Below are 55,241 nucleotides of genomic sequence, written 5' to 3' on the forward strand. Positions count from 1 at the left end.
ATACCCTCCCTTGCCCGGCCCCCCCCGCGGGCCGACGCACACCCCCCCCACGCCCCCCACCCCGCTCCACGGGGCGCCCCCCCCCCCCCCCCCCCTCGACTTGCCCCGCGATGTTTTTAGCCGTTATTTAACAGTAACGGTAATCTTCTTCGACTCGACGCTTGGCTTGAACGGCACGTGGAACTTGTCGCCCAGCACCAGTTGCAGGGTGTGCTTGCCCGGCGTCAGGGTCAGCTTGACCTCGGTCTGCGCTTTGCCGAAGTGCAGCACTTGCGGGCCGGCCGCCAGCGGCGCGTTGTTTTCCGGCAGCAGGCTGGTTGGCAGTACCTGGTCGGCAGCAGGTTCTTTATCGACGTCCACCAGCAAGTGGTGGTGGCCGCTATGCGGGGTCTGATCACCCGCTGGCTTGAGCTCCATGCCCTCGATGCCGAACTTGACGGTAAAGGTCTTGTCGACCGTGGCGCCATCGGCCGGGGAAACGATGAAGACCTTGGCGTCTTTTGGTGGCTCCTGGCTCTTCAGACCATCGGCGGCAGCGGCAAAGGCCGAGACACCCATCAGCAATCCGGCGACGGCTGCACGCGAAAATAGGCTTTTCATTCACTTCTCCTGTGTTTTACTTCAATAACCCTTGCCACTGAACGAACGGCAACGGTGGATTACCATAGTCCAAATGCGTCAAAACATGTTTAACAACGGTGACAGAAAAAATTTCGCCGTCAGTTAAAACATCCTCCACCTGATGTGGTCTTAAGTTGCGTTCGACCGTGGCAACAACAGAAAGTCGCGGCGACTCGATTTCACTGCCAAGCATTCAAGGGGCTTAAATGCGTTTTGCCATTGGGGTACTACTTGCCACCCTGCTCAGCCCATGGGCACAGGCCGAGCTGATCGACGACGTCAACGACCGCGGTGAACTGCGCATTGCCGTAGAAGCCAACATGGCGCCGTTCAACTTCAAGGACGACAACAAAAAGCTCAGCGGTTTTGAAGTCGAGTTGGGCGAGTTACTGGCCAAGGAACTCGATCTGCGCGCCGACTTCGTCGTGGTTGAAGCCAAGGATTTACTCCAGGGTGTTGAAAGCGGCAGCTACGACATCGCCATCAACCACATTGCCGCTACCCCGCAGCTCAAGGAACGCCTGGATTTCAGCGAACCCTACGCCTATTCCAGTGCCCAGCTGATCGTACGCAAGGAAGAAAAGCGCCCGCTGAGCACCCTTGAAGCACTCAAGGGCCGCAGCCTGGGTGTGGCCCAAGGCAGCCAGTTCGTCGAACAGGCGCGGGCGGTCGAAGGCGTGGACCTGCGCAGCTACCCGGATGCCATGCAGCCGATCAAGGACGTGGCCAGCGACCAGATCGATGCCGCCATCAGCGACCGTTTGCTGGTGCCCTATGCCATTCGCGATAGCCAGCAGTCGGTCAGCAAAGGCGCCACCATTGGCCCGATCCTGACCCTGGCGATTCCGTTCCAGAAGGGTAACCCGGCGTTCCAGAATTCCCTGGACGGCGCGCTTCAGCGAATCAAGGCCGATGGCCGGCTGAGCGAGTTGTCGCAGAAGTGGTTCGGCATGGATGCAAGCAAGCCGCCGAAGTAACAAAAGCTTCGCGGGGCAAGCCCGCTCCCACCGGGCCCGGTAGGAGCGGCCCCGCGATGGTGTTAAAGCTGTTTCAAGGCTTGCTCCGCCGCCTCAAGCTGCAGCTCACTGAACACCTGCACCCCTTCACGGCGCAGCAGCGCCGTGGTCACGCCCTCGCCCGCCACTTTGGTGCCAGTGAAAGTCCCGTCATAGGTCAGCGCATTGCCGCACGACGGGCTACCGGATTTGAGCACCGCAATCCGGATGCCATGGCGGCGCACCAGCGCCAGCGCCAACTGGGCCCCGGCCAGGAACTGCGCAGTGACATCCTCACCGGTGACGGTCAGGACCTGCGTATCGCCATCCAGCACCACAACACCCTGGCCGCCAGGGATCTCCGCCGGTGGCCGTGGCGTTGGCAAGCCGCCGGCCACTTCAGGGCACAACGGCACGATGCGCCCCTCGGCTTGCCACTGCTGGAGCAAGTCAGGATGGCCGCTGGCGCGCCCGTCATAGCGCACCGGCTGGCCGAGCAGGCAGGCACTGACCAGAACCTTGTGCATATCAGAACGGCTCGTTGCCACGGCGGCGGAACCAGCCGGTCAGCGACAGGCGGTCGCGATGGGCCGGCAGCACCTCATGGGGGACTTCGCCGGAAAGGAACACCACCAGGCAACCGCCGATCGGTTGCACGTCGTGCTCGACATCGCCCTTGAGGGTCATGCGCAACTGCCCGCCGTGCTCGGGCTGCCAGCCTTCATTGAGGTAGATCACCGCCGAGACCATGCGCCGGTCGTCATCGCGAAAGCGGTCGAGATGTTTACGATAAAAGGCACCCGGCGGGTACAGGGCGAAGTGGCATTCAAAGTCCTCAAGGCCGAGGAAAAGGCCGCGATTAAGCGCCAGGCGCAGGCTGCCCATCAGCGCCAGGTAGTGGTCGCAAGGCTCGGCCTGGCCGGGTTCCAGCCACTGGATGCGGTCGCCGCGGATGCCCTCGCGGACCTCCTGGGCAACGCCCCGACCCACGGCTGCCGGTTCCAGTTCGCCCTCGGCGGCGCGATTGCGGCACTCGGCCGCCAGCGCCAGGGTCAGAGACTCTGGAAGAAAGGTATCTTGCTGCGACCAGCCACGGGTGGCCAGGTCGTCGACGATGCGCAACAGCAGGGGGTCATCAGGGGATATGTGCATGTCGCGCATAGTATCGATCTGCCGCGAAATCCGACAGCGCCACTTGGCCGAGAGTATGCAATGGCTTCTCGACAAAGCCCCGCCATGGCAAGGACAATAGCGCCCTGCCGACAGGAGTCCTGAATGCGCCGTTTGTTTTTACTGCTGATGATGATCTGCACCACGCCTGTCTGGGCAGACAGCCTCGACCAACTCTACAAGGTCGCCGGCTGGCCCGAGCAGCGCGCCCACTTTACCGATGCCCTCGATGCCGCCCAGCAGCGCTATCGCAATAGCCTGCCGCCTGCGGTTTACCAGGCGCTGGTCAATAACAGCAATCAACGCTTCCAGGCCCAGGCCGTGGATAAACGCGCCGAGGCCCAGCTGCGCGCCAACCTTAGCGATCCGGCCCCGGCCCTGGCGTTCTTCCAGTCGCCGCTGGGGCGCAAGATCGTCGCCGCCGAACTGCTCGCCACCCGTCGCGACCAGTTGGCCAAGAATGCCAAGGGCCTGCCCAAGGTCCAGGCCAGCGACAACCGCCTGCTGATCATCGGCCACCTGGCCCAGGCCCTGCCGGCCCGTGAAGCCGGTGCCGAAGTGAGCCTGGCGATTGCCGGGGTCGCCGCCGACAGCCTCAGCCAGATGATCCCCGGCCTGCTCGGTGGCGGCCAGGCCCAGGGCCTGCTCGACGGCCAGCGCCAGCGCCTGATGGAACAGATCGGCAGCGAGCTGAACAACACCTTGCTGTACGTCTATCGCGACTTGTCCGATGCCGAGCTGGAAGAGTTCGCCACCTTTGCCGAATCCGCTGAAGGCAAGGCCTACTACAAGGCGGCCCTGGCGGCGATCCGCGCCGGCCTTGCGGTGGGCCAGGAAACCTCGCAGCTGAAGTGATCAGCCCAGGCGCTTGTCGATGAACTCGAAGTAGCGCGCGCGAATCGCCGGCAGTTCGTTGGCCAGATGATGCCGCGCTTCGGGGATCATCAGGATCCGTGGCGCGGCGAACTTCTCCCCCAGCACCTTGAGGTTATACGGCCAGTCGACGGTCATGTCGCATTCGCCCTGGATGATCAGCGGCTGGCGCGGGCTGAGCGGCGCAGCCTCGATGCGTTTGACCCACTCGAGCAGCGCCCCGACCCAAGCCGTCGGCAGGCGCCTCGGCTGCAGCGGGTCGGCCAGCAGGAACGGCAAAAAAGTCGGGTCGTTGCTGTTCTCGCTAAAGCGCCGCTCGATACCGTTGACGAACGGCTTGAGCACCCGGTAGCTGAACTTCGACCAGCGCCACGCCCGTGGCCGTACCAGTGGCGCCAGCAGGATCACCTCGCCCTGGGCCGGGCTCTGGGCGCCGCCATGCAGCAGATGATCGACGACGATTGCGCCACCGGTACTCTGCCCGAACAGGTGCCAGGGCTGCGGCAATTCCAGGCTGCGGGCCTGCTCGAACAACGCCTGCAGCACCTGCTGGTAGGCGCTGAAATCATCGATGCTGGCCCGCTCGCCGCTGGACAGCCCGTGCCCGGGCAGGTCGCAGGAAATCACCGCATACTGCTGATCCAGCGCCCAGTCGATGACATGCCGGTACAGGCCCATATGGTCGTAAAAGCCGTGCAGCAGAATCAGCGTCGCCACCGGTGCCGCCGGTAGCCACACCTGACCGACCACCTCGAAACCTGCGGCGTCGAAGCGCCCGAGCCAGCTCTGCGGGGCCTGTTCACGGGCGGGCAGATCCAGCCCGTAGAAGCGCTGATAGGCCTGGCCCTGCGTCGACAGCGGCTGCCGCGCCGCCAGGGAGGTCAGGCTGGCACGTAGGGAGTCGGGCTGAAATGACGCGGGCATAAAAGAATTCCAGACGCAAAAGCGGGTTATTGACCTGTGATATTCATCTGTCGCCGCCAGCATGGCAAGCTAGGCGACTTTTTTCGGATATTGCCGACATGCCCCGCTCGCCCCTGCGCACCCTGCCTGGCCTGTTGCTCGCTGCCCTCTGCGGCGCCGGCCTGTGGTGGGCCTACGACAGTTTTCAGAGCCGCTACCTGCGCACCTTCGACAACCAGACCGCGCTGTTCTCCGGCGACCGCCTGCAACTGCCGGCGAACATTGCCGGCCCCGGCCCGATCCGTCTGGTGCACTTCTGGGACCCGGCCTGCCCGTGCAACGTCGGCAACCAGCAGCACCTGGGCGAGCTGATCGAGCACTTCGCCCCCCAAGGCGTGGCGTTCTACGTGGTGCAAAAACCCGGCACCCGCGGCCAACTGCCTGCCACCCTCAGTGCGCTCAAACCGCTGGGCGAGCTGCCCGGCGCCGAACACCTGCCGGCCACCCCCGGCGTGGCGATCTGGGACCGCAACGGCCAGCTGGCCTACTTCGGTCCCTACAGCGAAGGCGCCACCTGCAACTCGAGCAACAGCTTCATCGAGCCGATCCTGCTCGCCCTGAGCCAGGGCCGGGCGGTCAGCGCCACGCACACCATGGCGGTGGGCTGCTACTGCCCCTGGCAGCCCTAGCGCACCCGCGCAGGATTGCCCACCACGGTCGCACCCGCCGGCACATCGCGGGTCACCACGCTGCCGGCGCCGATCACCGCGTTGTCGCCCACCGTCACCCCCGGGAGGATGATCGCGCCACCGCCGATCCACACGTTGTTGCCGATCTTCACCGGCCGCCCGCTTTCCAGGCCACTGCGGCGTAGCGCCGGGTCCAGCGGGTGGTCGGCAGTGTAGATCTGCACCGCCGGGCCGATCTGGCAGTCATCGCCGATGCTCACCGGGGTGACGTCGAGGATCACGCAATTGAAGTTCATGAACACGTTGGCGCCGACGCTGATGTTGTAGCCGTAGTCGCAGTAGAACGGCGGGCGAATCACCGCACCGTCACCGACCTTGGCAAAATGCTCGACCAGCAAACCGTGGCGCTGCTCGTTGAGCAGCTCGGCACTGTTGTTGTAGCGCTGCATCCAGAGCTTGTTGGCGATCTGTTCGGCCTGTAGCTGCGGGCAGCTGGCGTGATAGAGCTGGCCACTGAGCATCTTCTGCTTTTCACTGAGATTCATCTTCCCTCCTTTGGGGCTATCCTCTGTCCGACTTTACCTCGATGATCGGACCACACGATCCGCTAAAAAGCACAAGGAGTCACGATGAAGCGCAGCCTGACCTTCCTCGCCGTGGTCATTGCCGCGGCCGCCGGCGGCGGTTACTGGTACGTGCACGGCAAGCTGCCGCAACGCGAAGGCGAGGTCACCCTGAGCAGCCTGCAGGCACCGGTCAGCGTGCGCTACGACGCCCGCGGCGTGCCGCACATCCAGGCGCAGAACGAGGCCGACCTGTACCGTGCCCTGGGCTATGTGCATGCCCAGGACCGCCTGTTCCAGATGGAGATCATCCGCCGCCTGGCCCGCGGCGAGCTGGCTGAAATCCTTGGCAGCAAACTGCTCGCTACCGACACCCTGTTCCGCAGCTTGCGCATTCGCGAGCAGGCCGAGCTTTACGTCGAACGCCAGGACAAAACCTCGCCCGCCTGGCTGGCCCTGCAAGCGTACCTGGAGGGCGTCAACGCCTGGCAGGACAGCCATCCCAAGCCGATGGAGTTCGACGTGCTGGGCATCACGCCGCGGCCCTTCATCGCCCAGGACACCATCAGCATCGCCGGCTACATGGCCTACAGCTTTGCCGCCGCGTTTCGCACTGAACCTGCGCTGACCTATATCCGCGACCAGCTGGGCGCCGACTACCTGAAGATCTTCGACCTCGACTGGAACCCGCAAGGCGCCCTGGCCAGCACGCCAGCCCTGGCCGCCAGCGACTGGAAGAGCCTGCAGCAATTGGCGCAACTCAGCCAGCAAGCCCTGAGCGATGCTGGCATTCCCCAGTACGAAGGCAGCAACGCCTGGGCCATTGCCGGCAGCCGTACTCGTAGCGGCAAGCCGCTGTTGGCCGGCGACCCGCACATCAGTTTCTCCGTGCCGTCGGTGTGGTACGAGGCGGAACTGACCGCGCCCGGCTTCAACCTCTATGGCTATCACCAGGCGCTGAACCCCTTCGCATCGCTCGGGCACAACCGCGACTTCGGCTGGAGCCTGACCATGTTCCAGAACGACGACGTCGACCTGATTGCCGAACAGGTCAACCCCGACAACCCCGAGCAGGTCAAGATCAACGGTCAATGGCAGACCCTGAGCCAGACCCACGAACAGATCGCGGTGAAGAACGAGACGCCGGTGGACATCACCCTGCGCCGCTCGCCCCACGGGCCGATCGTCAACACGGTACTGGGCGACATGGCAGGACCGACGCCGATTGCCGTGTGGTGGGCGTTCCTGGAGACCGAGAACCCGATCCTTGATGGCTTCTACCAGGTCAACCGCGCCGACACCCTCGACAAGATGCGCGCCGCAGCGGCGAAGATCCAGGCACCCGGGCTCAACCTGATCTGGGCCAATGCCCGTGGCGATATCGGCTGGTGGGCGGCGGCGCAGTTGCCGATTCGCCCTGCCGGGGTCAATCCGGGCTTCATTCTCGATGGCAGCACGGCGCAGGCCGAGAAGCTCGGCTTCTATCCTTTCAGCGCCAACCCGCAGGCGGAGAACCCGGCCAGCGGCTATATCGTCTCGGCCAACTTCCAGCCGCCAGCGAACATACCGGTGCCGGGCTATTACAACCTGGCCGATCGTGGCCAGCGCCTGAACCAGCACCTGGCCGACCCACAGATCAAGTGGGACCAGCAGAACAGCCAGGCGCTACAACTGGACACAACCACCGACTACGGCCCGCGCACTTTGGCGCCGTTGCTGGCGGTGCTGCGTGAAGTCGCCAACGGCGATCAGGAGAAGGAACTGGTCGAGCAACTGGCGGCGTGGAATGGTGACTATCCGGTGGACTCGGTCAGTGCCACGCTGTTCAACCAGTTCCTTTACGACCTGGCCTACGCGGCGCTGCACGATGAGCTGGGCGACACCTGGTTCCAGACCCTGATCAGCACCCGCGCCATCGATGCGGCGTTGCCGCGCCTGGCGGCCGACGCCAGTTCACCCTGGTGGGGCAAACAGGGCAGTAGCGAGCAAGGCGATCGCACTGCGGCGGTGAAGCAGGCCTGGGGCAACACCCTGGCGCACCTGCGCGAGACCCTCGGCAACGACCCGGCCGGCTGGCAATGGGGCAAGGCGCATACCCTCACCCACAACCACCCATTGGGGCTGCAGAAGCCGCTCAACCTGTTGTTCAACGTTGGCCCGTTTGCCGCACCGGGCACCCATGAAGTGCCGAACAACCTGTCGGCGAAGATCGGACCGGCCCCCTGGCCGGTGACCTACGGGCCGTCGACCCGGCGCCTGATCGACTTCGCCGATGCCGGCCAGGCACTGACCATCAACCCGGTCGGGCAAAGCGGAGTGTTGTTTGACCGCCACTATGGCGACCAGGCCAAGGACTATATCGAGGGCCGCTATCAGAAGGCGCAGATGGGGGTGATTCCGGCGCAGAGCACCTTGAAGCTCGTGCCCCGGAATTAGCAAGGCTGCGCCTTGCATCGCTGGCAACGCCAGCTCCCACAGGTCCGGTGGACACAAGTTCATTGTGGGAGCCGGCCTTGCCGGCGATGGGCTGCGCCAGCAGCCCCAAAGGGTCAGCCCTGCCAGTTACCGCCTTCGACAATCACGCTCTCAGGCTTGGTGTCATCGCTCAGTTCCTTGCGCACATACTGGTCATACAGCTTGAGCAGATACTTCTGCTCGCCCAGGCGCGCCAATTCGGCGTTGACCCAATCGCGCAGCTCGATGTTGCCCTTCTTCACCGCCGGTGCAATCGGCGCTTCCTCGCCGAGTTTTTCTTCCAGCACGCGGTAGCCCGGGTTCTGCTTCGACCAGCTGAACAGGATCAGGTTGTCCTGGGCGTAGGCATCACCACGACCACTGGCCAGGGCCTGCAGCGACTCGGTGTTCTTCTCGAACTTGAGCAGCTTCCAGTCCGGATGATTCTTGGTCAGCCAGATATCGGCGGTGGTGCCGGTGGTGACGATGGTGGTCTTGTCGGCCAGGTCATCGAGCGTTTTCACGCTGCTGCCTTCCGGCACCAGGGCCTGCACGGCAACCCGCAAGTTGGGGTTGGTGAACTCCACCGCTTCCTTGCGCTCCGGGGTCACGGTCATGTTGGCCAGGATCAGGTCGACCTTGTCGCTTTGCAGGAACGGAATACGGCTGGCCGGTTCGACCGCCACGAACTCGACCTTGTTCTCGTCGCCGAGCAGGTCCTTGGCAAACTGGCGGCCGATGTCGGTATCGAAACCGACATAACGCCCGGCCTCATCGACAAAACCGAACGGCGGTTTGTCGGTGAATACGCCGACGATCAGCTTGTCGCGGGCCTTGATGGTTTCCAGGTAGCTGGTGGCCGGAGCGGCGCCACCGGCGGCCGGCTTGCCCGGCTCTTCCGCCTTGTTGCAGCCGGCCAGCAAGGCCAGGCCGAGTAGGGACAACAGCAGTTTCGACGTCTTGACAGTTTTCATGACAATTCCTTTGCGGGTGTTTTGGGCAGGCTTTCAACAAAGGAGAATTTCTCCAGGAACTGCTGCGCGCGTGCGCTCTGCGGGTTCGTAAAGAAGCTCTCGGGGTCGCGCTGTTCAAGGATCCTGCCGGCCTCCATGAACACGATGCGGTCGGCCACCGCGCGGGCGAAGGCCATTTCATGGGTGACGATGAGCAGGGTCATGCCGTCGCGAGCCAGGCCCTGGATTACCTGCAGCACTTCCTTGACCATTTCCGGGTCGAGCGCCGCGGTAACTTCATCGAACAGCATCACCTGCGGGTTCATGCACAGCGAGCGGACGATGGCGATGCGTTGCTGCTGGCCACCGGAAAGCTGGCGCGGGAAGGCGTCGCGCTTGTCCAGCAGGCCAACCCGGGCCAGCAGGGCTTCGGCCTGGGCCTGGGCCTCGCGGCGCTCGCGCTTTTGCACCTTGAGCGGGCCGAGCAGCAGGTTGTCGATCACGCTCATGTGGCCGAACAAGTGATAACTCTGGAACACCATGCCGACCTGCTGGCGCACCTGGCGCCAGTCGGTGCCAGGCGTCAGCAGCTCTTCACCGGCCAGGCGCAGGCTGCCGCTGTGGGCGCTTTCCAGGCCATTGAGGCAACGCAGCAAAGTGCTCTTGCCGCAGCCGCTGGGGCCGAGGATCACCACCACTTCACCGCTGCGCACCTGCAGGTCGACGTGGTCGAGCACTTGCTGCTCGCCGAAGAATTTATTGAAGCCCTTGAACTCGATCAGTGCGCTCATGCGTGTGTCCAGCGACGCTCCAGCGCACGTGAGGCGGCTGACAGCGGGTAGCAAATGAAGAAGAAAAACAGAAACAGCGCGCCATAGATCAGCACCGACTCGTAGGTGCGCTCGATGATCTGCTGGCCAACCTTGATCACATCGACCACGCCGATCAGCACCGCCAGCGAGCTGGTCTTGATGATCCGCGTGTAAATGTTGATGGTCGGCGGGGTCATGCGCTTGAGCGCCTGGGGCAGCAGCACGTAGCCGTACAGTTGCGCGCCGGACAGGCCGATCGACAGCCCCGCTTCACGCTGCCCGCGCGGTAACGACTGCAGCGCACCGCGCACTACTTCGCCCACTTCGCTGGCGCCCCACAACGACAGCACCAGCACCGCACACCAGAAACTCGGAATGCTCACGGCAAAGAAAATCGGCAGGCCGAAGAACAGCAAGTACAGCCAGACCAGCACCGGGATCGCCCGGAACAGCTCCAGGTAGATGCGCAGCAGTAGATTCACACTGCGTTTGCCCAGGGTCGCCAGCACGCCGTAGAGCACGCCGCCGAGGGTGGCAAAGAGTATGCTCAGCGCCGAAATCGCCAGGGTTTGCGCAGCGCCCTTGCCCAGTTGCGGCAAAGACACCAGCAACAACTCAAGACCCGAACTGGCCATGTTGCAGCCTCCGTTCCAGGCGGCTGAGCAGCAGCGACAAAGGCAGGAACAGCAGTACGCAAATCAGCGTCAGCACCGCGAGCATCTCGTAGGTCTTGTAATACAGGGCGATGTAGCTCTTGGTGGTGTAGAGGATCTCTGGCACCGCCACCGCCGACACCACGGTGGTTTCCTTGAGCAAAAAGATGAAGTTGGCAAACAGCGCCGGCAAGCTGAGGATACCTGCCTGGGGCAGGATCACATGGCGCAGCAGCTGGCCTTCCGACAGGCCAATGGAGCGGCCCGACTCCAGTTGCGCCACCGGCACCGCCTCGACGCCTGCACGCAGCACCTCGGTGAGGTAGGCGCCGCCGAGGAAGGTCATGGTGATGATCGCCGCGGCGAAACCGGAAATCTTCAGGCCCAGCTCCGGCAAGGCGAAATAAACAAAGAACAGCTGGATCAGCAGCGGCGTGTTGCGCGCCAGCTCCACGTAGAGCTTTACCAGGCGCTGCAGGTACGGCGTGCGGTAAACCAGGATCGCGGCGTTGACCAGCGCCACCAGCAGCGAAGTGCCGATGGCGATCAGGCCGACTTGCAAGGTGACGCCCACCGCCTTGAGAAAGGCCGGCAATGTGCTAAGGATAAAAGCGACATCGAAGCTCATGGAGTGAGCCTCGGCAAAAGATATGACATAGACAGGATCTCGGACCGGCCCGAGGGTAAACGGGCGGCTCTACACAGGGGTTGTCAGTGCGGGTGAGCACAATAGGTAGACTCTAAAGGTATAAAAATATTTCTTTAAATACCTTTATTGCATATTGATATCACCCAAACAGCTAACCTGCGAAATCCTTGGCGGTGACGGGATCTTTCTGCTGAAAATGCCATCCAAGCGCTGTCGACCCATCACACCAACAAGGAAGACAAAGGATGAATAGCGCCCCCACTCTCGATGCAAAAGAACTGATCAAATGGCTGACGGCATTGCGCCGGGCGGTCAATGCGGGGAATTGAACGCACTGTGGGAGCAAGGTTGACCCGCGATGCGATTTGACTGGTAGATCGCATCGCGGGGCAAGCCCGCTCCCACAGGATGTGTGTGTAGCCTCTTAGAACGCCGGCAGTACCGCGCCGCTGTATTTCTTCTCGATGAAGGTCTTCACTTCAGGGCTGGTCAGGGCCTTGGCCAGCTTCTGGATGGCTTCGCTGTCCTTGTTGTCCGGACGGGCTACCAGGAAGTTCACGTACGGCGAGTCGGCGCCTTCGATCACCAGGGCGTCCTTGGCCGGGTTCAGGCCGGCTTCCAGGGCGTAGTTGGTATTGATCATGTCCAGGTCGACCTGATCCAGCACACGCGGCAGCATGGCCGATTCAAGCTCGCGGAATTTCAGCTTCTTCGAGTTCTCGGCGATGTCTTTCGGGGTCGCCAGGGCGTTCTTCGGGTCTTTCAGGGTGATCAGGCCAGCCTTCTGCAACAGCAGCAGGGCACGACCGCTGTTGCTGCCTTCGTTAGGAATGGCGACGGTAGCGCCTTCTTTCAGTTCGCTCAGGTTCTTGATCTTCTTCGAGTAGCCGCCGAAGGGTTCGACGTGCACGCCGATCACGGTTTCCAGGTGGGTGCCTTTGCCTTCGTTGAAGTTCTTCAGGTACGGCAGGGTCTGGAAGTAGTTGGCGTCCAGGCGCTTCTGGTCGACCTGCACGTTAGGCTGCACATAGTCGGTGAATACCTTGATCTCCAGGTCCACACCTTCCTTGGCCAGGGTCGGCTTGATCAGCTCGAGGATTTCCGCGTGCGGTACCGGGGTAGCGGCAACTACCAGCTTCTCGCCCGCCTGGGCAAAACCTGCAACCGACAGAGCGGCCGCCAGAGCAGTCAACAACAGAGCCTTTTTCATGCGCAGTCCTTATTCGAATACACGGCCATCGGGCGACGGCGAAGGTGGGGGTTGCCAGCACTTTGCTAGCTGGCTTGAGGCGGACAATACCTAGATTTTTTATACCAGAACAATATCTTTTATTTTGCTGCTTATTCCATTTTCAATGGATCGCGCCATGCACCCCATGCATGGCATCAGGCAGCGGGTTGGGTCAGACGCAACAGGGTCTGCTCCAGCAATTGTTGCAGAGCACTGCGCTCACCCGGCTGACCAAGGCTCAGCAGCTGCTCCAGCTGGCCGGCCAGAGCGCTCAAGGGGGTCGGCAGGTTCAAATGCTCGGGGAGGATTTCTTCACCGCTGCTGACCAGCAAGGCGAAGTGAATGACGTTCTCAAGCTCACGGGTATTGCCCGGCCAGCTGTGCAGCTCCAATACCCGCTGCGCCGCTTCGCTGATCAACGGCACCGACAGGTTCAGGCGCGGGCTATAGATACCAACGAAATACTCGGCCAACGCCAGGATATCGCCGACCCGTTCACGCAAGGCCGGCAGCTCCAGCTGGCCTTCGCGCAGGTAGTGGTACAGGCGGTCGTGGAACTTGCCGGCGCTCACCGCCTCGGCCAGGTCGATGCTCGAGGCGGCGACCAGGCGCACGTCCACCGGGTTTGGTTGCTGGGCACCGACGCGGGTGACTTCGCGGTTTTCCAGCGCCGAGAGCAGCTTGATCTGGATCGGCAGCGGCAGGTCGGCGATTTCGTCCAGGTACAGGGTGCCGCCGTTGGCCGAGCCGAACCAGCCGGCCCGGCTGCTGGCCGCGCCACTGTGGGCACCGGCACTGTAGCCGAACAGCTCGGCGTCGGCATAGGTCGGGCTGATCGCGCCGCAGTTGACCGAAACGAACAAGCCGCCGCGATCACTGGCGCGATGAATCTGCCGGGCCAGCAATTCCTTGCCAGTACCGGTTTCGCCGCGGATCAGCACCGGCAGGGCCAGGGGCGCTAGCAGCTCGAGCTCTTCGCGCAGTTGCCGCGACCGCGGGTCGACGAACACCAGCGCTTTGGCGCGGATGCTCAGTGGGCTCTTGTCCAGCTCGGGAAACGTCAGCAAAGGCTGGCCGAAGGTGTCGTGATTACTCATAGCAAACTCCCGCCCTTGGCGCTTTCCGGCCGGGCGTTCGAATCAAGGCAAATGGTCAGCGCCTGAAGCTCAGGCGCGGCGAAGGGCGTGCTGTTCCAGACGATTCTGCAGGCGATACAGGTAAGCGAAGCCCTGCTCCCAGCGACGGTGCCCGGACTTGACGTTGATATGCCCGGCACCGGCCAGAAAACCTGTCTCGGCGCCCCAGGCACGGGCCAGTTGCATGGCCCGCGGGGCGCTTACGGCTGGGTCGTTGTCGGAGCTGACCACCTGGCTTGGGAACGGCAGCAGCAGCTGTGGAATCGGCGCAAAGTTGCGCAGTGCCGGCGCACAGGTCGGCCGCTCGACGTCAGCCGGGGCCACCAGCAAGGCACCGCGTACCCGGCGCAACAGGGTAGCGCTGGCTTGCGCGGCCCAATGGGCAACGGAGATGCAACCCAGGCTGTGGGCGATCAGGATCACCGGCGACTCATCGGCGGCCACCGCCTGCTCGAGAGTTGCGACCCAGTCCTGGCGCTGCGGGTTCAACCAGTCGGCCTGCTCGACCCGGGCGCTGTTGGGCAGCACCTGCTGCCAGTGGGTTTGCCAATGCTCGTCTGGCGAACCTTGCCAGCCCGGCACAATCAGGTAACGGATCGACTCGTTGCGCATGGGACGCCTCCTGCTGCGTTTGCGTGCATGAGGTCAAGTATAGGGGGGTGGTTATATTCGTAAAGGAATAAGAAGCTATTTATTAATAACCAAAATATAAATTTTCCATAAAAAAAGGGACCACCCCCTGCCGAAGGACCGGTCCCTGAAGCATTGCCTGAGAGATGTTGCTCAGCGGGCGGTGATCACCGACAACTTGGTGATACCCGCACGTTCGATCGAGGCCATGGCGCGCGCCACTTCCCCATAATTAACGCCATCGTCGGCCTGCAGTTGCACACGCAGTTCCGGGTCCTTGGCCTTGGCCGCCTGCAGGTTGGTTTCCAGCAGATCCGGCTGGATCTCATCCTTGTTGATAAACAGCTTGCCGCCGCCGTCGATGCTGACCACCAGCGGGTCCTTCTGCTCCACCGGAGCCACGGCCTCGGTCTTGGGCAAGTTGATCGGAATGGCGTTGGTCAGCAGCGGCGCGGTAACGATGAATACCACCAGCAACACCAGCATCACGTCCACCAGCGGCGTTACGTTGATCTCGCTGAGTACTTCGTCACTGTCCTGGGTCGAGAAGGCCATATCAGGAGGCCTCCTTCACTTTCTGGGGGTGCTGGCCGGCGGCTGCCTTGTAGGCGGTCGGGTGCACCAGTACCCGGAACGCGCTCTTCTGCGCCAGGCTGTAGAAGTCGTGGGCGAAGTCATCAAGGTCGGCGGCGGTCAGCTTCAGCCGGCGCAGGAAGTAGTTGTAGACCAGCACCGCTGGCACCGCGACGGCGATACCGACACCGGTGGCGACCAGCGCCGCACCGATCGGCCCGGCCACGGTTTCCAAGCTCGCCGAGCCCGCGGCGCTGATGCCCTTGAGCGCTTCCATGATGCCCCAGACGGTGCCGAACAGGCCGATGAAGGGCGAGGTGCTGCCGATACTGGCGACTACCGCCAAGCCGGTTTCCAGCGAGCGGCGCTCACGCACGATCTGTTGGCGCAGGGCGCGTTCGAGGCGGTCCTGATGGTTGATCGCCTGGCTCAGGTCGCTGGCCTGCTGGCCGGGTTCAGCGACGGCAATGGCGGCGTAACCGGCCTGGGCAACCCGGGCTGCGGCGCCAGGCTGCGCATGGCTGAGCTCGGCGGCGGAGTCCAGGCTTGAAGCCGCCCAGAATTGTTTGTGGAAGCGTTTGTCCTGGTTCTTCAGACGCACGAACTGCACGCCCTTGACCAGGGCCAGGCCCCAGGTGACGACGGAGAAGCCCACCAGCAGCCAGATCACCGCGCTTTCGATGGATTCGAGGGGGGATGCCAATACAGTCATGATCAATACTCTCTTCTGTTAGCGCGAATTAGCGGATCTTGAAGTCGATGGGTACGCTGACCCAGCCGTCCTGGGCCACGTCGCCCTGCTTGGCCGGGACGAAGCTCCAACGCTTGACCGCAGCCAGGGCAGCGTCGTCGAGTTGCTGGCGGCCACTGCTTTTCTGAACCTGGATGTCACCCGGCTTGCCGCTGGCCAGTACCTGCACCCGCAACAACACCGTGCCTTCCCAGCCGCGACGCTGGGCCAGCGACGGGTACTCCGGCGCCGGATTCTTCAGGTACGCGGCGTTGGCCGAGGCCGGGGTCACCGGCGCTGGTGCCGGCGGTGCCGGGGGCGCTGGTGGTGCTGCCGGTTGTGGCGGTGCGGGCGGTTGCTCGACCGCCTTGGGCGCAGGCTTGGGTACCGGCTTGGGCACCGGTTTCGGCTTGGGCTTGGGAACCGGTTTGGGTGCAGGCTTGGCAGCCAGCTCATCGACCACCGGTGGCGGCGGCTCGACCACTGCCGGCGGCGGTGGTGGTGGCGGCTCGACAGCCGGTGGCGCAGGCTGGGAAAACTCGATGGTCATCGGCGGGATTTCCGGCGGCACCACCGGCAACACCGGGGTCGGCGCCTGGCTCACCCAGTACGCCACCGCACCGTGCAAGGCCAGGGCAAACACCCCGAGCAGAATCTTCTCCCGACGGCTCAGCGCGCTTTTCGGTGTGCTTTGCAGACGCAACTGCGCCAGCGGCAACCGCAGCGGGCGACCGAGGTCGACCAGCTCGCCGCTCGGCGTCTGGCGCCAAAGCACATCGTGAGCACTGGCGGCGGTCTGGACATTACCCATTGATCAACTCCTGGGACGTGAGTGCGTTTCGTCAAAGGCAGGTCAATTGCCTTCGCTGGGGTGGATCATCAACTTCTGTTACTTATGTCTTAAAGTAATTTTTAAAGTTATGTATAGAACCAAAATACATATACGAATTAGCCAAACCGCTCTAAGCCGCGCCCTTCAAGGGCTGGCGCCAACGCCCTAAAACGCCATGCCTGCAATGCATGAAAAATATTCGCCAAAGGCATGGCAAAACGCCGTTTCAGAAGTCGTAGCGCCCGGTTACGCCCAAGGTCCGCGGGGTGCCGAGCAGGCCTTCATAACCACCGTTGGCCGCGCTCCAGAGGGTGGTGTAATAGGTTTTGTCGAAGGCATTCTTCAGCCACAGCGAGACATCCCACTGCCCCTGGCCAAGGTCGCCTCGCAGGCCGGTGGACAGGTTGACCACGGCATAGCTGGGGATCTGCGCGTAGTCCGAGTCCTCGACCGTGCCTACCGCCTTGGAGCGGAAGGCGTAGCTGGCAGTGACGTAAGGTTGCAGGCCGTTGTCCAGGTCCCACTGATACTGGCCATTGGCGTTGGCGATCCATTTCGACGCGCCGACCACCTGGTGGCCACTGAGGTCGCAGGCTGCGGGGGCGCCAGGCTGCAGGGCGACTTCCGGCGCGCACGGGGCGTCCTTGTAGGAGAGATAGCGAACGTCGTTGTAGGAGCCGTTAATGTTAAGGGTCAGGCCACGCACCGGGATCAGCGTGCTTTCCAGTTCCACCCCGCGTGAGCGCACGGAGCCAGCGTTGGTCAGGTATTGCACGCGGTTGGCGTCGTCGTAGGCGTTGGTCTGGTAGCCGTGCACTTCGGTCCAGAACAGGTTGGCGTTGAGCTGCAGGCGACGGTCCCAGAGGGTGCTCTTCAAGCCCAGCTCGGCGTTGTTGGCGCGCTCGGTGCCGATCAGCAGCGAATCGGCGCCGGCAACCGGTGCGGTACCGACCGCCAGGTTGACGCCACCGGACTTCTCGCCGTGGGACAAGGTGGCGTAGCCGAGCAGGTCATCGGTAAAGCGATAACTCAGGTTGAGCAAGCCCGAAGGGCTGGTGCTGTACTGGTTGAGGTCGCCCGATTCATAGGCACCCACCCGACCCTGGCGCGCGGCTGCCGCAGCGCCTGCAACCGCCGCACCACCGGCAGGCGCGGCGCGATCAACCCAGGCGCTTTTCTCTTCATAGGTGCCGCGTACGCCGGCGGTGAAATCCAGGCGCTCGGTCAAGTGCCAGGTGCCCTGGGCGAACAAGGCAAAGCTGTCGGTCTTGATATGGCCCTTGCCGACACTGCTGACATTGGCCAGCGCCCCGGCCGGGGTGCCGTTCCAGATATCCGCCTGGGGCCCGTAATGAACGAAGGATTTGTTGTCCAGGTCGGAGCCGAAGTAGTAAGCACCCAACACATAGTCGAAGAAACCGCCGGTGGGCGAGGCCAGGCGAAACTCCTGCGAATACTGCTTATCGCGCACCGACACCCCGGCGTTGTAGGCCGCCGGCACGTTCAGGCCATCGTCGTTGCGCGGGGTGAAGTCCCACCAGCGATAGGCGCTTACCGAGGTCAGGGTGAAGTCGTTGTCCAGGGTCCAGTTGGCTTCCAGTGAAGTGCCGCCCTGGAACACCGTGACCTGCTGATCGTCATCCAGGTTGACCTTGCGCTTGCTGCCATCGACCAGCGTCGCCCCGGCTGCCTGGGCCCGCGCTTCATAGCGGTTGACGCCATTGATGGTCGGCCCGGTGCTATACAGCAGGCGGGTACCGGCACTGGAATCCTCTTCGTTGTAGTCGCCGATCCAGCGCAGGTTGAACTGCTCGTTGGGCTTGTACAGCAGCTGGCCGCGAAAGCCTTGGCGCGAACCGCCGTTGAGGGTGTGGCCGTCGAACTCGTTCTTGATGTCGCCGTCGTTGCGCGTGCGATAGGCCGAAATGCGCCCGGCCAGGGTGTCGCTCAACGGTCCGGAGAGCGTGCCCTTGGTCTGGAAGTAGCCGTCTTCGCCCACCGAGGTCTCGATGCTGCGCTCGGGGGTGAAGCTCGGTGCGCGGGTGCTGATGTTGATCACCCCGGCGGTGGTGTTCTTGCCAAACAGCGTGCCCTGTGGGCCGCGCAGCACTTCCAGTTGCTCAATATCCATGAGGTCGAACACGGCCATGCCCGGGCGGCCGAGGTAGACGTTGTCCAGGTACAGGCCGACGCTGCCTTCCAGGCCGTCGCTGGCCGGGTTGTTGCCCAGGCCGCGGATCGACACGCTGGACTGGCGCGCGTGCATGTAGGCGACGTTGACGCTGGGCACCAGTTGCTGCAGGTCCTGGATGCGATAGACCCGCTGGCTTTCCAGGGCCTGGCCGTCGAGCACGCTGATCGGCGTCGGCACGTCCTGGGCGCTCTCTTCGCGGCGCCGGGCAGTGACGGTGACAGTCTTGAGCTGGCTGTCACTGGCCTTGACCTCAGGCTTTACCGAGTCGACGGCCTGGGCCGGCAACCAGTGCGCGCTGCCGGCCAGCAACAAGGCCAGGGGCAGGCGCTGGAGCCGCCGTGAAGACAAGGGTGCAGCGCGAAGGGTCGGGCTCATGGGCGGCTCCTGGCAAAAGGAATTTATATTCCTTTAAGTTATTTATTTATGATTCAACATACATTTACTGCATAAGAGATTGCCTTTATAAGGAGTGCACCAGAGGCAGAGCAAATGCATTTGCCCGATACTTTTTATGTGAAAAATGCATATAGACCTGCGCCAACTCCGCCACCTGATTGCCCTTGCCGAGCACCGCAGCTTCGTCGCCGCGGCAACCGCGGTGAACCTCTCGCAATCAGCCTTCAGCCGCAGCATCCAGGCTCTGGAGCACAGCGCCGGCTGCCAGTTGGTGGACCGCTCGCATAAGGAACTGCCGCCGACCAAGCAAGGCCTGGTAGTGCTCGAACACGCGCGGCGGCTGGTCAGCGGCGCCCGCCAGTTGAGCAACGAGATCAGCCAGTTCAATGGCCTGGAAGCCGGTGAACTGCGCTTCGGCTGCGGCCCGGCGCCCGCCGCGGGCCTGGTGCCACGGGCGATTGGCGGCTTCATCGGCCGCTATCCCAAGGCGCGGGTGCAATTTCAGGTCGATGACTGGCAGAGCCTGAACAAGCGCCTGCTGGCCGAGGAGTTCGAATTTTTTGTCGCCGACACCCGCAGCTTCGAGGCCGACCCGCAATACCAGACCCTGCGCCTGCGGCCTCGACGCTGGCATTTTTGCTGCCGCGCCGGGCACCCGCTGGCGGCGCTTTCGAGCGTCAGCGCCGAGCAACTGTTGCACTACCCCTTGGCCGTCACCCTGCGCCCGCCCAACTTGCGCAAGGTGATCGCCGACCTCAGCGGCCGCCCGGATTTCGTCGCCAACGTCGAGTGCGAAAACAGTTACAGCCTGCTTGGCGTGGTGCTCAATTCCGACGCCATCGGCATCTGCGGCGCCTACAGCGATGCCCTGCACAACGCCAACGGCAAACTGGTGCGGCTGAGCATCGACGGCCTGGCTGACGACTGCGAAGAGCTCTACACCCGCTACGGCATCGTCAGCCAGGCGCGCCTGCGCCTGTCGCCGCTGGCCGAGGCGATGATCGAGCAGATCATCCTCACCGATCAGGCCGACCGCGCCCTCGACGCCTGCAAGCTGGAGCAGTTGGCGATCTGAGCCATTGCGCAAAACGCATCAGTTGCATTCGGCAAATGCGCTTGTGATGCGCGCCCCGGGCGGCGAAAACAGTCAGCTGAAATCTGCCCAGGTGACTGCCATGCCCCACCCCACTGCCGTGCGCAACGTGCTGTACATCATGTGCGACCAACTGCGTCGCGATTACCTCTCGTGCTACGGCCACCGCCACCTGCACACGCCGAACATCGACCGCCTGGCCGCCGCCGGGGTACGCTTCAGCCGCGCCTATGCCCAGGGCACCATCTGCGGCCCGTCGCGGATGTCGGCCTACACCGGGCGCTATGTCAGCAGCCACCAGGTGGCCTGGAACGGCGTGCCGCTACCGCTGAACGAACTGACCCTCGGTGACTACCTGCGCCCTGCCGGAATCCGTACCGCGCTGGTGGGCAAGACCCACGCCACGCCGAACCATGACGCCTTGCAACAGCTGGCCATCGACCCGCTGATGGCCGAGCAGCTCAACGAGGTGGGGTTCGAGCCGGTTGCCCGCCACGACGGCATCTTTCCCGACGACCCGCTGTTCGCCGACAAGCGCGAAAGCGCGCCCTACACCCGCTACCTGCGCGACCACGGCTTTGCTGGCGACAACCCCTGGCACAGCTGGGCCAATGCCGCCGCAGGCGAAAACGGTGAAATTCTCAGCGGCTGGCACATGCGCAACGCCGGCCTGCCCACGCGCCTGCCCGAGCAGCACTCGGAGACGGTCTACACCACCGAGCGCGCCATCGACTTCATCCAGGCCCAGGGCGAGCAGCCCTGGTGCCTGCACCTGTCGTACATCAAGCCGCACTGGCCCTACATCGCCCCGGCGCCTTACCACGCGCTGTACAACGCCAGCCAGGTGCAGGCGCCGATAGCTGTTCAGCCAGGCAACGACCATCCGGTGTATGCCGCGTTCCGCCAGCACCAGGAAAGCCTCAACTTCTCTCGCGAAGAAGTGCGGCTGAAAGTGATCCCCACCTACATGGGCCTGATCAAACAGATCGACGACCAGCTCGGGCGCCTGTTCGATGTGCTGCAAAGCAATGGCCGCTGGGATGACACACTGATTGTGTTCACCAGTGACCACGGTGATTTTCTCGGCGACCATGGCCTGGGCGAAAAGGAGTTTTTGCTGGAGCCTGCGGTGGGCGTACCGCTGATCGTGCGCGATCCTCGAACGGCGGCGGATGTCAGCCGCGGTACGGTGGATGAGCGACTGGTTGAGACCATCGATGCGCTGCCGACCTTCCTCGACGCACTGGGGTTGCCGAGCGCCGAACATCGGCTGGAGGGGCGTTCGCTGATTCCGCTATTGCACGGCACCGCCAGCGCCTGGCGCAGCTATGCTATCGCCGAATACGACTACGCCTTCCAGGCCCCGGCCCGCGAGCGCCTGGGCCAGCCGATCGACCGTTGCCGAATGACCATGGTGCGCAGCGAGCGCTGGAAGTACCTGGCCTATGACGGCTTTCGCGCGCAACTGTTCGACCTGCTCAACGACCCGCAGGAGCTGCACGACCTGGGTGCGGACCCGGCCTACGCCAGCGTGCGCGAGACCCACCAGGGTTATCTGTTCGAATGGCTCAGGGGCTTGAAGCGGCGGACCACCATCAGCCATGCCGAGATCGAACGGCGTGGGCAGTGGTTTCGCTATGGCGAACCGCGGGAGGACAGTGTGGTGAAGATCGGGGTGTGGTGAGGTTCAGGGGCCGCTGCGCGCCCCATCGCCGGCAAGGCCGGCTCCCACAGTGGTCGGTGTGATGCTGACTTGTGTGGGAGCCGGCCTTGCCGGCGATGGGCTGCAACGCAGCCCCGGCTCATGCTCAGGTATTGGCCACTTTCTGCCAGACCTTGGGCTTGAAGAACAAGGTCTCGCCACGCGCCAAACCGCTCAGGCTGTCGTGGTCCTTGACCACCTCGGCCTCGATCAGCTCGCTCTGCCCTTCGACCTTCAAGGTCACCCGGGTCGTCGCCCCCAGCGGACGGATATCGCGCACCTGCGCCGCGTGATGGCCTTCAATTTCGTGGCGCGACAGCGACACTTCATGCGGGCGGAACATCACGTGCTGGCCTTCACTCAGGTGCAGGCGGTTGGAATCACCAAGGAAGTGATAAACGAAGTCGCTGGCCGGGTTCTCGTAGACCTCGCCCGGCGAGCCGATCTGCTCGATCACGCCCTTGTTCATCACCACGATCCGGTCGGCGACTTCCATGGCCTCTTCCTGGTCGTGGGTAACGAACACCGAGGTCAGGTTGATGTCTTCGTGCAGGCGCGCCAGCCAGCGGCGCAGCTCTTTGCGCACCTTGGCATCCAGGGCACCGAACGGCTCGTCGAGCAGCAGCACCTTGGGCTCCACCGCCAGGGCGCGGGCCAGGGCAATACGCTGGCGCTGGCCGCCCGACAACTGCTCGGGGTAACGGTCGCTGAGCCAGTCGAGCTGGACCATGTTCAGCAGCTCGTGGACCTTCTCGGCAATCTTGCTTTCGTTCGGGCGCTCGCCCTTGGGCTTCATGCGCAGGCCGAAGGCGACGTTGTCGAACACGCTCATGTGGCGAAACAACGCGTAGTGCTGGAACACGAAACCGACGTTGCGATCACGCACATCGTGGCCCGAGACATCTTCGCCGTGGAAGACGATGCTGCCCTGGTCGGGGGTTTCCAGCCCGGCGATGATCCGCAGCAAGGTGGTCTTGCCGCAGCCGGACGGGCCGAGCAAAGCCACCAGCTCGCCGCTGTGGATATCCAGGTTGATGCTGTCCAGAGCCTGGAAAGCGTTGAAGCGCTTGCTGACGTTACGAACTTCGATCGACATGAATTATTCCTCCGCCGCGTTATGGCGCAGACGGTTAATACGGGATTCGCTCCACTGCTTGAGCAGCAGGATGAAGAGCGCCAGGATCAGCAACAGGCTGGCGACGCTGAAGGCCGCAACGTGGTTGTATTCGTTGTAGAGGATCTCGACGTGCAGCGGCAAGGTGTTGGTCACCCCGCGAATATGCCCGGACACCACCGACACCGCACCGAACTCGCCCATGGCCCGCGCGGTACACAGCACCACGCCGTAGATCAGGCCCCATTTGATGTTGGGCAGGGTCACGTGCCAGAACATCTGCCAGCCGTTGGCACCGAGCAGACGCGCGGCCTCCTCTTCCTGGGTGCCCTGCTCCTGCATCAGCGGGATCAGCTCACGGGCCACGAACGGCACGGTGACGAAGATGGTCGCCAGGACAATGCCCGGCAAGGCGAAAACGATCTGGATGTCGTGATCCTGCAGCCACGGCCCGAACAAGCCCTGGGCGCCGAACATCAGCACGTAGACCAGGCCCGCGATCACCGGCGACACCGAGAACGGCAGGTCGATCAGCGTGACCAGGATGCTCTTGCCACGGAAGTTGTACTTGCTCACGCACCAGGCGGCGCTGACCCCGAACACCAGGTTCAGCGGCACCGAGATGGCCACGGCGATCAGGGTCAGCTTCAGCGCCGACAGGGCGTCGGGCTCGAAAATCGCCTCGAAGAACGTGCCCAGGCCCATTTTCAGGCCCTGAGACACCACGATCACCAGCGGTAGCAGCAGGAACAGGGCGAAGATCAACCAGCCTAGGCTGATCAGGATGCGCCGTGAAGTGGCACTGCCACGGCGGGCGGCATTGGCCGAAGCGGCCGCGCCAATAGAAGTCGCAGACATGGACGTGGCCTCCTTCAAGGGGTTTCGATGCGCCGCTGCAGCAAGTTGATCAGCAGCAACAGGATGAAGGAAACCACCAGCATCAACACGCCGATGGCGGTGGCGCCGGTGTAGTCGTACTGGTCGAGCTTGACCATGATCAGCAGCGGCAGGATCTCGGTCTTCATCGGCATGTTGCCGGCGATGAAGATCACCGAACCGTACTCGCCGACGCCACGGGCAAAGGCCAGGGCAAAGCCGGTCAGCCAGGCCGGCAACAGCGCCGGCGCCAGCACGTAGCGGAACACCTGCAGCGGCTTGGCACCCAGGCAGGCGGCGGCTTCTTCGACTTCACGGGGAATGTCGGCCAGCACCGGCTGCACTGTGCGCACCACGAACGGCAGGGTCACGAAGGTCAGCGCCAGGGTGATGCCCAGGGGGGTGTAGGCGATCTTGAAACCGAGGTCGGTGGCGAACTGGCCGACCAGGCCGGCCGGTGCGTAAAGCGCGGTCAGGGCAATGCCGGCCACCGCAGTAGGCAGGGCGAACGGCAGGTCGATCATCGCATCGATGATCTTGCGTCCGGGGAAGGTGTAGCGCACCAGTACCCAGGCCAGCAGGGTACCGATGATGCCGTTGATGATGGCAGCGTAGAGGGCAGTGCCGAAGCTCAGCTTGAGCGCCGCGAGCACCCGCGGGGCACTGACGATGGCCCAGAACTGCTCCCAGGTGAGCTGGGCGGCATGTATGAACATGGCGGCCAGCGGTATCAGCACAATCAGGCTGAGGTACACCAAGGTGTAGCCCAGCGTCAGCCCGAAGCCGGGTATGACGGGGGAAATACGACGTGACATAAAGGTCCCTGGTTGAACGCACGAAGCCCGGGACGAATCCCGGGCCCATGCTGGCTACTGAACGGCGATTATCCTGCCGGGCATCACTGCGCCGTGTAGATCTGGTCGAACACGCCACCATCGTTGAAGAACTTGGGTTGGGCAGTTTTCCAGCCACCGAAGTCTTTGTCGATAGTCACCAGGTCCAGTTTCGGGAACTGCTTGGCGTATTCGGCGGCGACTTTTGCGTCGCGCGGACGGTAGAAGTTTTCGGCGGCGATCTTCTGCCCGGCCGGGCTGTACAGATGCTTGAGGTATTCCTCGGCGATCTTCTCGTTGCCCTTTTTCTCGGCATTCTTGTCGACCACCGCCACTGGCGGCTCGGCAAGGATCGACAGCGACGGCACGACGATGTCGAACTTGTCGGCCCCACCATCTTCCTTGAGGGCCAGGAAGGCTTCGTTTTCCCAGGCCAGCAACACGTCACCCTGACCGTTGTTGACGAAGGTGATGGTCGAGCCACGGGCGCCGGTGTCCAGTACCGGTACGTGCTTGAACAACTCTTTCACGTATTCCTGGGCCTTGGCTTCGCTGCCACCGGTTTTCAGACCGTAGGCCCAGGCGGCGAGGAAGTTCCAGCGGGCGCCGCCGGAGGTTTTCGGGTTCGGGGTAATGACCGAGACGTCTTTCTTGATCAGGTCGCCCCAGTCCTTGATGCCTTTCGGGTTGCCCTTGCGCACCAGGAAGACGATGGTCGAGGTGTACGGGGTGCTGGCGTCCGGCAGGCGGGTCTGCCAGTTGTCCGGCAGGGTCTTGCCGAGCTTGGCCACTTCGTCGATATCGCCGGCCAGGGCCAGGGTCACCACATCGGCACGCAGGCCGTCGATCACCGCGCGGGCCTGTTTGCCCGAACCACCATGGGACTGCTGGATCTTCACCTTGTCGTCCGGGTGAGCCTGCTGCCAGTGCTTGACGAACTCGGCGTTGTACTGCTGATACAACTCGCGGGTCGGATCATAGGACACGTTCAGCAGTTCGTAGTCCTTGGCGATGGCGGAACCGGCAAAAACGGCGCTGGCGAGTGCTGCCAGGGCATAACGGCGGATGGACATGGTGAAGCTCCCGATTGGCGTATTTTTCTAATTAGGTGGCGCGTTAATCAGCTGGGCTTGTTGCCGGGGTTCTGCAGGCGGAACTTTTCCTTGCGTTCGATCTGGACGACCTGGGCGTTGTGCACGGTGATTTCCACCGCGCCAAACCGCAGGTCGCGCAGGGCGCTCTGGATTTCGCGCAGAATGGTGGCTTCGTCCTGACCGTCAACGCTACGCAGAGATGCGCTCATGCTCGTGCTCCTGTGATATGGGTGCCGTGCAGTGCGTGAAGGGGAGCGACTGCGCCTGGCTTGAGGGCAATCTTAGGGGGGCGCGAATATTCTTAAAAATACTATTTAAGAATTTTTATATAACCAAAAAAGCAAAGCTTTTGGGTGAGCCGGCATTGCCGGCGATAGCGCCCTCAGGCCCAGCGCAATTGCTGCGCCGGCACCGGCCGGCCGAACCAGTAACCCTGGCCCAGCTGGCATTGCTGCTCGAGCAGAAAACGCGCCTGCTCGGCCTGCTCGATTCCCTCGGCATGCACCAGCATGCCCATGCTCCGGGCCAGGGCGATGATCACCCGGACGATCGCCACATCGTCTTCATCACAGGGCAAGCCGGCAACAAAGCCCTGGTCGATCTTGAGCTTCTGCACCGGCAGGCGCTTGAGCCGCAGCAACGACGAATAGCCGGTGCCAAAGTCATCGATGGCCAGGCGCAAGCCCAGTTCACGCAAGCGGTGCAGCTGCTCCAGCGCCACTTCGGGGTCTTCCATCACCGCGCTTTCGGTCACTTCCAGCTCCAGCAGGGCCGGGTCCAGCGCCGTGTCGTGCAGCACCTGGGCGACCTGCTGGTAGAGGTCGCGATGGCCAAACAGCCGGCTGGAAATGTTCACCGCAACGAACTCCAGCGCCCGCCCCTCGGCCTGCCACTGGACCATCTGCAGGCACGCCTGGCGCAGCACCCAGGTGTCGATATCGGCAATCAGGCCGGTGCGCTCGGCAATCGGGATGAACTCCCCGGGCGGCACCAGCCCGCGCTGTGGATGCTGCCAGCGCACCAGTGCCTCGACGCCAATCATCTTGCCGCTGAACAGGTCATGCACCGGCTGGTAATAGACCCGCAGCTCTTCCTGCTCCAGGGCTCGGCGCAGCTCGCCAGCGGTTTCTACCCGCTGCTGGGCATGGGCGGTCAGCTCCTCGGTGTACAGCGCATAACCGGCGCGCCCGCAGGTCTTGGCCTTGAACAGCGCCGAGTCGGCATTGCGCAGCAATTGCTCGGCGCTCAGGGCGTCGCTGGGGAACAGGCTGATACCGATGCTGACGCTGATGAACAGGCGCTGGCTGTCGACTTCGAACGGCGCCTTCATGCCGTCGATAATGCTCTGGGCCAAGGCCGCGGCCTGGCCGACCTGTGGGCAGTTCTCGGCCAGCACGGCAAATTCGTCACCGCCCAGGCGCGCCAGGGTCACGCCATTGCCCAGCAGCGCCCTCAGGCGCTCACCGACCACTTTGAGCAGCTGGTCGCCAATGTTGTGGCCGAGGCTGTCGTTGATGCTCTGGAAGTGGTCCAGGTCGAGCAGCAGCAAGGCGCAGCCGCGCTTGTTGGTCTGCGCCGCGGCCAGGGCCTGCTCGGTGCGGTCGTTGAACAGCAGGCGGTTGGGCAGGTCGGTTAGCGGGTCGTGATGGGCCAGGTAGGCCAGCTCGCGCTCGGAATGCTTGATCGCGCTGATATCGCTGAACACCGCGACGTAATGGCTCAACTCGCCGCTGTCATCGCGAATCGCGCAGATGGTCTGCCACTGCGGATACACCTCGCCGCTTTTGCGCCGGTTCCAGATCTCGCCGCTCCACTCGCCCTTTTCGGCCAGGGTGGCGTAGATCTGCTGGTAGAACGGCGCACCGTGACGGCCGGACTTGAACTTGCTCGGGCGCTGGCCGAGCACTTCGTCCTTGTCGTAGCCGGTGATCTGCATGAACGCCCGGTTGACGTGCACGATCAGGCCATCGCGGTCGGTGACCAATACCCCTTCAAGGGTGCTGTCGAACACCGCCGCCGCCATGCGCAGGCGCTCGCGGTCCTCGCGGCGCAAGCGCACGCCGACGCCAATGAAGTTGAGCAAGCGGGCGCGCGAGACAAAAATCAGCAGGGCGCTGCACAACACCCAGAAATGCGCGCTGATCAGCTGCCAGCGGGCGATTTGCTCAGGCTCATCGAAAAGACTGTTCAATAATTGATCAGACAGTGCCAGCCACAGTACCGATAGCACGAGGTAGAGCGCCGCCATGCGCATGGCGTCTCGAATGGAAGCAGACATAAGGTCCCGGGCAAACCCACAAAAATTTGTGGGTGATTATAGGGTAGAAACATCCGGTGACCTCCTATCTAAAAGGCCGACTGGTTTTATTTGCTGGCGCAGGGATAATGTTTCCCGCTGTTCCCTATGTTTTTGAGGGCCATTTAGCCTATGTGGTACGAAGGTTTGCTCAACTTGTCAGTGTGGCAATTGCTGGCAGTTACCCTGGTAATGACGCATGTGACCATCGTCAGTGTCACCGTTTACCTGCACCGTTACTCTGCCCACCGCTCGCTGGAACTCAACGCCGGGCTCAAGCACTTTTTCCGTTTCTGGCTGTGGCTGACCACGGCGCAGAACACCCGCGAGTGGACTGCCATCCACCGCAAGCACCACGCCAAATGCGAAACCGTCGATGACCCGCACAGCCCGGTGATCAAAGGCCTGTCCACGGTCCTGCGCAAGGGCGCCGAGCTGTACCGCGAAGAGGCACAGAACCCGGAAACCCTGCGTATCTACGGCAAGAACTGCCCGGAAGACTGGATCGAACGCAACCTCTACAGCCGCTACAAGCTTGGCGGCATCGCCCTGATGGCGGTGATCGACCTGCTGCTGTTCGGCACCGCCGGCATCACCATCTGGGCAGTGCAGATGATGTGGATTCCGTTCTGGGCCGCCGGTGTGGTCAACGGCCTGGGCCATGCGGTCGGCTATCGCAACTTCGAATGCCGCGACGCCGCCACCAACCTGGTGCCCTGGGGCATCATCATTGGCGGTGAAGAGCTGCACAACAACCACCACACCTACCCCAACTCGGCCAAGCTGTCGGTCAAGCGCTGGGAGTTCGACATGGGCTGGGCCTGGATCAAGCTGTTCTGCTGGCTGCGCCTGGCCAAGGTGCAGCGGGTTGCGCCGATCGCCCACCGGGTCGAAGGCAAGGGCCAACTGGACATGGACACCGCCATGGCGATCCTCAACAACCGCTTCCAGATCATGGCCCAGTACCGCAAGCTGGTGATCGCGCCGCTGGTCAAGCAGGAACTGGCCCGCGTCGACGACTCGGTGCGCCACCAGTTCCGCCGGGCCAAACGCTTGCTGTCGCGGGAGACCAGCCTGCTGGAAGACCGTCACCACCTGCGCATCCAGACCATGCTCGAGCACAGCCAGGCACTCAAGACCATCTACGAAAAACGCCTGGCCCTGCAGCAAATCTGGGTACGTACCAGCGCCAACGGCCACGACATGCTCGCGGCCATGAAAGACTGGGTACACGAGGCCGAAGCCAGCGGTATCCAGTCGCTGCGCGACTTCGCCGCCCAGCTCAAGACCTACTCACTGCGCCCTGCCCTGGCCTGATGCCGTTGATCGGCGCACCCGTCCCGAGGCGCGCCGACCGGAACTTAGCCGCCTAATCTCACTCTGACAGGCATATCGCCCGCGTGGCGGGCCGGGTCGTGGCCGCACGCCCCCGTCGTGAGAATTTCCGCGCAAATGGTCAAGAACAAACCAACAACCCTGGCCTGCAATCCGCCACCTGAAGCCGCCCAGACCCTGCTGGCCCTGATGCACGCCCAAGGCGAGGTCGCGCGCCTGAGCGAGCGCGAACAGCTGTTCAGCTCGTTGCTCGACAGCGTTAACGCCGTGCTCTGGGCCTTCGACTGGGAAAGTCGCCAGGTGCTCTACGTCAGCCCCGCCTACGAGCGTATTTTTGGCCGCCCGGCCGGCCTGCTGCTGGCTGACTTCAATGAGTGGCGCGACAGCATCTACCCCGACGACCTCGACTACGCCGAACGCAGCCTGGCCGAAGTGCTGGTCAAAGGTGCGGTGGAAGACCGCGAATACCGCATCATCGCCGCCGACGGCCAGGTCCGCTGGATCAGCGACAAGTGCTTCATCAACCAGCAGGCCGACCCGAGCCAGCGGGTGATCATTGTCGGCATGGCTGAGGACATCACCGAAAAGAAGCAGCTCGAAGGCGAACTGCAGCGCCTGGCCACCACCGACGTACTGACCCAGAGCAGCAACCGCCGGCACTTCTTCGAGTGCGCCCAGCACGCTTTCGAAACCGCGCGGCTGGAGCAGGCGCCGTTATCTTTCCTGCTGCTCGATATCGATGACTTCAAACAGATCAACGACACCTACGGCCATCAGGAAGGCGACTATGTGCTGCAACGCATCGCCGACACCGGCAAGGCAGTGTTGCGCCGTGGTGATCAGTTCGGGCGCATTGGTGGCGAAGAGTTCGCCGCGGTGTTTCCGGGCTGCACGCCAGAGATCGCCCAGCAGATTGCCGAACGCCTGCAGCGCGAGATCCAGCGCTTGAGCTTCAGCCATGACGACCAGGTATTTGGAGTGACGGTGAGCCAGGGGCTGACCGGAATTACTGAGGATGACGAGTCGCTGGACAGCCTGTTCGCCCGCGCAGACGCGGCGATGTACCAGGCCAAACGCCAGGGCAAGAATCAGATTGTAAGAGGCTGACAGGCCATTACGCTGTTCTGGGGCTATTGTGGGAGCTGGCCTTGCCAGCGATTGGGCCGCAAAGCGGCCGCAAAATTTCAAACCTTGCGCAACCTGCCCAGCTCCGCCATCCCCACCTTGAGCAAGCGCGCCGTCTTGCTCTCGACCAGGCCTTCGAGCCCCTGATCCGCCGGCAAGCGTGCCAGCTGCCCGGCCAGGTTCATCACCAGCGCATCGCGTGAATACACACCACCGCCCAACTGATAGATCGCCGCAATCAGCTCACGCAGTTCCAGCGGCAAGCGCCAGCGGGTCCGCAGCGCCGAGCCGAACGCCGCGCCAAACTCGTTGAGCGACAGCTCCACCGCGTCCTCATCCAGCTCACCGCCGGCCTGCTGCCATTCCTGCAGGCAGCGCAGCAGTGCGAGATCGCCCAGGCAATGCAGCAAGCCGGCGCAATAGCAGCGCTCCTGGTCGAGCTCAAGCATGCGCGCCAGAGTCCGCGCGTATTCGGCGGTGTGCAGCGACAGGTTCCAGAAACGCTCGGCATGGCGCGACAGGATCGGGTCGCTGAGCTTGGCGCTGCGCTTGAGCGCAAGCCCCAGGACCAGGTTCATGCTCTGGGTCGTACCCAGTTTGTTCAACGCCTGCATCAGCGTCTGCACCGCGCCATCGCGATGCAGTGCCGCGCTGTTGGCGGCGGCGATGAGCACGGCGGTAACCTGCGGGTCGTTGCGGATCTCGGCCTCCAGCACCTTGAGGTCCAGGCCCTGGGGTTGCAGGCTGCGCTTGATCGCCAGCTTCACGTCGGCAAACAGCGGGCCGCCATCTGAGGTCGCCCGGCGCCCTTCGAGAAAGCGCGGCAGGGTCGAGCCCGGCTGCAGCGGCGGCACCGGGCAGGCGACCTGTTCCCCGGCGCTGAGCAGCAGGTCTTCCAGGCGCTGACGCAGCGAGTCCATGTTCAGCGGCTTGCTCAGGTAGGCGGTGGGCGCGAATGGCAGCACTTCGCGGACACTGGCGGCGTCACTACGGTTGCTCATGAGAATGAACGGCAGCGCTGGCTGGCGGCCCTTGGCGCGCACGTTACGCAGCAGGTCGAGGCCGTCGCCGCCAGGCAGTTCGCGCGCGGCGATGATCAGGTCGGGCTTGCTGGCCAGCGCCGCCAGCGCCTGCGAGCCATCGGCACACACCTGCAATCGCGCATCGCAGCGCACGCTGAGGAGCATCTGGCTCAGCATGTCCCGGACCCAGGGGTCGCCTTCGGCAATCAGCACGCAAGGTGCCTGGGCGGGCTCTACAACGCTCATACACAACTCTCCCGATATTTCGCTACACGCAATCCTGTGCACCTTCCTAGGTGTCTCCTTATAGGCAACCTTAGCCCCCTGGCCTTCCTTTGGGCGAAAAAAAACCCGCCGAAGCGGGTTTTTCTTCTAATGCGTCACAGTTTACGCGAGTTCTGCGAAGCACTCTTCGATGATTGCCAGACCTTGGTCCAGTTGCTCATCAGGCGAGGTCAGCGGAACCAGGATACGCAGGACGTTGCCGTAAGTGCCGCACGACAGCAGGATCAGGCCCTTGTCACGCGCCTTGGCGACAACCGAGGCAACGGCAGCAGCGTTAGGGGTGTGGGAACCGGCCTTGTCGAACACTTCAACGGCGATCATCGACCCCAGGGCACGCACGTCACCGATGATCGGGTGCTTGTCCTGGATCTTGCGCAGACCAGCGACCAGACGCTCACCAACAGCCTTGCTGCGGTCCAGCAGTTTTTCTTCTTCGAACACTTCCATCACGGCCAGGGCCGCGGCGCAAGCGATCGGGCTACCAGCGTAGGTGCCACCCAGGCCGCCTGGAGCGATGGCGTCCATGTACTCGGCCTTGCCGCATACACCGGCCAGCGGGAAGCCGCCAGCGATGGACTTGGCGAAGGTGGTCAGGTCTGGAGCAACGCCCATCTGTTCCATGGCGAAGAAGGTACCGGTACGGCCAGCGCCGGTCTGTACTTCGTCGGCGATCAGGAGAATGCCGTGCTGGTCGCACAGGGCACGCAGGCGCTGCATGAATTCTTTCGGCGCAACGTAGAAACCACCTTCGCCCTGAACTGGCTCGAGGATGATTGCGGCGATGTCACGGGCTTCGGCGTCGTTCTTGAAGATGCGCTCGATGGATGCGATCGAGTCGTCGATGCTCACACCGTGCAGCTCGTTCGGGTAGATGGCGCGGAAGATGCCGCCTGGCATCAGGCCCATGCCGGCCGAGTAAGGCACGACTTTACCGGTCAGGCCCAGGGTCATCATGGTGCGACCGTGGTAGGCGCCGGTGAAGGCGATCACGCCGGCACGGCCAGTGGCGGCACGGGCGATCTTGATGGCGTTCTCAACGGCTTCGGAACCGGTGGTAACCAGCAGGGTTTTCTTGGCGAAGTCGCCTGGCACCTTGGCGTTGATCTTTTCGCACAGCTCGACATAAGGCTCGTAGGCCAGAACCTGGAAGCAGGTGTGGGTCAGCTTGTGCAGTTGGGCTTCAACGGCAGCGATGATCTTCGGGTGTACGTGACCGGTGTTCAGTACCGCGATACCGCCGGCGAAGTCGATGAACTCGCGGCCTTCGACGTCAGTGACGGTGGCGTTTTTTGCCGACTCGGCGAAGATCGGGTGGATCTGGCCAACACCGCGTGGAACAGCGGCGACACGACGTTGCATCAAAGATTCGTTGGTCTTGCTCATAATGTCCTCAATTCGCCACACACAAGGTGGCGCGATTCAAGTCGGAGTGGCCGGTATTCAACTGCTGGCAGCATGCGTTGATCGACTGCTGCAGGGGCCCAGGCCACTGGATGTACGGTGTAAAAAAGGCCAGCGAGACGTCGCTCTCGCGCCCCGCTGGCAGAGGTAAAGCCTTACGCTGCGATCAGACGCTGATGCACAGGTATTTGATTTCCAGGTAGTCCTCGATGCCGTACTTGGAGCCTTCGCGGCCCAGGCCCGAAGCCTTGATACCACCGAACGGCGCAACTTCGTTGGAGATCAGACCGGTGTTGATACCGACCATGCCGTATTCCAGGGCTTCGGCGACACGGAACACGCGGCTCATGTCACGGGCATAGAAGTACGAGGCCAGGCCGAACTCGGTGTCGTTGGACATGGCGATGACTTCGGCCTCGTCCTTGAAACGGAACAGTGGCGCCAGCGGGCCGAAGGTTTCTTCCTTGGCCACGGCAGCGTTCTTCGGCACGTCGACCAGAATGGTCGGCTCGAAGAAGTTGCCTTCGATCAGCTTGCCGCCGCTGAGCACCTTGGCGCCCTTGGCGACTGCGTCTTCGATGTGTTCCTGGACCTTGGCCACGGCCTTGCCGTCGATCAACGGGCCGGTAGTGGTGCCGTCTTCCAGGCCGTTGCCGATTTTCAGCTTGGCCACTGCGGCCTTGAGCTTCTCGGCGAAGGCATCGTAGACGCCGTCCTGAACGTAGATACGGTTGGCGCAGACGCAGGTCTGGCCGTTGTTGCGATACTTGGAGATGATTGCGCCGTCGACGGCCTTGTCCAGGTCAGCGTCGTCGAACACGATGAACGGCGCGTTACCGCCCAGTTCCAGGGAAACCTTCTTGATGTCCTTGGCGCATTCGGCCATCAGCTGGCGACCGATCTCGGTGGAGCCGGTGAACGACAGCTTGCGCACGATCGGGTTGCCGGTCAGCTCGCTGCCGATGTCGCCGGCGCTGCCGGTGACCACGCTGAGCACGCCAGCCGGGATACCGGCGCGCTGCGCCAGCTCAACCAGGGCCAGGGCCGAGTACGGGGTTTGCGAAGCAGGCTTGAGCACCATGGTGCAGCCAGCGGCCAGGGCGGGGCCGGCTTTACGGGTGATCATCGCCGCCGGGAAGTTCCACGGGGTAATGGCTGCGGTCACACCGATTGGCTGCTTGATCACGATCAGGCGCTTGTCTGGCTGGTGGCCCGGGATGGTGTCGCCGTACACGCGCTTGGCTTCTTCGGCGAACCACTCGATAAAGGAAGCGGCATAGGCGATTTCGCCCTTGGCTTCGGCCAGTGGCTTGCCCTGCTCGGTGGTCATCAGGCGGGCCAGGTCATCCTGGTGCTCGATCATCAGCTCGAACCAGCGACGCAGTTTGCCAGCACGTTCTTTGGCGGTCAGCGCGCGCCAGGCCGGCAGCGCCTTGTCGGCGGCCTCGATGGCACGGCGGGTTTCAGCGGCGCCCATCTTCGGCACAGTGCCGATGATCTCGCCCGTTGCCGGGTTGTTGACCTTGATCGTCTGGCCGTTGTCCGCGTCCAGCCACTCTCCATTAATGAAGGCTTGCTGGCGGAACAACTGGGCGTCTTTAAGCTGCATGTCGGGCTTCCTTAACTGCACCGTGCAGGCACGGAGCGAATTATTGATTGTAGAAAAAGGAGAGCGTTTGAAATCTCAAACGAATCCTAGGATCAACGACGAGAAAGGACAATAGGGTGTTCGAAAAAAAGAACAAAAAGCGCTGTGCGGCGGATTTTTTCGGATCAACGTCACTTTTGGCCCGTGGAGTGTGCGAAATCGACCACAGCCATTTCGACGATGGACGCCGCCAGCCTAGATGGGTATCATGGCGCCCGCGTTGCACTCGTAGCTCAGCTGGATAGAGTACTGCCCTCCGAAGGCAGGGGTCGTGGGTTCGAATCCCGCCGAGTGCGCCATATCGATGAAGGCTCAGGTGAATACCTGGGCCTTTTTTGTTTTTTCAGCCTGGCTGATTGGTGGCCTGGCTATTTTTGGGGCTGCTGCGCAGCCCATCGTCGGCAAAGCCAACTCCCACAGTGGGGTTGTGCAAGTCAGCCCCGGCAGGGTCAGAAACTCAGGCGCGCGCCTGCGTACAGCGTGCGCCCCGGGCCCGGTTCGTAGTAACGCCCGGCGCCATCATTGATGCGCAGGTTGTCGTAGTACTGGCGGTCACTGAGGTTATCCACACCCAGGTACGGCTCAAAAGTCTGGCCGCCAAGATCAAACTGCTTGCCGAGGCGCAGGTTAAGCAGCGCCACCCCAGCTACCCGCGCGCTGTTGGCGTTGTCGGCGTACTGCGGGCCGTAGGCATTCATGTTCACGCGCACATAAAAGCCATCACGCTCGTAGGCCACTTCGCTAAACAACGTCTGACGCGGAATGCCCGGTAGGCGATTGTCGTCGAAGCCGTTGAAGTCGGTGTAGCGGTAGTTGTTGAAGCTGTAGGCCATGGACAACCGCCAGTGCTCAAGCACCTGGTAGTCGGCGCTCAGCTCGACGCCATCGCGGCGCGACTTGCCGGCGTTTCGGTAGAAAGTCTGGCCGCCGTCGACATAGGGCACCAGTTCATCCTCAAGCGCGATGCTGTAAAGCACCGCCTCGGCGCGCACGTCGCTCCATTCGCCTTTGATCCCCAGCTCACGATTGAGCGCTTTCGCCGGTTGCAAGCCCGGGTTGAAGCCGCCACCCGCCGGGTTGGCCAGTTCATTGACCGTTGGCGTTTCGAACGAGGTGGCGACGCGGGCGTAGACCAGGTAATGCTCGCTCAGGCGATAGCTGAGGCCGGCGCTGTAGTTCCAGTCGTCCAGCGTGCGCGAGCCGGAGTCGTCGCCGTCACGCTCGAAGCGGTCGTCCACCGCCAGGCGCATGCTGTCGTAGCGCCCGCCCAGGGTCAGTTGCCAGCGCTCGCTGAGGTCGATGCTGTCTTGCAGGTACAGGCCAACGCTGCCGGCCTTCTCTTGCTGACGCAGGGTCAGCGCGCCGGTGCCACCACCGATCTGGTTGTTGTGGCGTTCACGCTCATCGCGTTGCTGTTCAAGATCGACACCGGCGGTGATTTGTTGATCAAGGTCGAACCAGTTGGCCTTGTGGGTGTACTGCCCGCCTACCCCGGCGAACAGCCGGGTGTAGGAGGTCTGCCCGCCATTGGCGTAAGGCAGGCGATTGCCAAACTCGCGGCGTCCCAGCCAGCTGCGCACTTGATAACTGTCGGCCTCGCCAAGATCGCCGGTCCAGTTCAGCGCCAGACGCTGCTGGGTGATGTCTTCGTCGGAGTTGTACAACAGGCTCTGGGCGCGGGCCTGGTCACGTTTGGCGTGCACTTCGGCGAGGGTCAGGGCGCCAGGGTCTTCGGAGCGGTTGTCGAGCGCCTGGAACGTTACCCCCAGTTGCCCGGCATCGCCCTGCCAGCGCAGCTTGCCGGTGAGGTTGCGCGCCTCGGAGCTGGAGTGCTGGCGATAGCCGTCGAGGTTGGTGACGTTGAGCGCCAGCAGGCCGCCAAGGTTGCCGGAGGTGCCGCTGGTTTCCGCACGCAGGCGCTGGTAGCCATATTCGCCGCCGCTGACGTCGATGGACGACTGCGGCGTCAGCGACGGTTCGCGGGTCTGGATCGCCAGCACGCCGCCCGCACCGTTGCCATAAAGCGTCGAGGCCGAGCCGCGGATCACTTCGATGCGCTCCACCAGGCCCAGGTCAACGCCGTCCATTTCGGTCTGGCCATCGGGCATGGTCAGCGGTACGCCGTCGACCATCACGCGAATGCCGCGCATGCCGAAGCTCGAACGCGCACCAAAGCCACGAATCGACAGGCGCATGCCCTGGGCCATGTTGTAGCGGCTCTGCGACACGGTGCCAGGCACGGCCGAAAGCAGGCCGTCGAGGGTCAGCAGTTGCTCGCCGGGCTTCTCGGCGATGTCCACGGCGCTTACCGAAGCCGGGGTCTGCAACCAGGCGGAATTGACCCGGGTCGAGGTCACTTCCAGCGGCGCCAGTTCGACGCTGTCGGCACAGGCGCTACCGGCGCCGAGCAACAGGAGGGTCATGACGGAGTGCCGCCTGGTAAACATGCTGAATCCTTGAATCAATAGAGAGGTAAACGCAGGAAGAAATCTGCGCTAAATAAATTCCCGCAGCAGGAAAGGCTACTTATAAGGCAAAATGCCATTAACTGATTCGCATTTAACGAGTCAGCCCTCTGGAATACACCAGCAAGAAGGATCTTTATGAAGCGGTTCGCTTTGACCCCGGCCCGGTGGGTCGGGATGCTGTGCTGCCTGTTCGCCTTGAACTTCGCACAGGCCAAGGACGACGGTACCGACCCCTCCGTCACCATCGAAAAGGACATTCTACGCACCGTGGTGGCCGAAGACGGCAGCTACGCCGCCACCCAGGACCTGGTCCTGCTGATCAACGAAGAACGCGCAATCCAGGCCAAGGCCCAGCAGTCGTTGTATTACAACCGCACCCTGGAAACCCTCGAGGTGACCCAGGCCTACACCCAGAAGCCCGATGGCCGCAAAGTGCAGGTCAGCCCCGAGCAGATCAAGGAGCAACAGGAGCAGCAGTCGTCCCAGGCGCCGATGTTCCACGACAGCCTGGTCAAGGTGGTGATCTTCCCGGAGGTTGCCGTAGGCGATCGCCTGGTGCTGAGCTTCAAGAAACAGCGCAAGACCCCGCTGTTCCCTGGCCAGTTCGAAGACCTGGCGATGCCGCAGTTCCACCCGACCCAGCAGTTCACCCTGATCTACGACCTGCCGAAGAACCTCAAGCTCAATGCGCAGGCCAAGGGCTTCAAGGCGTCCAGCCCGAAAGCAGGGCCTGGTCGCAAGGTCTACCAGTGGGATTACGTGCAGGGCGACAACGCCCGTACAGAACTGGGCGCGGTAGCCTACTCGGACTACGGCAAGTACCTGGCCGTGTCCACCTTCGCTGACTACAGCGAGTTCGCCAAAGCCTACGCGGCGCGCGCCAACAGCGAAGTGACGCCCGCCATTCGCGAACTGGCCGAAAAGCTCACGGCCAAGATCGACGACCCGCGCGACAAGGCCCTGGCCCTGGGTGACTGGGTACGCCGCAACATTCGTTACGTGGCGGTGTATATCGGTGCCGGCGGCGTGGTGCCGCATGCGGCCGATACCGTGCTGAGCAACCGCTATGGCGACTGCAAGGACCACGTGGCCCTGCTCGAAGCCCTGCTGGCCGCGGTCAATATCGACAGCACCCCGGCGCTGATCAACCTCGGCAATGCCTACGCCCTGCCCAAGGTGCCGACCCTGGGCGTGATCAACCACGTGATCACCTACATCCCGAGCCTGGACCTGTACCTGGACTCCACCGCCGAAGCCATTGCCAGCGGCTACCTGCCCGCGCCGGTGCTGGACAAACCCACCGTGCTGAGCCGCTCCGGCAAGCTCGGCCACACTCCGGCCACCCAAACAGGCCTGGTGCACAACAGCACCACCTACACCGTGGCCAGCAGCGGCGCCGCCGACTTCATTCACGCCTCGAAGATCGACGGCTGGGCCGCCGAGATGAACCGCTGGATGATGCGCAACATGCAACCGGCCGAGCGCGACCTGCTGACCCAGCGCATCCTCGCCGCCTACGGCCAGCGCGGCAGCGGCAAGATCAGCAGCGACGACCTGGAAACCAGCGGTGCCTTCGAGATGCACATCAACGGCCGCAGCGAAAACCTGGTCAACCTGCCCGGCCCGATCGGCGTGCCGACCCTGACCAGCCTGGCTGGCGGCATCGCCCAGAACATCTTCGGCTTTATCGCTGAAAAGCAGCGCACCCAGGACTTCACCTGCATCTCCGGTATCACCGAAGAACAAGCGCGCTTTGAGTTCCCGGCCGACGTCAAGATCATCGCCGCGCCAAAGCCTGTGAGCCTCAAGGACAAGCACTTTGACTACAGCGCCAACTATGCCCTGCAGGGCAACAGCCTGGTGATCAAGCGCCGCCTGGATTTCCACAATCCCAAAGCGGTATGCAGCGTGAAAGACTTCGAAAAGATGAAGCCAACCCTGGACGCCATGCTCAATGACCTGAATAGCCAGGTGATCGTGCAGAAAAGCTGAGGTACTGCGCCCTGCCAAATCCCTCGGGAGGTCAGCGGGCGCTGTCATTGTTACGCCAACGTCGAAGACTTTGGTAACCTCCCCCGCCCTCCGCTGCGCCACGCAAGCGGAAACGATCAAAAGGAATTGTCATGGCAATGGTTTTTTGCCGCGGTTGTGCCATGGAAATCCATGAAACAGCACCCAACTGCACACAGTGCGGCGCCTCTCAAACTCCCTCTGCCACCACGCAACCTGCCAGCCAGCCCTTGTCCTGGATGGCAGCCAGCTCGCTGATCCTCTGCATCGCCTGTGTATTTACGCTGTTCGAGCCAGCCAGTTGGGATCGTAACACCCTGTGGGGAATGGGCTTGTTTGCATTGACCGGGCTGGTCCTGGGCTCGCTCAGCCTTGTCAAAAAAGAACCGCGAACCTACATGGCAATTACCGGCACGGTGTTGTCATGCATTTTGATCATTTTGTTAATCTGGCTAGTCATGTAAGGGACAACACATGAGTATGGTTTTTTGCCGTGGCTGCGCCAAGGAAATCCACAACAGCGCCGTGGCTTGCCCGGCCTGCGGTGCAGCGCAACCCGCTGCAACCTTCACTGCCGCACCTGCGCCAGCCGGCATCTGGTACGTTGAACTACTGAAGAAATACGCCCTGTTCTCCGGCCGGTCACGCCGCCAGGAATACTGGCTGTTCATCCTGGTCACCTTCCTGGTGTACATGCTGGTGCCCTATCTCGACCGCGAGCTCCGTACCGGCACGCTCTTCGCTTACCTGTACAGCGTGGTATTGCTGGTCCCGGGCATCGCCGTAGCCGTTCGGCGCATGCACGACACCGACCGTAGCGGCTGGTGGCTGCTGTTGCCGATCGTCAACCTGATCTTCCTGTGCCAGGACAGCCAGCGTGGCCCGAACCGTTTCGGCCCAAACCCGAAAAACGCTTGATCACGGTTTGATCGAAAGTCAAAGCAAAGCGGCCATCATTGGCCGCTTTCGCATTTTTGCGCCCATGACGTTTTTCAATCACATCGATGCCGCTTTCGCCCTTGCCCTGCAGCGATCTGTACACGATTCTTTAGCTATCTGCCGTCACCCACTCCCAGCATTGCAGAGGCCTCTATGAAAACCGTGGCACAGCTTCTAAAAACAAAAGCCCAGCAGCACCACCAGGTTCACACCATCGGCCCCGACCACATGGTGCTCGATGCGCTGAAGTTGATGGCCGAGAAGAACGTCGGTGCCCTGCCGGTGGTGCAGGACGGGCGAGTGGTGGGGATCGTCAGTGAGCGTGACTATGCGCGCAAGATGGTGCTCAAGGGCCGCAGTTCGGTGGGCACGCCGGTCAGTGCGATCATGAGTGCGCCGGTGATTACCGTCGACCCGCACCAGAACGTCGAATACTGCATGAACATGATGACCAACAGTCACCTGCGCCACCTGCCGGTGGTCGAACACGGCGAGCTGCTCGGCCTGCTGTCGATCGGCGACCTGGTCAAGGAAGCCATCGCCGAACAGGCCAATATGATCCAGCAACTGGAACAGTACATTCGCGGCGACTGATTCGCCGCGTGCTCAGCGGTATTCGCCCTCCAGCTCGTCGAGCTGGTGGTCGAAGCTGCGCAAGCGCGCCGACCAGGTGTACACCAGAACCTCCAGGTCGCGGTTGAGCACGGCGGCGCCGCGCCCGCTGCTTTGCTGCGAGTCGCACAAGTCCAGTTGATAACGTTCGCGGGCCATGGCGGTGGCCACGGTCGACAGTTCGCGGGCGTTGTCCAGCCAGTGACGGCGGTGGTCGTGGGTTTCGCGGTCGAGCTCGCGGCATTGGCGTTTCAACGCTTCCAGGCTCTGCTCCAGCGGCGTGCCTTCAAGCTCGCCCATCACCTCCTGGAAAGTGCGCCCGGGCTGCCAGTAGCTGCCCCAGAAGTACCGGTCGAACACGGTCTCGACCCGACGCAAGGCAACCTTGGTGTTCCAGATCGCCACCAGCGTCCGGCCCTGGGCCAGCTGGCGCTTGCTTACCCGCAATTGCTGCCAGGCAATCCACGCCAGCGCGGTCAGGGCCAGCGCCCCGATCACACCCCCGGCGGCGTAAAGAAATACCAGGGCCTGACCCAACTGGTGGGTCTGTTTGATTCCATAGAAATAACCGACGGTCAGCAGCCCCAGGGCGGTCACGGCACACCAGAAACCGGCGGCATAGGGATCTTTCATTGGCGCTGTCCCCTTGTTGTTTTTCCTGAGCATAGCAACGCCATTCGCCGGTCGATGTGCCGCTCGGCGTTTATTTTTTCGGACGCCGCAGCGCCTCGTTCAGCTGGTCGAACGGCACGGCCCAGTCGGAGTCTTCGATGATGCTTTCCTTGAGAAATGCCCGCTGGCTGTCGTTCCAGAACGGTGCATCCACCAGCTTGATTTCGCCCTTGAGTGGCGAGTGGCTGGTGATGAACTGGTCAATGCCCTGGGGATCATCAGGCAGGCCCAGCTGTTTGAAGAGCTCCGAAAACGGATGAATATTTGATTCCATGCGTGACTCCTTAGGTCCAGGCCGGGCATCCACGACGCCAGCCTGGCAGTGGCTTGATCATCAGCAAACCTCGCGCACTTCGGCGTTCGGCACCAGTTTCAGGTATTGCGTCATGTTCATGTGGATCAGGTGATCGTGATCACCAGCCTCGACATAGATATCGCCCTGACGGGTCAGGGTCGGGTCGAGCAGCATCTTGATCGAGTACGCATCACCCAGCGCCGGAATGGCGCCACGCTCGCAGTCGCCGAACAGATGTGGCAGCCCGCTTTCATGGGTCATTTGCCAGGCGCCGGTGGCGCGCACCTTGCTCATGTCCAGGTGACGGTTGGCCGGTAGCACGGCCATCAAATAGTTGCCGTGGCGGTCGTCGAGCATGACCGATTTGGCCACCCGCTCGGCGGGCACACCAGCGGTACGGGCCGACTCAAGGCTGGTGGATGAGTGCGGGTGAGAAATGATGTCGTAATCGCAGCCGGCCTTGTCCAGGCACTGCTGCAGGGTTTTTGCCATACGCATGATGCACCTCCGGATACAGCGCCCCCACTTCTGAAGTTTAGGCCGTGCTGCCGCAAGCAGCCGACTAAACTTATTGGACACGCACAGCCCGGGTGAATTCAGGTGATCGCTCGCTGGTGTCGGCACCTGCTGGTTTTATTGATGCTCGGCGCCCTGACGAGCGGCGTGGCTGCGCCCGGCAATCCGGTGCTGGTACTGAGTATCGACGACGCCATCGGCCCGGCCAGTGCCGACTATCTGGTACGCGGCCTGGAGCAGGCCAAGGCGCAACAGGCGCAGTTGGTGGTCATTCGCCTAGACACCCCGGGTGGGCTCGACAGCTCGATGCGCGCGATCATCAAGGCGATCCTCGCCAGCCCCGTGCCGGTCGCCACCTTCGTCGCCCCCGGTGGCGCCCGGGCGGCCAGCGCTGGTACCTATATCCTCTATGCCAGTCATGTAGCGGCCATGGCCCCCGGCACCAACCTCGGCGCCGCCACACCGGTGCAGATCGGCGGGATGCCCGGCACGCCCAAAGACCCGGGCGCACCGCCCGCTGCGCCCACCGGCGACAAGCAAGCGGCGGGCAGCGAACAGGAGACCCTGAGCCGCAAGCAGATCAACGACGCCGCCGCCTACATTCGCGGCCTGGCTCAGCTGCGCGGGCGCAATGCCGATTGGGCGGAACAGGCGGTACGCGAATCGGTCAGCCTGCCGGCCAATGAAGCCTTGCGCCTGAAAGTCGTCGACCGCATCGCCAACGACCTGCCCGACCTGCTGCGCCAGCTCGATGGCAAAAGCCTCGAAGCCGCCGGCCAACCCGTGCAGTTGCACACCGCCAACGTGGCCATCATCGAGCGCGAGCCGGACTGGCGCACACGCCTGCTGGCGGTAATCACCAACCCCAGCGTGGCGCTGATCCTGATCATGATCGGCATTTACGGGCTGATGTTCGAGTTCATGAGCCCGGGCTCCGGGGTGGGTGGGGTGATCGGCGGCATCTGCCTGCTGGTGGCCCTGTACGCCCTGCAGTTGTTGCCGGTGAGCTATGCCGGGGCGGCGCTGATCCTGCTCGGCATCGCCTTCATGATTGCCGAGGCGTTCCTGCCCAGTTTCGGTGTGGTCGGCTTTGGCGGCATCGTTGCCTTCGTGGTCGGCGCGGTGATCTTGATGGACACCGACGTGCCCGGCTTCGGCATCCCCCTGGCGTTGATCCTGACCCTAGCCCTGCTCTCGGCGCTGCTGCTCGGCGGCGTGCTGGGCATGGCCATGAAGGCGCGCAAGCGCGCGCTGGTCAGCGGCGATGCCGGTCTGGTGGGTAGCCTGGCGACGGTGATGGCGGTCAATGACAGCGACCCGTTTATCGGTTCGGTGCAGGCGCAGGGTGAACAGTGGCAGGCCCAGTGCCAGACGCCACTGCAGGTGGGACAACGCGTCCGGGTGATTACACGCAAGGGCGTACTACTGGACGTCAGCGCCGAGGCACAACCACCGGCGCAAGGAGACTGAGATGTTTTTCGAACTGGGCTTTGGCGCCGTGCTGGCGCTACTGGCGGTATTGTTGCTGTCGGCCTTTCGCATCCTGCGTGAATACGAGCGCGGCGTGGTGTTCCAGCTCGGGCGCTTCTGGCGGGTCAAGGGGCCGGGGCTGGTGCTGTTGATCCCGGGGATCCAGCAGATGGTCCGGGTCGACCTGCGCACCATCGTCCTCGATGTCCCGCCGCAGGATGTCATCACCCGCGACAACGTCTCGGTCAAGGTCAACGCGGTGCTGTACTTTCGCGTGCTTGACCCGCAAAAGGCGATCATCCAGGTTGAGGATTTTCTCATGGCCACCAGCCAACTGGCGCAGACCACCTTGCGCGCAGTGCTGGGCAAGCATGAGCTGGACGAACTGCTGGCCGAACGCGAGCGGCTGAACCTGGATATTCGCCAGGTACTGGACGCGCAAACCGATGCCTGGGGCATCAAGGTGGCCAACGTTGAGATCAAGCATGTCGACCTCAACGAGTCGATGATCCGCGCCATTGCCCGTCAGGCCGAAGCTGAACGTGAGCGGCGGGCCAAGGTGATCCATGCCGAAGGTGAGTTGCAGGCGTCGGAGAAACTGATGCAGGCGGCAGAAATGCTCGGCCGCCAGTCGGGGGCGATGCAGCTGCGCTACATGCAGACCCTGGGCAGCATTGCCGGCGACAAGTCGTCGACCATCGTGTTTCCGTTGCCGATCGAGATGCTCAAGGGGCTTGTGGATAAGTAAGGCGCGCCCACAAGTGCTCTGTTTACACAGCACCGGTGGGAGCTGGCCTTGCCAGCGATGCAAGGCGCAGCCTTGCCGCTTTTACCAACCACCACCCAATGCCAGGAACAAGCCGATCTGCCCCATCGCCACCTGGGTATTGGCCGCCGCCAGTTGCGCGCGCATGTCGGTGTAGGTGCGGGTCGCCTGCAAGTCTGCAAGGAACGACTCACGTCCGGCCTGATAAAACCTATGGGTCTGGTCCGCCGCCAGTTGCGCCGAGCGCTCGGCATCGGCCAAGGCATCGCGGCGCTCCAGCAAAGCGCTGTACTGCGCAAGGCTGGTCTGGGTTTCGCGAATGGCGTTGAGCACCACCCCGTCAAAATGCGCCAGCGCCGCCTGGGTCGAAGCTTCGGCTTCACGGATGCGCGCCCGCGAACCGTTGGTCGGTACATTCCAGGTCAGCAGCGGGCCGAAGCCCCAGCGGTTGGTGGCAGGTTTGCCAAGGTTGTCCAAAATACCGATGGTGCCCACCTGGGCACCGATGCTGATGTCCGGATACAACTGCCCGGTGGCTACGCCGATAGTCGCCGTGGCCGCAGCCAGGCTGCGTTCGGCCTGGCGGATATCCGGACGGCGCTTGAGTAGCGCGGCGCCATCGCCCACTGGCAGCACCTGGGCGATATGCGGCAGCTCGGCGCAATCGCCGGTTCCGGCCGGCAACTGGTTGAGCGGCTTGGCCAGCAGCATCGACAAGGTGTACAGGCCCGCTTCACGCGCAGCCTGGTAACGCGGCAGCTCGGCGCGCAGGGATTTGAACTGGGTTTGCGAGCGGGTCACCTGGGTTTCGTCACCACGGCCGGCATCGCGCAGGCGCTGGGTCAGGGTCACGCTCTGCTGTTGCAGATCCAGGGACTCGTGGGCGATATGGTATTCCTCATTGGCCGCACACACCTGGGTATAGGCACGTACCACGTCGGCCACCAGGGTGATGCGTGCGGTATCGGCGGCGGCCTGGGTCGCGTCGGCATTGGCCTGGGCGGCCTCGACGCCACGCTTGAGGGTGCCCCACAGGTCGAACTGGTAAGACGCGCTGATGATCGCCTCGCCGATGTTGGCCACCGGCACTTTCTCCGGTTGCAAAAAGGCTTCGCCAGACTCCTGCAAACGCTGGGCACCCAATTTCACCCCGCCGTTCAGGCCACCCTGGGCTTCGGCTTCCTCGACCTGGGCACGGGCCTTGGCGATGTTAGCCGCCGCCACGCGCAGTTCAGTGTTGGCGGCCAGGGCCTGGCGCACCAGCTCGTTGAGGCGTTCGTCCTGGTACAGGTGCCACCAGTCTTTCGGCACCGGCGCCGAGACCACGCTGCTGGCGTCCTGGCGCAGTTCGCCTTGCAGGTCGGCGCGCTGGATCGCGGCGTCCTGAGGCACTTTGTAGTCCGGCCCGACCATCTGGCAGGCCGACAGCAGCAGGCTCAGGCCGAGCAGTGACAGCCGTTTCATTGGCCCTTGTCCTCAAGGATCGACACCGTCGCCGTGCGACCGGCGATCATGCGAAAGTCCGCCGGCACTTCGTCGAAGGCAATCCGCACCGGGATCCGCTGGGCCAGGCGCACCCAGCTGAACGCCGGGTTGACGTTGGGCAACAGGTTGGCGCCGCTGCTGCGGTCGCGGTCCTCAATGCCGGCGGCAATGCTCTGCACTCGCCCGCTCAGGCGGGTGTTGTCGCCGAGTACGCGGATATCCACCGCCTGGCCGATGTGAATGCCGGCCAGCTTGGTTTCTTCGAAGTAGCCATCGACGTGGTAGGAGTCGCTGTCGACCACCGACAGCACCGGCCGCCCGGCGCTGACGAACTCGTGGGCACGCGGCGCGCGGTCATTGAGGTAGCCATCGACCGGGCTGCGCACTACCGAACGGTCGAGGTTCAGCTGCGCGGCATCCACCGCCACCTGGGCTTCGGCCAGGGCCGACTCGGCGCGGGCCTGGCGCGACTGACTCTCTTCCAGCTGCTCGGCGGCCACCAGGTTACCCAGGCCACGGTTACGCCGGGCTTCGCGCTGGGCCTGGGCCAGGGTTTCCTTGCGCTCGGCCAGGGTCGCCTGGGCCTGGCGCAGGGCCAGGTGGAAGCGGTCCTGGTCGATGGTGAACAGCACGTCGCCGCGCTTGACCACCTGGTTGTCGCGCACTGCGACCTGCTGGATCAAACCGGAAACATCCGGGGCGATCTGGATGACGTCGGCGCGGATGTGCCCGTCCCGGGTCCAGGGAGCGAACATGTAGTACATGACCATCTGCCAGACCAACACGGTCGCCAGCGTCACTACCAACAGGGTCAGGACCACGCGGCCCAGGGTCAACAAGGGTTTTTTCATGGCAGCATCAGGTTTCGGCAAAAGTGATCGACCGTGCCGAGCAGCACGGCGTAAAGCGCAACGTTGAACAACGCCCGGTGCCAGACCAGGCGGTAGAAATGCACGCGGTTGAGCAGCGCGTGTACACCGAGAAACAGCAAATAGGTGACGACCATCATCACCAGCAGCGTGGGCAGGAACACCCCGCTGATATCCAGATCTCCGATCACAGCGGCGCTCCATCGATGCCATAGGGCAGTGGTTGCTGATCGTCGGATGGCTCAAGCACCACCTCGACCCCCGGCAACAGCGCCAGGCGCAGGCCACTCAAGGCGTGCAGCAGGTGCACGCGGGCCTCGGCGCTGTCGGCCAGGTCATTGAGGTTGAGGGCGCGGCGGGCGCGCTCCATGCTCTGCAACAGCACTTCGGGGGCGTGCAGGCGACGGCGCGCGTCCAGGCAGGCCTGAAAGTGTTCACCGACCTCTTCCACCACCCGCTCCAGTAACTGGCGCGGCTGTGCGCCGACCCGTGGCATGTAGGCCAGCAGGTCGAGCAGGTTCAGGCCCACGCGCAGGTCACGCAGGGCGGTGCCGGTGTCCTGGCCGGTCTGGGTCAGGCGCGGCAGCTGCTGCATCAAACGGTCGAGCATCTGCACGCCCAGGTGCCGGTGCTCGGCCAGGGTCGCCGGCTGGGTCATGCCGACAATGTCGTGCCAGCTAAAGCGGGTCAGGCGCTTGGCCGCAAGCTCGACGCCGAACGGGCGCACCACCAGGGTCCAGACAAAGGCGAACAGCAAGCCCACCGGCCCGGCCAGGTTGGCGTTGATGAAGGTCAGGAAGTTGGCGTCGTAGGCGCCCTGGATGCTGATGAACGAGGCGGTGTTGACGATGGTCAGCAAGGTACCCAGGTAGAAGCGCGGCTGCACGGTCAGGGTGCCGACGCAGATGCACGGTATGGCGAAGGCCAGCACCAGCATCGGAAAGTCATGCAGGTTGGGCAGCACCAGAAACAGGTAAAGGCTGGCAAACAGCACCGACAGCGAAGTCCAGAAGAAGAACCGGTAGATCTGCGGCGCCGGGTCGTCCATAGCGGCAAAGAAGCTGCAGGCCACGGCGGCGAGAATCACCGCGCTGCCGCCGTCGCCCCAGCCGAGCAAAATCCACAAGGTGGTGGCGACGATGATTGCGCTGACGGTGGAGAACACCGAGTAGAGCATCAGCCCACGATCGAAGAACGGCGTCAGCCGGCCCAGGCGCCAGTGCCGATACACCGCGCGCCAGGGCGACAGGTCTTCGTTGCGGATGGCGTGCTGCAAGCTGCAGCAGTCCTGCCACAGGTCGACCCACTCGGCCAGACGATAGAGCGCATTGGACAGCAACAGCGAAGCGCGTTCATCAAGGGCAGCGGCGCTCGGCTGCATCTGTTCGATGTGTGCACGCAACGCCGACCAGCGCGCCGGCGATGGGTCCTGCGCGGTGCCCTGCAACCAGGCGCGGGCTTCGCTGAGCAATGGCTGCAGCTGTTCGGTCTGGGCCGGGGCGCGGCCTTCGAGCGCCAGCAAGGCGTCGTCGAGGGCATCGATCACCGGTAGCAGGTGGATCATCCGCCCACGCAGCTCGCGGGCGTTCTTCACCGTTTGCGGGCGGGCGCCTTCATGGGACAGCTGGCCGATCATCAACTCCAGCGAGTTGAAGGTGGTGACCATCGAGGCGCGCAAGCCGCCGACTTTATCGGCAGTCGCCTCGCGGGCCAGAAAGGTATCGCTGTAGCGGATCGCCTCGTTGAACCAGTTGCCGGTGGCGCCAACCAGCACCGGGGTCAGGCGCCGCGGCCAGAAAATCGCCCCGACCACCGCCGCACAGACGATACCCAGGCAGATTTCCTGGGCCCGCGAAGAGGCGATATCGAACACCGCCAGCGGGTCGTCAACCACCGGCAGGGCAATCATCGGCAGGGTGTAGCCGGCCAGCATCAACGCATAGCTGTTGGCGGTGCGCAGGTGCAGCGAGAGGAACAGCAAGGTACCGGTCCACAAGGCCACGGCCACGGTCAAAAGCACCGGCGTCTGCACCAGCAGCGGCACCAAAAACACCGCCCCGGCAGCGCCGAGCAAGGTGCCCATGGCGCGATACAGGGCCTTGGAACTGGTGGGGCCGACGAACGGGCTGGAGACGATATACACCGTAGCCATGGCCCAGTAAGGCCGTGGCAGTTGCATGAGCAGGGCGATGTACAGGGCGATCATCGACGCGGCGAAGGTGCGCACCCCGTAGAACCAGTCGCGGGCCGGCGGCATCGAGCTGAAAAAACCGTTCACGTCGGCACGCCCGGGGTGCGCTGGGCAGCGTCTTCGAAGGCACGCAGCACGCGCAGGGTGGCCAGCAGGTCGGCTTCGTCGATGCCCTGCAGCACTTCGCGGCGCAGGCGCACCAGTTCGCCTTCGATGGCTTCGGCCAATACCCGACCGCTGGCGGTCAGGCTCAGGGCCTTGGCTCGGCGATCGACCGGATCTTCCGTACGGCAGACAAAACCTGCATTGCACAGCTGGTCGAGCAGGCGCACCAGCGACGGGCTTTCGAGCCCCGCGGCCTGGGCCACGGCGACCTGGTGCACGCCATCGCCCAGACGCACGATCATCAGCAAAGGGACCGCGCAGGCTTCAGAAATGCCGTAGCCGGCCAGGGTCGCCTGGCAGATGCGCCGCCAGTGCCGGCCGGCCACTACCATACCGCTGCTGATGTTGAGTTGCAGTGCGTCGAGGGTCATGAAGGGAGGTTCGTGGCTATATTCATAGTTTGCTAACTATCAATATTCTTCGATCACCGCCCCTGGCGTCAATAGTGGCTGACAAACGTCAGGTTCAAGGTTGCAGCTGATCGTCCAGCTTCATGTTCAGCGCCAGCTTGCTGCCCAGGCTGATCGCCTGCTCGCGCCAGAACAGATAACGCAGGGCGTTATTGACCTCGCTGAAATGCACCGCCAGCTCTTCGGCAGCTTGCATCACCCCGGCCACAGCGGCCAGTTCCAGCCAGTACACGGCGGCCTTGCTGTCGGCGTTGACCGTCAGCCCATGCAGCAGCCGATAGCCGACCTCGAAACGGCAGCGCGCATCACCGCGCTGGGCGCCGCGCAGGAACCAGCGGTAGGCCTGCTGCAGGTCGACCTGCCAGTCCTGGCTGTCGCTGTCGCAGATTTCTTCTTCGTAGAGATCACCCAGGGCGGCGGCCGCATGTTCCAGGCCACGCTCGAACGCCTGTTGGTAATACTCCGCCGCGCTGGCGTAGGCGACCTCCACACCTTTGCCGAAGTAATGCTGCTGGCCGAGGTTGAACCAGGCTGCGGCACTGCCCTGCAGGGCCGCCATGCGCAGAAGGTGCCCGGCCAGGGTCGGGTCAGCGCGCCAGTACTTGCCGTTGAGCCAGATCCAGCCCAGGTCGTTGAGCGCGCCAACGTTGCCTTCCAGGGCCTGGGCGCGCAGGTCGTCGTACACCGCCTGCAGGTCGCTGGCTTCGTCCAGGCGGCTGATCAGGGCGAAACTTTCGCCCAGCACTGCCCGCTGGCTGGGCATGCCGACCCCGGCGTACAACCGCTGCAGGCGGCCAGGCCGGCCGGGCGCAGGGATGATCCGCTCGGGCAAAAGGCGCTCAAGCAGTGGGTAGATGTTGCTTGCAGCTGACATGTTCGTCCTCATTGAACTACCCACAGATCCAACAGCGGGAGTGATGAGGCGTGATTCTGCGCACGGCCACGACAAAACCTGTCGCGAACGATTCGGTTAGGGCACTCAACTGCTTCATCCTTGATCTGGATACATAAATGGCTAATTGCCATATCACTGCGCTGGCGCCATGCTACAACCGCAAGCCTAGACAAGGACGCCACCTTTTGCCCTCCGCCACGACACGTGCCACCCTCAGCCGCCAATGGGAGTTGCTGCGCCAGTTGCCCAGCCGCTCACCGGGCATTACCAGTGCCGAGTTGGTTGGCCGCCTGCAGGACGCAGGATTCTCCATCAGCAAGCGCAGCATCGAGCGCGACCTCAACGAGCTGTCGCTGATCTTTCCGCTGGAGCGCAACGACAAGAGCATCCCGTACGGCTGGCACTGGGCGGCCAACGCCTGCATTGAATTGCGCGGTATCAGTGTCAGTGAGGCGCTGAGCCTGGCGCTGGTGGAAGAAGCGGTACGCCCGCTGTTGCCGGGGAGCATGCTCAAGGTGCTGGACCCGCGCTTCAGCCATGCCCGGCAGAAGCTCGAACACCTGTCGGGAGCGAACAAGGTGGCGCGCTGGCTGGACAAGGTCGCCAGCGTGCGCCCGGACATGAACATGCAGGCCCCGGAAGTGCCCGACAGCATCCTCGAGACCGTGCAGCACGCGCTGCTCGAGGAATACCAGCTGCACTGCCAGTACTATTCGGCGCACAACGACAAGCTCAGCGAACTGACCCTCAACCCGCTGGCGTTGATCCAGCGCGGCCAGGTCAGTTACCTGATTGCCACCGCCGCGCCCTATACCGACATTCGCCAGTTCGCCGTGCATCGCTTTCGCAAGCTGCGCATTCTCGACAGCCCCACCGAAGGCCTGCGCGCCTTCGACCTGCAAGCGTACCTGCGCAGCGACGCCCTGCAGTTCGGCGATACCGACAAGATCGAACTGCAGGCCTGGATCAGCGACAACCTCGCGCGCCTGGTGCGCGAGACGCCGCTGTCGGCCGACATGCACCTGACCCCGCTGGACGCCGGACACCGCCTCAAAGCCACCGTCAGCAACAGCTGGCAGCTGCGCTGGTGGCTACTGAGCCAGGGTGACGGGTTGATCGTCGAACAGCCCCTGAGCTTGCGCCAGCAGATTGCCGAAACCCTCAACAATGCCGCGGCGCAATACCAAACCGCCTGAACCTGTCAGCGCTGCATGCCCCAGCGGCGCACGGTGATGCGCTCCAGGGTGTTGAACACCAGGCTCTCGACCAGCAGGCCGATGAGGATCACCACCGCAAGGCCCGCGAATACCTTGTCGGTGTACAGCTCGTTGCGATTCTGGAAAATGTACCAGCCCAGCCCGCCCTTGCCGCTGGTGGCGCCGAACACCAGCTCGGCGGCAATCAGCGTGCGCCAGGCAAAGGCCCAGCCGATCTTCAGCCCCGAGAGGATCGACGGCAGCGCCGCCGGAATCAGGATATGCACCACCAGGCGCAAGCCGCGCAGGCCATAGTTGCGCCCGGCCATGCGCAGGGTTTCACTGACGCCAAGAAAGCCGGCGTAGGTATTCAGCGCCAGGGCCCAGAGCACCGAGTGCACCAGCACAAAGATCAGGCTGTTGTCGCCCAGGCCGAACCACAGCAGCGCCAAGGGCAGCAAGGCAATCGCCGGCAAGGGGTTGAACATCGAGGTCAGGGTGCTGAGCAGGTCACGGCCGAACTGGGTCGACACCGCCAGGCTGGTCAGGCCAAAAGCCAGAACGATGCCCAGCAGGTAACCCTTGAGCAGCACCACCAGCGACACCCCAACCTTGGCCAGCAACTCGCCGCTGAGCAGGCCGTCGTACAGGGCCGCGGCGGTTTGTAAAAAGCTCGGCAGCAGCAGGTCGTTGCCCTGATAGCGGGCGATGGCTTCCCAGGCCAGAGCCAGGAGGATCAGGATCAGGCCCTTGCGCAGCCAGCCCTGTTGCCAGAGGCGTTGGCCGAGCGGCAATTGGCGCTCAAGCGGAACGCTGAGCAGCGGTTCGAGAACGACTTCGTATTCCTGACGCGGCGTAACAGTCGTGGTCATGGCAAAACTCCCGGTCAGTAGGCAATGCGAATGTCGGCGAAACCCAGCGCCGGGTCGTGCTCGACCTGGGCATCATCGTCGAACAGCAAGCGGTGGATACGCCGCGCCGAGGCCTGGAAATCACTGGCGCCAAGGCTTTGCAGGTCGTACTGGTGGCTGTGGATTTCAGCGCGTACACGGCCCGGATGCGGCGACAGCAAGAGGATGCGGTTGCCGACCACCAGCGCCTCTTCGATCGAATGGGTAACGAACAACAGGGTGAAGCGCACCTCTTCCCAGAGCAGCAGCAACTCTTCCTGCATCTTGCGCCGGGTCAAGGCGTCGAGGGCGGCGAAGGGTTCGTCCATCAGCAGGATCTTCGGCTGCATGGCCAACGCCCGGGCAATCGCCACGCGGGCTTTCATGCCGCCTGACAGGGTGTGCGGATAGGCATCGGCAAAGCCGCCCAGGCCGACCTTTTCCAGGTAGTGCAAGGCGCGCTGCTCAGCCTCTTTGCGCTTGAGCGTGCCCGAGGCGAGCAACGGGAACATCACGTTGTGCTTGACGGTTTTCCACGGCGGCAGCTGGTCGAATTCCTGGAACACCACGATGCGATCCGGGCCCGGGCCATGCACGGCCTGGCCCTGCAGGCGGATCTGCCCTTCCCTGGGCTCGATGAAGCCGGCCACCGCCTTGAGCAGGGTCGACTTGCCGCAGCCCGAAGGCCCGAGCAGGACAAAGCGGTCGGCTTTGTCCACTTCGAAACTGACCTGATGGGTAGCCCGCACCACGCGCTGCGCGGTGCGGTATTCGAGGCTTAGGTTATCCACCTGCAGCAGCGGCGGCGTGGCGACGCTGCTCAGCTTGCTGACCGTGTGGCCTGGCAATGGGGTGTTCATCCGGTCAGCTCCCTTGCAGCGGTTTCTCGTCCTGGAAGAAGTAGTCTTTCCAGGATTCGGGTTTGTGCTTGATCGCGCCCACGCGGTAGAGGAACTCGGCCAGCGGGTAGGTGTTTTTTGGCGTCACGCTGAATTCGTACTGCGGGTTGTCGATGATCTTCAGCAACGCCTCGCGGTCGATCTTGGCCTTGGTCACGCGAATGTAGGTGTCGGCTGCGGCGGCCTTGTCGTTTTGGGCAAACTCGGCGGCTTCAGCCAGGGCATCGACGAAGGCTTTGTAGGTCTTGGGGTTGTCGTTGCGGAATTTTTCGGTGGCGAACAGCACGGTCGGCGAGTTCGGGCCGAGCAGGTCGTAGGTGTTGAGCACCACATGCACGTCCTTGTTGGCCAGCACCTGGTCCTGGAACGGCGGGTTGGAGAAGTGCGCGTTGAGCTCGGTACCACCGGCCAGCAAGGCCGCGGTGGCATCCGGATGAGGGACAGCCAGGGTGTATTTGTCGAGGCGGTTGTATTCCTTGTCGCCCCACTGCTTGGCGGCGGCGTACTGCAAAAAGCGCGACTGCACCGAGACACCCACCGCCGGCAGGGCGATGCGGTCTTTCTCGCTGAAATCGGCGATGGTCTTGACCTTCGGGTTGCTGCTCACCAGGTAATAAGGGAAGTTGCCCAGCGAGGCCACGGCCTTGACGTTCTGCCGGCCCTGGGTGCGGTCCCAGATGGTCAGCAGCGGGCCGACGCCGGCTCCGGCGATGTCCACCGAGCCTGAGAGCAAGGCGTCGTTGATCGCAGCGCCACCGGATAGCTGGGTCCAGTCGACCTTGATGTCGACGCCCTGCGCCTTGCCGTGTTTTTCGATCAGGTTTTGATCGCGCACCACGTTGAGCAGCAGGTAAACGATGCCGAACTGCTCGGCAATGCGGATTTCACCTTCGGCCTGGGCCGTTGCCGGCGCCACCAGGCTGCCGGCGAGCAGGCTGGCACCCAGGCCGATACTGGCCGCCAGGCGGCTGATTGATTTGCGCATGCTGTACTCCTCGAATTATCAGAACGGGGCATCGCCCTGGATGGTGGTGCGGTACAGCTTGCGGCGCAGGTGCGCAGGGCAGCCGCTGGCCAGGTGGATCAACGAGCGGTTGTCCCAGAACACCAGGTCATGGGGCAGCCATTGGTGGCGGTAGATGTTCTGCTCGAGCACGCTGTGGGCGTAGAGCTCGGCCAGAATCTGCCGGCTTTCGTCCTCGGGCAGGCCAACGATGCGGGTGGTGAAGCCTTCGCTGACAAATAGCGCCTTGCGGCCGTTTTCCGGGTGGGTGCGCACCACTGGGTGAATCACTTCCTGCACCTGCGCCAGTTGCTCGGCGGTCAGGGTCGGACGCCAGTTGCCTTCGAACTTGGTCTCGCTGTAGCGAGCGGTATAGGAATGCGCGGCGCTGCGGCCTTCAACAGCTTTGCGCAGGGCCTCGGGCAGGCCGTCCCAGGCTTTGTGCATGTCGGCGAACAGGGTGTCGCCGCCTTCGCTGGGCAGCTCCTGGGCATGCAACATCGAGCCCAGGCTCGGCAGCTCCTTGTACGACAGGTCCGAGTGCCAGAACTTGCCGGCATCGCCCAGGCCGATGTTCTGCCCGTTCTCGACGATGTTGGAGACGATGAG

The 55,241-nt window shown here is 63.2% G+C and carries 54 protein-coding genes and 1 tRNA gene (1 of these 55 running past the window's edge); 16 read left to right on the forward strand and 39 right to left on the reverse strand.

The annotated features are described in order from the left end of the window. Positions 1 to 123: 123 nt before the first annotated feature. Entirely contained in the window at positions 124 to 600 is a 477-nt protein-coding gene (locus ABIE20_RS25810; RefSeq protein WP_429508263.1) for a DUF4399 domain-containing protein, read from the reverse strand. 227 nt (positions 601 to 827) lie between these two features. Here ABIE20_RS25810 and ABIE20_RS25815 point away from each other — a divergent pair, with 227 nt between their 5' ends. After that, positions 828 to 1,598, forward strand: coding sequence for a transporter substrate-binding domain-containing protein (locus ABIE20_RS25815; protein WP_429508264.1), 771 nt, complete (start codon positions 828 to 830; stop codon positions 1,596 to 1,598). Positions 1,599 to 1,660: 62 nt separating this feature from the next. Here ABIE20_RS25815 and ABIE20_RS25820 read toward each other — a convergent pair whose 3' ends face one another. Then, a complete protein-coding gene (locus ABIE20_RS25820) occupies positions 1,661 to 2,143 on the reverse strand; it encodes a DUF523 domain-containing protein (protein WP_429508266.1) in 483 nt (160 codons plus the stop codon). A 1-nt stretch (position 2,144) separates the two neighbouring features. Continuing rightward, a complete protein-coding gene (locus ABIE20_RS25825; RefSeq protein WP_429508268.1) occupies positions 2,145 to 2,777 on the reverse strand; it encodes a 2OG-Fe(II) oxygenase in 633 nt (210 codons plus the stop codon). 114 nt (positions 2,778 to 2,891) lie between these two features. On the opposite strand from ABIE20_RS25825, the gene ABIE20_RS25830 reads away from it, so the two are divergent. Then, positions 2,892 to 3,641 carry a DUF2059 domain-containing protein gene (locus tag ABIE20_RS25830; protein ID WP_045201792.1) on the forward strand — a complete coding sequence of 250 codons (750 nt, stop codon included), beginning with the start codon at positions 2,892 to 2,894 and terminating at the stop codon, positions 3,639 to 3,641. Here ABIE20_RS25830 and ABIE20_RS25835 read toward each other — a convergent pair whose 3' ends face one another. Continuing rightward, positions 3,642 to 4,583: an alpha/beta hydrolase gene (locus ABIE20_RS25835; RefSeq protein ID WP_429508271.1), complete on the reverse strand. Its 942-nt coding sequence runs from the start codon at positions 4,581 to 4,583 to the stop codon at positions 3,642 to 3,644. A gap of 98 nt (positions 4,584 to 4,681) precedes the next feature. Here ABIE20_RS25835 and ABIE20_RS25840 point away from each other — a divergent pair, with 98 nt between their 5' ends. Continuing rightward, a complete protein-coding gene (locus ABIE20_RS25840; RefSeq protein WP_429508273.1) occupies positions 4,682 to 5,251 on the forward strand; it encodes a DUF6436 domain-containing protein in 570 nt (189 codons plus the stop codon). Here ABIE20_RS25840 and ABIE20_RS25845 read toward each other — a convergent pair. Continuing rightward, positions 5,248 to 5,796, reverse strand: coding sequence for a sugar O-acetyltransferase (locus ABIE20_RS25845; protein WP_429508274.1), 549 nt, complete (start codon positions 5,794 to 5,796; stop codon positions 5,248 to 5,250). The genes ABIE20_RS25840 and ABIE20_RS25845 overlap by 4 nt on opposite strands. A gap of 84 nt (positions 5,797 to 5,880) precedes the next feature. On the opposite strand from ABIE20_RS25845, the gene ABIE20_RS25850 reads away from it, so the two are divergent. Further along, positions 5,881 to 8,250 (forward strand): penicillin acylase family protein, encoded by a 2,370-nt coding sequence (locus tag ABIE20_RS25850; protein ID WP_429508276.1) that lies wholly within the window; start codon positions 5,881 to 5,883, stop codon positions 8,248 to 8,250. Between the two features lie 113 nt (positions 8,251 to 8,363). Here the strand turns inward: ABIE20_RS25850 and ABIE20_RS25855 are convergent, their stop codons facing one another. From ABIE20_RS25855 to ABIE20_RS25905, 11 genes are all read right to left on the reverse strand, one after another. Then, the gene (locus ABIE20_RS25855) at positions 8,364 to 9,242 is read right to left on the reverse strand and encodes a transporter substrate-binding domain-containing protein (RefSeq protein WP_429508278.1); all 879 of its coding nucleotides are present in this window, start codon (positions 9,240 to 9,242) and stop codon (positions 8,364 to 8,366) included. After that, positions 9,239 to 10,012, reverse strand: coding sequence for an amino acid ABC transporter ATP-binding protein (locus ABIE20_RS25860; RefSeq protein WP_045201779.1), 774 nt, complete (start codon positions 10,010 to 10,012; stop codon positions 9,239 to 9,241). The genes ABIE20_RS25855 and ABIE20_RS25860 overlap by 4 nt, the downstream gene beginning before the upstream one ends. Beyond that, on the reverse strand, positions 10,009 to 10,668 hold the full coding sequence (locus ABIE20_RS25865) for an amino acid ABC transporter permease (RefSeq protein ID WP_093377382.1): 660 nt from the start codon (positions 10,666 to 10,668) through the stop codon (positions 10,009 to 10,011). Before ABIE20_RS25865 ends, ABIE20_RS25860 begins: the two co-directional genes overlap by 4 nt. Then, entirely contained in the window at positions 10,649 to 11,314 is a 666-nt protein-coding gene (locus ABIE20_RS25870) for an amino acid ABC transporter permease (RefSeq protein WP_429508280.1), read from the reverse strand. Before ABIE20_RS25870 ends, ABIE20_RS25865 begins: the two co-directional genes overlap by 20 nt. 445 nt (positions 11,315 to 11,759) lie before the next feature. Continuing rightward, positions 11,760 to 12,545, reverse strand: coding sequence for a MetQ/NlpA family ABC transporter substrate-binding protein (locus ABIE20_RS25875; RefSeq protein ID WP_429508282.1), 786 nt, complete (start codon positions 12,543 to 12,545; stop codon positions 11,760 to 11,762). 176 nt (positions 12,546 to 12,721) lie between these two features. Then, complete coding sequence (locus tag ABIE20_RS25880) at positions 12,722 to 13,663, reverse strand: sigma 54-interacting transcriptional regulator (RefSeq protein ID WP_429508284.1); 942 nt, start codon at positions 13,661 to 13,663, stop codon at positions 12,722 to 12,724. Positions 13,664 to 13,732: 69 nt separating this feature from the next. Further along, positions 13,733 to 14,314: an alpha/beta hydrolase gene (locus ABIE20_RS25885; protein ID WP_429508286.1), complete on the reverse strand. Its 582-nt coding sequence runs from the start codon at positions 14,312 to 14,314 to the stop codon at positions 13,733 to 13,735. A gap of 171 nt (positions 14,315 to 14,485) precedes the next feature. Further along, positions 14,486 to 14,887: an ExbD/TolR family protein gene (locus ABIE20_RS25890; RefSeq protein ID WP_045201768.1), complete on the reverse strand. Its 402-nt coding sequence runs from the start codon at positions 14,885 to 14,887 to the stop codon at positions 14,486 to 14,488. A 1-nt stretch (position 14,888) separates the two neighbouring features. Continuing rightward, positions 14,889 to 15,617 (reverse strand): MotA/TolQ/ExbB proton channel family protein, encoded by a 729-nt coding sequence (locus tag ABIE20_RS25895; protein ID WP_429508287.1) that lies wholly within the window; start codon positions 15,615 to 15,617, stop codon positions 14,889 to 14,891. A 28-nt stretch (positions 15,618 to 15,645) separates the two neighbouring features. Next, the gene (locus ABIE20_RS25900) at positions 15,646 to 16,446 is read right to left on the reverse strand and encodes an energy transducer TonB (RefSeq protein ID WP_429508288.1); all 801 of its coding nucleotides are present in this window, start codon (positions 16,444 to 16,446) and stop codon (positions 15,646 to 15,648) included. 247 nt (positions 16,447 to 16,693) lie between these two features. Then, the gene (locus ABIE20_RS25905; RefSeq protein ID WP_429508290.1) at positions 16,694 to 19,036 is read right to left on the reverse strand and encodes a TonB-dependent receptor; all 2,343 of its coding nucleotides are present in this window, start codon (positions 19,034 to 19,036) and stop codon (positions 16,694 to 16,696) included. Between the two features lie 145 nt (positions 19,037 to 19,181). On the opposite strand from ABIE20_RS25905, the gene ABIE20_RS25910 reads away from it, so the two are divergent. Together ABIE20_RS25910 and ABIE20_RS25915 are read left to right on the forward strand one after the other, a co-directional pair. Continuing rightward, positions 19,182 to 20,132 carry a LysR family transcriptional regulator gene (locus ABIE20_RS25910; RefSeq protein ID WP_429508291.1) on the forward strand — a complete coding sequence of 317 codons (951 nt, stop codon included), beginning with the start codon at positions 19,182 to 19,184 and terminating at the stop codon, positions 20,130 to 20,132. 100 nt (positions 20,133 to 20,232) lie between these two features. Next, a complete protein-coding gene (locus tag ABIE20_RS25915) occupies positions 20,233 to 21,834 on the forward strand; it encodes an alkaline phosphatase family protein (RefSeq protein WP_429508292.1) in 1,602 nt (533 codons plus the stop codon). A 124-nt stretch (positions 21,835 to 21,958) separates the two neighbouring features. Here the strand turns inward: ABIE20_RS25915 and ABIE20_RS25920 are convergent, their stop codons facing one another. The 6 genes from ABIE20_RS25920 to dibA form a co-directional block, all read right to left on the reverse strand. Next, entirely contained in the window at positions 21,959 to 22,948 is a 990-nt protein-coding gene (locus ABIE20_RS25920) for a sulfate/molybdate ABC transporter ATP-binding protein (protein WP_429508293.1), read from the reverse strand. 3 nt (positions 22,949 to 22,951) lie between these two features. Beyond that, entirely contained in the window at positions 22,952 to 23,824 is an 873-nt protein-coding gene (gene cysW, locus ABIE20_RS25925; protein WP_045201758.1) for a sulfate ABC transporter permease subunit CysW, read from the reverse strand. Between the two features lie 14 nt (positions 23,825 to 23,838). Continuing rightward, the gene (gene cysT, locus ABIE20_RS25930; protein WP_010222098.1) at positions 23,839 to 24,657 is read right to left on the reverse strand and encodes a sulfate ABC transporter permease subunit CysT; all 819 of its coding nucleotides are present in this window, start codon (positions 24,655 to 24,657) and stop codon (positions 23,839 to 23,841) included. 83 nt (positions 24,658 to 24,740) lie between these two features. Next, complete coding sequence (locus ABIE20_RS25935; RefSeq protein WP_429508296.1) at positions 24,741 to 25,748, reverse strand: sulfate ABC transporter substrate-binding protein; 1,008 nt, start codon at positions 25,746 to 25,748, stop codon at positions 24,741 to 24,743. Positions 25,749 to 25,795: 47 nt separating this feature from the next. Then, positions 25,796 to 25,978, reverse strand: coding sequence for a sulfur starvation response protein OscA (gene oscA / locus ABIE20_RS25940; RefSeq protein WP_007941032.1), 183 nt, complete (start codon positions 25,976 to 25,978; stop codon positions 25,796 to 25,798). Between the two features lie 173 nt (positions 25,979 to 26,151). Next, positions 26,152 to 28,047, reverse strand: coding sequence for a phosphodiesterase DibA (gene dibA, locus ABIE20_RS25945; RefSeq protein ID WP_429508298.1), 1,896 nt, complete (start codon positions 28,045 to 28,047; stop codon positions 26,152 to 26,154). A 150-nt stretch (positions 28,048 to 28,197) separates the two neighbouring features. On the opposite strand from dibA, the gene desA reads away from it, so the two are divergent. Next, positions 28,198 to 29,382, forward strand: a complete 1,185-nt coding sequence (gene desA / locus ABIE20_RS25950; protein ID WP_195885418.1) for a delta-9 fatty acid desaturase DesA — start codon at positions 28,198 to 28,200, stop codon at positions 29,380 to 29,382. Positions 29,383 to 29,517: 135 nt separating this feature from the next. Next, complete coding sequence (locus ABIE20_RS25955) at positions 29,518 to 30,507, forward strand: GGDEF domain-containing protein (RefSeq protein WP_429508300.1); 990 nt, start codon at positions 29,518 to 29,520, stop codon at positions 30,505 to 30,507. 77 nt (positions 30,508 to 30,584) lie between these two features. On the opposite strand, the gene ABIE20_RS25960 is transcribed toward ABIE20_RS25955, so the two are convergent. The 3 genes from ABIE20_RS25960 to gabD all read right to left on the reverse strand — a co-directional run bounded on the left by ABIE20_RS25960 (position 30,585) and on the right by gabD (position 34,842). Further along, on the reverse strand, positions 30,585 to 31,793 hold the full coding sequence (locus ABIE20_RS25960) for an HDOD domain-containing protein (RefSeq protein ID WP_429508302.1): 1,209 nt from the start codon (positions 31,791 to 31,793) through the stop codon (positions 30,585 to 30,587). 141 nt (positions 31,794 to 31,934) lie between these two features. Continuing rightward, positions 31,935 to 33,215, reverse strand: a complete 1,281-nt coding sequence (gene gabT, locus ABIE20_RS25965) for a 4-aminobutyrate--2-oxoglutarate transaminase (protein WP_429508303.1) — start codon at positions 33,213 to 33,215, stop codon at positions 31,935 to 31,937. A 184-nt stretch (positions 33,216 to 33,399) separates the two neighbouring features. Then, entirely contained in the window at positions 33,400 to 34,842 is a 1,443-nt protein-coding gene (gene gabD, locus ABIE20_RS25970; protein ID WP_123564738.1) for an NADP-dependent succinate-semialdehyde dehydrogenase, read from the reverse strand. A gap of 261 nt (positions 34,843 to 35,103) precedes the next feature. Between gabD and ABIE20_RS25975 the strand changes: the two genes are divergently transcribed. Continuing rightward, positions 35,104 to 35,180 (forward strand) — tRNA-Arg (locus ABIE20_RS25975). A gap of 150 nt (positions 35,181 to 35,330) precedes the next feature. Here the strand turns inward: ABIE20_RS25975 and ABIE20_RS25980 are convergent. Further along, positions 35,331 to 37,304: a TonB-dependent receptor family protein gene (locus ABIE20_RS25980; protein WP_429508304.1), complete on the reverse strand. Its 1,974-nt coding sequence runs from the start codon at positions 37,302 to 37,304 to the stop codon at positions 35,331 to 35,333. A gap of 180 nt (positions 37,305 to 37,484) precedes the next feature. Between ABIE20_RS25980 and ABIE20_RS25985 the strand changes: the two genes are divergently transcribed. From ABIE20_RS25985 to ABIE20_RS26000, 4 genes are all read left to right on the forward strand, one after another. Next, positions 37,485 to 39,341: a DUF3857 domain-containing transglutaminase family protein gene (locus tag ABIE20_RS25985; RefSeq protein WP_429508306.1), complete on the forward strand. Its 1,857-nt coding sequence runs from the start codon at positions 37,485 to 37,487 to the stop codon at positions 39,339 to 39,341. A 131-nt stretch (positions 39,342 to 39,472) separates the two neighbouring features. Then, complete coding sequence (locus ABIE20_RS25990) at positions 39,473 to 39,823, forward strand: DUF4190 domain-containing protein (RefSeq protein ID WP_429508308.1); 351 nt, start codon at positions 39,473 to 39,475, stop codon at positions 39,821 to 39,823. A 10-nt stretch (positions 39,824 to 39,833) separates the two neighbouring features. Next, positions 39,834 to 40,277: a DUF805 domain-containing protein gene (locus ABIE20_RS25995; RefSeq protein ID WP_429508310.1), complete on the forward strand. Its 444-nt coding sequence runs from the start codon at positions 39,834 to 39,836 to the stop codon at positions 40,275 to 40,277. Between the two features lie 174 nt (positions 40,278 to 40,451). Then, positions 40,452 to 40,892 (forward strand): CBS domain-containing protein, encoded by a 441-nt coding sequence (locus ABIE20_RS26000; RefSeq protein WP_429508312.1) that lies wholly within the window; start codon positions 40,452 to 40,454, stop codon positions 40,890 to 40,892. A gap of 12 nt (positions 40,893 to 40,904) precedes the next feature. On the opposite strand, the gene ABIE20_RS26005 is transcribed toward ABIE20_RS26000, so the two are convergent. The 3 genes from ABIE20_RS26005 to ABIE20_RS26015 form a co-directional block, all read right to left on the reverse strand. Then, on the reverse strand, positions 40,905 to 41,543 hold the full coding sequence (locus tag ABIE20_RS26005) for a hypothetical protein (RefSeq protein ID WP_045201740.1): 639 nt from the start codon (positions 41,541 to 41,543) through the stop codon (positions 40,905 to 40,907). 70 nt (positions 41,544 to 41,613) lie between these two features. After that, positions 41,614 to 41,856: a DUF2789 domain-containing protein gene (locus ABIE20_RS26010; protein ID WP_429508314.1), complete on the reverse strand. Its 243-nt coding sequence runs from the start codon at positions 41,854 to 41,856 to the stop codon at positions 41,614 to 41,616. A 60-nt stretch (positions 41,857 to 41,916) separates the two neighbouring features. Beyond that, positions 41,917 to 42,375 carry an aminoacyl-tRNA deacylase gene (locus tag ABIE20_RS26015; RefSeq protein WP_045201736.1) on the reverse strand — a complete coding sequence of 153 codons (459 nt, stop codon included), beginning with the start codon at positions 42,373 to 42,375 and terminating at the stop codon, positions 41,917 to 41,919. A gap of 102 nt (positions 42,376 to 42,477) precedes the next feature. On the opposite strand from ABIE20_RS26015, the gene ABIE20_RS26020 reads away from it, so the two are divergent. Together ABIE20_RS26020 and ABIE20_RS26025 are read left to right on the forward strand one after the other, a co-directional pair. Beyond that, positions 42,478 to 43,863 (forward strand): NfeD family protein, encoded by a 1,386-nt coding sequence (locus ABIE20_RS26020; RefSeq protein ID WP_429508316.1) that lies wholly within the window; start codon positions 42,478 to 42,480, stop codon positions 43,861 to 43,863. A gap of 1 nt (position 43,864) precedes the next feature. Next, positions 43,865 to 44,611, forward strand: a complete 747-nt coding sequence (locus tag ABIE20_RS26025; RefSeq protein ID WP_429508318.1) for a slipin family protein — start codon at positions 43,865 to 43,867, stop codon at positions 44,609 to 44,611. A gap of 81 nt (positions 44,612 to 44,692) precedes the next feature. On the opposite strand, the gene ABIE20_RS26030 is transcribed toward ABIE20_RS26025, so the two are convergent. The 6 genes from ABIE20_RS26030 to ABIE20_RS26055 all read right to left on the reverse strand — a co-directional run bounded on the left by ABIE20_RS26030 (position 44,693) and on the right by ABIE20_RS26055 (position 50,623). Next, positions 44,693 to 46,093 (reverse strand): efflux transporter outer membrane subunit, encoded by a 1,401-nt coding sequence (locus tag ABIE20_RS26030; protein WP_429508320.1) that lies wholly within the window; start codon positions 46,091 to 46,093, stop codon positions 44,693 to 44,695. Next, complete coding sequence (locus ABIE20_RS26035; protein WP_429508322.1) at positions 46,090 to 46,965, reverse strand: efflux RND transporter periplasmic adaptor subunit; 876 nt, start codon at positions 46,963 to 46,965, stop codon at positions 46,090 to 46,092. The genes ABIE20_RS26030 and ABIE20_RS26035 overlap by 4 nt, the downstream gene beginning before the upstream one ends. Then, positions 46,962 to 47,174, reverse strand: coding sequence for a DUF1656 domain-containing protein (locus ABIE20_RS26040; protein ID WP_045201729.1), 213 nt, complete (start codon positions 47,172 to 47,174; stop codon positions 46,962 to 46,964). The genes ABIE20_RS26035 and ABIE20_RS26040 overlap by 4 nt, the downstream gene beginning before the upstream one ends. Beyond that, positions 47,171 to 49,261 (reverse strand): FUSC family protein, encoded by a 2,091-nt coding sequence (locus ABIE20_RS26045; protein WP_429508323.1) that lies wholly within the window; start codon positions 49,259 to 49,261, stop codon positions 47,171 to 47,173. Before ABIE20_RS26045 ends, ABIE20_RS26040 begins: the two co-directional genes overlap by 4 nt. After that, positions 49,258 to 49,710, reverse strand: coding sequence for a MarR family winged helix-turn-helix transcriptional regulator (locus ABIE20_RS26050; protein ID WP_045201724.1), 453 nt, complete (start codon positions 49,708 to 49,710; stop codon positions 49,258 to 49,260). Before ABIE20_RS26050 ends, ABIE20_RS26045 begins: the two co-directional genes overlap by 4 nt. A 94-nt stretch (positions 49,711 to 49,804) precedes the next feature. After that, the gene (locus ABIE20_RS26055; RefSeq protein ID WP_429508325.1) at positions 49,805 to 50,623 is read right to left on the reverse strand and encodes a tetratricopeptide repeat protein; all 819 of its coding nucleotides are present in this window, start codon (positions 50,621 to 50,623) and stop codon (positions 49,805 to 49,807) included. A 206-nt stretch (positions 50,624 to 50,829) separates the two neighbouring features. On the opposite strand from ABIE20_RS26055, the gene ABIE20_RS26060 reads away from it, so the two are divergent. Beyond that, a complete protein-coding gene (locus ABIE20_RS26060) occupies positions 50,830 to 51,840 on the forward strand; it encodes a helix-turn-helix transcriptional regulator (protein ID WP_429508326.1) in 1,011 nt (336 codons plus the stop codon). Positions 51,841 to 51,845: 5 nt separating this feature from the next. Here ABIE20_RS26060 and ABIE20_RS26065 read toward each other — a convergent pair whose 3' ends face one another. The 4 genes in view from ABIE20_RS26065 to ABIE20_RS26080 are tightly spaced (at most 18 nt apart) and all read right to left on the reverse strand, a layout consistent with a single transcriptional unit that may run on beyond the window. Continuing rightward, entirely contained in the window at positions 51,846 to 52,712 is an 867-nt protein-coding gene (locus tag ABIE20_RS26065) for an ABC transporter permease (RefSeq protein WP_429508328.1), read from the reverse strand. 14 nt (positions 52,713 to 52,726) lie between these two features. Then, entirely contained in the window at positions 52,727 to 53,590 is an 864-nt protein-coding gene (locus ABIE20_RS26070) for an ABC transporter ATP-binding protein (protein ID WP_429508329.1), read from the reverse strand. Positions 53,591 to 53,594: 4 nt separating this feature from the next. Then, positions 53,595 to 54,614, reverse strand: coding sequence for an ABC transporter substrate-binding protein (locus ABIE20_RS26075; protein ID WP_429508331.1), 1,020 nt, complete (start codon positions 54,612 to 54,614; stop codon positions 53,595 to 53,597). A gap of 18 nt (positions 54,615 to 54,632) precedes the next feature. Then, on the reverse strand, positions 54,633 to 55,241 hold the 3' portion of the coding sequence (locus tag ABIE20_RS26080; protein ID WP_429508333.1) for a TauD/TfdA dioxygenase family protein. Its footprint extends 291 nt past the window's final position; only the last 609 of its 900 coding nucleotides appear in the window; its start codon lies beyond the right edge, outside the window; its stop codon occupies positions 54,633 to 54,635.

The organism is Pseudomonas sp. 2835 (assembly GCF_050435905.1).
GTDB lineage: Bacteria > Pseudomonadota > Gammaproteobacteria > Pseudomonadales > Pseudomonadaceae > Aquipseudomonas.

Bases quoted from the DNA above. Each gene is read 5' to 3' on its own strand.
- gabD (WP_123564738.1), bottom strand. From the start codon at position 34,842: ATGCAGCTTAAAGACGCCCAGTTGTTCCGCCAGCAAGCCTTCATTAAT.
- ABIE20_RS26010 (WP_429508314.1), bottom strand. From the start codon at position 41,856: ATGGAATCAAATATTCATCCGTTTTCGGAGCTCTTCAAACAGCTGGGC.
- ABIE20_RS26000 (WP_429508312.1), top strand. From the start codon at position 40,452: ATGAAAACCGTGGCACAGCTTCTAAAAACAAAAGCCCAGCAGCACCAC.
- ABIE20_RS25910 (WP_429508291.1), top strand. From the start codon at position 19,182: ATGCATATAGACCTGCGCCAACTCCGCCACCTGATTGCCCTTGCCGAG.
- ABIE20_RS26035 (WP_429508322.1), bottom strand. From the start codon at position 46,965: ATGAAAAAACCCTTGTTGACCCTGGGCCGCGTGGTCCTGACCCTGTTG.
- ABIE20_RS26065 (WP_429508328.1), bottom strand. From the start codon at position 52,712: ATGACCACGACTGTTACGCCGCGTCAGGAATACGAAGTCGTTCTCGAA.
- ABIE20_RS25985 (WP_429508306.1), top strand. From the start codon at position 37,485: ATGAAGCGGTTCGCTTTGACCCCGGCCCGGTGGGTCGGGATGCTGTGC.
- ABIE20_RS25845 (WP_429508274.1), bottom strand. From the start codon at position 5,796: ATGAATCTCAGTGAAAAGCAGAAGATGCTCAGTGGCCAGCTCTATCAC.
- cysW (WP_045201758.1), bottom strand. From the start codon at position 23,824: ATGTCTGCGACTTCTATTGGCGCGGCCGCTTCGGCCAATGCCGCCCGC.
- ABIE20_RS26070 (WP_429508329.1), bottom strand. From the start codon at position 53,590: ATGAACACCCCATTGCCAGGCCACACGGTCAGCAAGCTGAGCAGCGTC.
- ABIE20_RS26005 (WP_045201740.1), bottom strand. From the start codon at position 41,543: ATGAAAGATCCCTATGCCGCCGGTTTCTGGTGTGCCGTGACCGCCCTG.
- ABIE20_RS26055 (WP_429508325.1), bottom strand. From the start codon at position 50,623: ATGTCAGCTGCAAGCAACATCTACCCACTGCTTGAGCGCCTTTTGCCC.
- ABIE20_RS25865 (WP_093377382.1), bottom strand. From the start codon at position 10,668: ATGGCCAGTTCGGGTCTTGAGTTGTTGCTGGTGTCTTTGCCGCAACTG.
- ABIE20_RS25885 (WP_429508286.1), bottom strand. From the start codon at position 14,314: ATGCGCAACGAGTCGATCCGTTACCTGATTGTGCCGGGCTGGCAAGGT.
- dibA (WP_429508298.1), bottom strand. From the start codon at position 28,047: ATGTCTGCTTCCATTCGAGACGCCATGCGCATGGCGGCGCTCTACCTC.
- oscA (WP_007941032.1), bottom strand. From the start codon at position 25,978: ATGAGCGCATCTCTGCGTAGCGTTGACGGTCAGGACGAAGCCACCATT.
- ABIE20_RS25815 (WP_429508264.1), top strand. From the start codon at position 828: ATGCGTTTTGCCATTGGGGTACTACTTGCCACCCTGCTCAGCCCATGG.
- ABIE20_RS25825 (WP_429508268.1), bottom strand. From the start codon at position 2,777: ATGCGCGACATGCACATATCCCCTGATGACCCCCTGCTGTTGCGCATC.
- ABIE20_RS25830 (WP_045201792.1), top strand. From the start codon at position 2,892: ATGCGCCGTTTGTTTTTACTGCTGATGATGATCTGCACCACGCCTGTC.
- ABIE20_RS25960 (WP_429508302.1), bottom strand. From the start codon at position 31,793: ATGAGCGTTGTAGAGCCCGCCCAGGCACCTTGCGTGCTGATTGCCGAA.
- ABIE20_RS25820 (WP_429508266.1), bottom strand. From the start codon at position 2,143: ATGCACAAGGTTCTGGTCAGTGCCTGCCTGCTCGGCCAGCCGGTGCGC.
- ABIE20_RS25870 (WP_429508280.1), bottom strand. From the start codon at position 11,314: ATGAGCTTCGATGTCGCTTTTATCCTTAGCACATTGCCGGCCTTTCTC.
- ABIE20_RS25895 (WP_429508287.1), bottom strand. From the start codon at position 15,617: ATGACTGTATTGGCATCCCCCCTCGAATCCATCGAAAGCGCGGTGATC.
- ABIE20_RS25835 (WP_429508271.1), bottom strand. From the start codon at position 4,583: ATGCCCGCGTCATTTCAGCCCGACTCCCTACGTGCCAGCCTGACCTCC.
- ABIE20_RS25810 (WP_429508263.1), bottom strand. From the start codon at position 600: ATGAAAAGCCTATTTTCGCGTGCAGCCGTCGCCGGATTGCTGATGGGT.
- ABIE20_RS26075 (WP_429508331.1), bottom strand. From the start codon at position 54,614: ATGCGCAAATCAATCAGCCGCCTGGCGGCCAGTATCGGCCTGGGTGCC.
- ABIE20_RS25880 (WP_429508284.1), bottom strand. From the start codon at position 13,663: ATGAGTAATCACGACACCTTCGGCCAGCCTTTGCTGACGTTTCCCGAG.
- ABIE20_RS25990 (WP_429508308.1), top strand. From the start codon at position 39,473: ATGGCAATGGTTTTTTGCCGCGGTTGTGCCATGGAAATCCATGAAACA.
- ABIE20_RS26025 (WP_429508318.1), top strand. From the start codon at position 43,865: ATGTTTTTCGAACTGGGCTTTGGCGCCGTGCTGGCGCTACTGGCGGTA.
- ABIE20_RS25890 (WP_045201768.1), bottom strand. From the start codon at position 14,887: ATGGCCTTCTCGACCCAGGACAGTGACGAAGTACTCAGCGAGATCAAC.
- ABIE20_RS25955 (WP_429508300.1), top strand. From the start codon at position 29,518: ATGGTCAAGAACAAACCAACAACCCTGGCCTGCAATCCGCCACCTGAA.
- ABIE20_RS25900 (WP_429508288.1), bottom strand. From the start codon at position 16,446: ATGGGTAATGTCCAGACCGCCGCCAGTGCTCACGATGTGCTTTGGCGC.
- ABIE20_RS26015 (WP_045201736.1), bottom strand. From the start codon at position 42,375: ATGCGTATGGCAAAAACCCTGCAGCAGTGCCTGGACAAGGCCGGCTGC.
- ABIE20_RS25840 (WP_429508273.1), top strand. From the start codon at position 4,682: ATGCCCCGCTCGCCCCTGCGCACCCTGCCTGGCCTGTTGCTCGCTGCC.
- ABIE20_RS25935 (WP_429508296.1), bottom strand. From the start codon at position 25,748: ATGTCCATCCGCCGTTATGCCCTGGCAGCACTCGCCAGCGCCGTTTTT.
- ABIE20_RS25920 (WP_429508293.1), bottom strand. From the start codon at position 22,948: ATGTCGATCGAAGTTCGTAACGTCAGCAAGCGCTTCAACGCTTTCCAG.
- cysT (WP_010222098.1), bottom strand. From the start codon at position 24,657: ATGTCACGTCGTATTTCCCCCGTCATACCCGGCTTCGGGCTGACGCTG.
- ABIE20_RS25855 (WP_429508278.1), bottom strand. From the start codon at position 9,242: ATGAAAACTGTCAAGACGTCGAAACTGCTGTTGTCCCTACTCGGCCTG.
- ABIE20_RS25875 (WP_429508282.1), bottom strand. From the start codon at position 12,545: ATGAAAAAGGCTCTGTTGTTGACTGCTCTGGCGGCCGCTCTGTCGGTT.
- ABIE20_RS25905 (WP_429508290.1), bottom strand. From the start codon at position 19,036: ATGAGCCCGACCCTTCGCGCTGCACCCTTGTCTTCACGGCGGCTCCAG.
- ABIE20_RS25995 (WP_429508310.1), top strand. From the start codon at position 39,834: ATGAGTATGGTTTTTTGCCGTGGCTGCGCCAAGGAAATCCACAACAGC.
- ABIE20_RS25980 (WP_429508304.1), bottom strand. From the start codon at position 37,304: ATGACCCTCCTGTTGCTCGGCGCCGGTAGCGCCTGTGCCGACAGCGTC.
- ABIE20_RS26050 (WP_045201724.1), bottom strand. From the start codon at position 49,710: ATGACCCTCGACGCACTGCAACTCAACATCAGCAGCGGTATGGTAGTG.
- gabT (WP_429508303.1), bottom strand. From the start codon at position 33,215: ATGAGCAAGACCAACGAATCTTTGATGCAACGTCGTGTCGCCGCTGTT.
- ABIE20_RS26030 (WP_429508320.1), bottom strand. From the start codon at position 46,093: ATGAAACGGCTGTCACTGCTCGGCCTGAGCCTGCTGCTGTCGGCCTGC.
- ABIE20_RS25860 (WP_045201779.1), bottom strand. From the start codon at position 10,012: ATGAGCGCACTGATCGAGTTCAAGGGCTTCAATAAATTCTTCGGCGAG.
- desA (WP_195885418.1), top strand. From the start codon at position 28,198: ATGTGGTACGAAGGTTTGCTCAACTTGTCAGTGTGGCAATTGCTGGCA.
- ABIE20_RS25915 (WP_429508292.1), top strand. From the start codon at position 20,233: ATGCCCCACCCCACTGCCGTGCGCAACGTGCTGTACATCATGTGCGAC.
- ABIE20_RS25850 (WP_429508276.1), top strand. From the start codon at position 5,881: ATGAAGCGCAGCCTGACCTTCCTCGCCGTGGTCATTGCCGCGGCCGCC.